This is a genomic window from Nocardioides potassii (genome assembly GCF_021648885.1).
GTDB lineage: Bacteria > Actinomycetota > Actinomycetes > Propionibacteriales > Nocardioidaceae > Nocardioides > Nocardioides potassii.
Window position 1 is genome coordinate 390,949 of the sequence record NZ_JAKJHZ010000005.1, and the last position, 55,751, is coordinate 446,699.

Consider the following 55,751-nt stretch of genomic DNA (forward strand, 5'->3'; position numbering starts at 1 on the left):
CTCGCCGGCGCACTGTGGCTCGTGCTGACGATCGTGCAGCAGAACACCCGCCGCAAGCACACCACCACGGCTACCACCACGGACGCCCAGGGCCGCCAGGCCACCACGCAGCGCACCGACGTCTCGGACCCGCCGCCCCCGCCCGCGGTCTGAGGCGCTCCTCGTCGCGCGGCGCGGATTGGGCCTTCCCTCCAGCGCCTCGATATGCTTCTGCGGTTGCCCAGGCGGGCGACACGCCGTGACAACGGCCGCGGATCCAGAGTGCCCCGGTGAACAGGCCCGGGCGCGCCGCGCAACGAGACAACCGAAGGAGCCTTCATGTCGATCGGAACCGACGCGGAGACCAAGAAGAAGATCATCGCCGAGTACGCCGTCGCCGAGGGCGACACCGGTTCGCCCGAGGTCCAGATCGCGCTGCTCAGCCACCGCATCTCGCACCTCACCGAGCACCTCAAGTCGCACAAGCACGACCACCACAGCCGTCGTGGTCTGCTGCTGCTCGTCGGCCAGCGCCGCCGGCTGCTCAACTACCTCCAGAAGACGGAGATCGAGCGCTACCGCTCCATCGTCGAGCGCCTCGGCCTCCGCCGCTGATCGCGAGGAGCGGTTCCCCGTGCCGGGGAGCCGCTCCTTCTCGCTTCACCGGCCCGCCGCGCTAGTGTCGGGCCGTCACAACTGAACAACCACCCAACAGGAGCGACCCGCACGTCCGGCTCGGTCCTCGGTAGTGGCCTTCAGATCAACGGATCTGCGGGCCTCGATCGAAGACCGGCCTCGCGGGGCTTCGAAGCCCCGCCCCGTCACGGGAGAGTGGGCGCCGCGGATCGCTCCGCGAAGAGAAAGCAGAGTCCTGCTTCCATGAGTGAACCCATCATCTCCGCTGTCGAGACCGTCCTCGACAACGGTTCGTTCGGCAAGCGCACGGTCAAGTTCGAGACCGGCCTGCTGGCCCGCCAGGCGGCCGGCGCCGTCACGGCGTACCTCGACGACGAGACCATGCTGCTCTCGGCGACGACCGCCTCCAAGCAGCCGAAGGACCACTTCGACTTCTTCCCGCTCACCATCGACGTCGAGGAGCGGATGTACGCCGTGGGCCAGATCCCCGGCTCGTTCTTCCGCTCCGAGGGCCGCCCGGGCGAGGACGCGATCCTCACCTGCCGCCTGATCGACCGCCCGCTGCGCCCGACCTTCAAGAAGGGCCTGCGCAACGAGGTCCAGGTCGTCATCACGGTCATGGCCCTCGACCCCAACATGCCCTACGACGTGCTGGCCATCAACGCCGCGTCGATGTCCACCCAGCTCTCCGGCCTGCCGTTCTCCGGCCCGGTCGGCGGCGTGCGCGTGGCCCTGATCGACGGCCAGTGGGTGGCCTTCCCGACCCACCAGCAGCTCGAGTCGGCCGTCTTCGACATGGTCGTCGCCGGCCGCGTCACCGAGACCGGCGACGTCGCGATCATGATGGTCGAGGCCGAGGCCACCGAGGAGACCATCGCGCTCGTCCAGGGCGGCGCCCAGGCGCCGACGGAGGAGGTCGTGGCCGGTGGCCTCGACGCCGCCAAGCCCTTCATCAAGCAGCTGTGCGAGGCCCAGTCGCAGCTCGCCGCCGAGGCCGCCAAGCCCGTCCAGGACTTCCCGGTCTTCCTCGACTACGAGGACGACGTCTACGCCGCCGTCGAGGAGGCCTCCAAGACCGACCTCGCCGCCGCGATGCAGATCGGCGACAAGCAGGAGCGCGAGGCCCGCACCGACGAGCTCAAGGGCGCCCTGCTCGACAAGATCGGCGGCCAGTTCGAGGGTCGCGAGAAGGAGATCGGCGCGGCGTTCCGCTCGGTCACCAAGGCTGTCGTCCGTGAGCGCGTCCTGCGCGACAAGATCCGCATCGACGGTCGCGGCCTGGCCGACATCCGTCCGCTGCACGCCGAGGTCGGCGTGATCCCGCGGGTCCACGGCTCGGCGCTGTTCGAGCGCGGCGAGACGCAGATCCTGGGCGTCACCACCCTCAACATGCTCAAGCTCGAGCAGCAGCTCGACACGCTGTCGCCGGAGAAGTTCCGCCGCTACATGCACAAGTACGTCTTCCCGCCGTTCTCCACCGGCGAGACCGGTCGCGTGGGCTCGCCCAAGCGCCGCGAGGTCGGCCACGGTGCGCTCGCGCGTCGTGCCCTCCTGCCCGTGCTGCCCTCGCGCGAGGAGTTCCCCTACGCGATCCGCCAGCTCTCCGAGGCCATGGGCTCCAACGGCTCGACCTCGATGGGCTCGGTCTGCGCCTCGACGCTGTCGCTCCTGCAGGCGGGTGTCCCGCTCAAGGCGGCCGTCGCCGGCATCGCGATGGGCCTCATCTCCGGCGAGATCGACGGCGAGACCCAGTACGTCGCGCTGACCGACATCCTCGGTGCCGAGGACGCCTTCGGCGACATGGACTTCAAGGTCGCCGGCACGCGTGAGTTCGTCACGGCCCTCCAGCTCGACACCAAGCTCGACGGCATCCCCGCCGAGGTCCTGGCTGCCGCGCTGACCCAGGCGCGCGACGCCCGCCTCGCGATCCTCGACGTGATGGCCGAGGCCATCGACGCGCCGGAGGAGATGTCGGTCCACGCGCCGCGCATCATCACCGTCCGCGTCCCGGTCGACAAGATCGGCGAGGTCATCGGCCCCAAGGGCAAGGTGATCAACCAGATCCAGGACGACACGGGCGCGACGCTGTCCATCGAGGACGACGGCACGGTCTACATCGGGGCGACCAACGGCGAGGCGGCCGAGGCCGCCAAGGCCGCGGTCAACGCGATCGCCAACCCGACGATGCCCGAGGTCGGCGAGCGCTACCTCGGCACCGTCGTGAAGACGACCAACTTCGGCGCCTTCGTCTCGCTGATGCCCGGCAAGGACGGCCTGCTGCACATCAGCAAGCTGCGCGCCCTCGCCGGCGGCAAGCGCGTCGAGGCCGTCGAGGACGTCCTCTCCGTGGGCCAGAAGGTCCAGGTCTCGATCGCCGAGATCGACGACCGCGGCAAGCTGTCGCTGGTCCCGGTCGTCGAGGACGAGGGTGCCGAGGCTCCGGCCGAGGACGCTCCCGAGGCCGTCGACGCCGAGTGAGGCTCCGGTGACCTGATCGTCCAGCTCCACCCACGACCGGCCGGCGGCCTCCGCCGGCCGGTCGTGGCGTTCCACCCCGTCGTACGACCCCCGCAGCACCCTGCAGCACTCGGAAGGACCCCCGTGCAGAAGAACGGCACCACCCGCACCCTCCACACCGTCAAGGACGCCGAGGGCGCGGTGACCTCGCGCGTACGTCGTACGGTCCTGCCCAGCGGCCTGCGGATCGTCACCGAGCAGATGGCCGGCACCCGCTCGGCGAGCATCGGGGTGTGGGTCAACGTCGGCTCGCGCGACGAGACCCCGGCCCTGCACGGCTGCTCGCACTTCCTCGAGCACCTGCTCTTCAAGGGCACGCCCGAGCGCACCGCCATGGAGATCTCGGTCGCGCTCGACGCGGTGGGCGGCGAGTTCAACGCCTTCACCACCAAGGAGTACACGGTCTTCCACGCCCGCGTCCTCGACGAGGACCTCGCGGTCGCCGTCGACGTGCTCGGCGACATGGTCACCGCCTCGACCATCACCGAGGCCGACGTCGAGGCGGAACGTGACGTGATCCTCGACGAGATCGCGATGCACGACGACGACCCCGACGACGTCGTGCACAACCTCTTCGCGCACCAGGCGTGGGGCGACACCCCGCTCGGTCGACCGATCGCCGGCACGGAGGCCTCGATCACGGCGATGACGCGAGGACAGATCCACCGCTTCTACCGGCGCCACTACACGCCCGGCAACATGGTCGTGTCCGTCGCCGGCAACGTCGACCACGCGAGCGTCGTACGACAGGTGAAGCAGGCGTTCGCCCGCCAGGGCTTCCTCGACGGCGAGTCCACCCCGACGGCGCCCGCGCAGGCGGAGAAGGCGCGCAAGGTCCACCCCGGACAGGCGCGCACGGTGCGTCCGCAGGAGCAGGTCAACCTGGTCCTCGGCGTGAAGGGACTCACCCGGACCGATCCTCGGCGCTACGCCCTCGGCGTGCTCAACACCGCGCTCGGTGGCGGCACGTCGTCACGGATGTTCCAGGAGGTGCGTGAGCTTCGAGGCCTGGCCTACTCCGTCTACTCCTTCGCAAGCCACCACGCCGACGCGGGCGTCGTGGGGGTCTCGGTCGGCTGCCTGCCCGGCAAGTACGACGCCGTGGTCGAGACCGTCCGCGCCGAGCTCGCCAAGGTCGCGGCCGACGGGCTCACCGAGGAGGAGGTCGAGCGTGGCAAGGGCCAGCTCAAGGGCGGCCTGCTCCTGGGCCTCGAGGACTCCGGCTCACGCATGTCGCGCCTCGGCAAGGCCGAGCTGGTCTACGACGAGCTGCTCACCATCGACGAGGTCGTGCGCCGCATCGAGGGCGTCACGCACGACGACGTGAAGACCCTCGCCCACGAGCTCTTCAGCCAGCCCGAGCTGCTCGCCGTCGTCGGCCCGGAGAAGAAGACGAAGAAGAAGAAGTAGCTCGCGCTGCTCCTCCACCATGGGATGTCGGCCCGTGGTCACTTCCCCATGTCACTTGACGCCGGGAAGTGTCCTCTCGTCGACATCCCATGGTGGATGGACACCGCGGGCGCTCAGCGCTTGGCGATGATCCCGATGACCGGGGGAGCCTTCTGCTCGACGACGCTGACGCGGAAACCGCCGCGGAGCAGGTTCTCCGAGGCCTTCTTCACGATGTTGGGCACCAGCTCGGGGCGGACGGCGTCGTAGAAGAGGTAGACCGCCCCACCGGGGACGACCCGCTCGTGGAGCAGCGCGATCTCGTCGTCGCAGGCGCGGACCCAGAACAGGTTCACGTTGAAGGCGAAGACCTTGTTGAGCCGCTTCACCGGGACCCGGAGGGTGGCGAGGTCGATCTGGCGTACGACGAGCCGGCCGGCGTCGACGTACTTCTGGTTGCGACGCTTGGTGCGGTCGACGCCCGACTCGGAGCGGTCGATCGCGAAGAGCTTGCCCGTCTCGAGGTGGCTGCATATGGCCTCGGCGCCGGCACCCGGGCCGCAGCCGATCTCGAGGACCTGGTCGGCGGGTTGCACGTCCATGAGGTCGACGGCCCACTTGATGCGCGGCGGGATGGTCGCGATTGGCATGACCTACAGCCTGCCAGACGCGTGTTCGCGCGTCAGCCACCGCCACCCGCCGGGCCACGTGCGCAGTAGGTTTGTCCCGTGAGCACCCCTGACCCCGAGAGCCCCAGGACCACCGCGGACAGCCCCATCCGGGTGGGCGTGCTGGGCGCGCGCGGCAAGGTCGGCGCGGAGGTCTGCCGGGCCGTCGAGGCGGCCCCGGACACCGAGCTGGTGGCGAGCATCGATGCCGGGGACGACGTCGAGGAGCTGGCCCGGTCGGGAGCCCAGGTCGTCGTCGACTTCACCCACCCCGACGTGGTGATGGACAACCTCCGCTTCTGCATCGAGCACGGCATCCACGCGGTCGTCGGCACGACCGGCTTCGACCAGGGCCGGCTCGACCAGCTCGAGGAGTGGCTCGCCGAGGCCCCCGGGGTCGGCGTGCTGATCGCCCCGAACTTCAGCATCGGCGCCATCTTGATGATGCGCTTCGCAGCGGAGGCTGCGCCCTTCTTCGAGTCGGTGGAGGTCGTCGAGCTCCACCACCCCGACAAGGCAGACGCTCCGTCCGGGACCGCTCGCCGCACCGCCGAGCTGATCGCCGCTGCGCGGCGCGAGGCGGGCAGCGCCCCGATGCCCGACGCCACCTCGACGGGTCTCGACGGCGCGCGCGGCGCCGACGTGGACGGCGTACGGGTCCACGGGCTGCGGGTCCGCGGCCTGGTCGCGCACCAGGAGGTCGTGCTCGGCATGCCGGGGGAGACGCTCACGATCCGGCACGACTCCCTGGACCGGGTGTCGTTCACGCCCGGAGTCATGCTCGCGGTACGCGAAATCTTTACTCGGGAGGGCCTCACGGTGGGCCTAGACTCCCTGCTCGACCTCGACTGACGCTCGGAGACATGACTCCGGCCGGGGAGCTTCGCTCGGGTGACCCCTTGCCGCGCGCCACTCGGGGGCGCGGCGGATCTCCTCGGAAGGCACCACTCCATGCGCAGAACAGCAGGACTCGCCGCTCTCGCCCTGGCCGCCACCGCGGCCGCACTGCCGCTGACCACGGTCACGAGCGCCCAGGGCGCGGCACCCGCCCCGTCCGATGCCAGGGGCGCAGCGCTCGCGGCGCTGCAGCGCCACCCCGGCGCCGCCCGGGCCGCCGAGGGCCAGGCCTTCGTCGCCGGCACCACGATCGTCGACCCCGACGGCAGCACCCATGTCCGGTTCGACCGCACGCTCGACGGCCTGCGCGTCGTCGGCGGCGACCTGGTCGTCCACCAGGACGCCTCCGGCGGGTGGGACGGCGTCAGCCAGACCCTCGGCGCGCCGCTCACGCTCGGCACGAACGCCCGGGTCGCCCGGACCGCCGCCCGTCGTACGGTGCTGGCGCGCAACGCCCGCACCGCCGCCGTCCGCGGTGACGACCGCGCCTCGCGTGGCGAGCTCGTCGTCGACGCCACGGGCGGCACGCCGCGCCTGGCGTGGGAGGTCGTCTCCGAGGGGACCCAGGCCGACGGCACCCCGTCGCGGCTGGCGACATACGTCGACGCCGGGACCGGCATGGTCATCCGCAGCGAGCAGCAGGTCGTCAACGTCGACGGCACCGGCAACACCCTCTACAGCGGCTCGGTGCCGCTGAGCGTGACCAAGTCCGGCACGACCTACCAGCTGCGCAACGACGGCATCCGTGGCAACACCTACACCGCCGACCTCGGCAACAAGCAGGGCGGCAAGGCGACGCTCATCACGAGCAGCACGCCGACGTTCGGCAACGGCCTCACCAGCGACCGCGCCACGGCCGGCGCGGACGCGCAGTACGGCTCCAACGAGACGTGGGACTACTACAAGACGACCTTCAACCGGGACGGCATCTTCGGCACCGGCGCGGGGTCCTACAACGTGGTCCACTACGGCCGCAACTACGTCAACGCCTTCTGGGACGGCACCAAGATGACCTACGGCGACGGTGACGGGGTCAACTACGGCCCGCTGGTGTCGCTCGACGTGGCGGGCCACGAGATGTCGCACGGGGTCACCGGGAACACGGCGAAGCTCACCTACTCCGGTGAGTCCGGCGGGCTCAACGAGGCCACCTCCGACATCTTCGGCACCATGGTCGAGTTCTACGCGGCCAACGCCAACGACCCGGGCGACTACCTGATCGGCGAGGAGTTCGACCTCAAGAAGCACCTCGGCTTCCGCCGGATGGACAACCCGGCCTCGGACGGCTCGTCGCTCAGCTGCTGGACCTCCGGCGCCGGCTCGGTCGACGTGCACTACTCCTCGGGCATCGGCAACCACTTCTTCTACCTGCTGGCCGAGGGCAGCGGCGCGAAGACGATCAACGGAGTCGCGCACAACAGCCCGACGTGCAACGGCTCGACCGTCATCGGCATCGGACGCACTGCTGCGGCGGCCATCTGGTACCGGGCGCTGACGGTCTACATGACCTCGAACACCAACTACGCCGGTGCTCGGGTCGCGACCCTCAAGGCTGCCACGGACCTCTACGGTGCCGGCAGCACGCAGTACGACACCGTCGCCGCCGCGTGGAGCGCGGTCTCGGTGAGCTGACGGGGCAAGGCCCCCAGGAGGGGCGTCGGACGTGGTGGGCGACCTGCCCCGCGACCGGCGCCCCCATCGCGCGTGCCTCGAGCGCCGGCAGCCGGGCGTAACCCGGGGCCGGACGGCGTCGTTGGGCCAGTGGTGTCGCGGTCCACTCGGGGACGCGGCTGACCTCTCGGAAGGCTCCACACATGCGCAGAACTGCAGGACTCGCCGCGTTCGCCGTCGCCGCCGTCACCGCGGCCGCGCTGCCGCTGACCACGGCCACGAGCGCCCAGGGCGCCCCCTCGGCGCGGCCCGACGCGATCGGCACGGCGCTCGCCGGGCTGACGGCCCACCCCGGCGCCGCCCGCGCGGCAGACGGTCAGGCCTTCGTCGCCCGCGAGACCATCACCGACGCCGACGGCAGCACGCACGTCCGCTTCGACCGCACCCTCGACGGGCTGCGCGTCGTGGGCGGCGACCTCGTCGTCCACCAGGGCCCTTCCGCGGCATGGTCCGGGGTCAGCCAGACCCTGGCGGCGCCCCTGACGCTCGGCACCGACGCGATCGTCGCCTCGAGCGCTGCGAAGCGCGCTGTCCTCGCGCGCAACGCCCGCAGCACGACCGTCCTCGGCGACGACGCTGCCGAGACCAGCGAGCTCGTCGTCGACGCCACGGGCGCGAAGCCCCGGCTGGCATGGCAGGTCGTGACCGGCGGCACCCAGGCCGACGGCACCCCCTCGCGGCTGGCGACGTACGTCGACGCGAGGACCGGAATGGTCATCCGGAGCGAGCAGCAGATCGTCAACGTCGACGGCCAGGGGCAGACGCTCTACAGCGGCACGGTGCCGCTGAGCGTGACGGGATCGGGGACGTCGTACCAGCTCAAGAACGCCGGCATCCGCGGCAACACCTACACCACGGACATGAAGAACGCCGAGGACTCGATCCTCTGCCAGGTCTTCGGCTCCGGCTGCTCCACGGGCACGCTGGTCACCTCGACGACGACGACCTTCGGCAACGGCCAGAGCAGCAACCGCGCCACGGCGGCCGCCGACGCGCAGTACGGCTCCAACGAGACGTGGGACTACTTCCAGACCACCCACGGCCGCAACGGCATCTTCGACAACGGCACGGGCTCCTACAACCGGGTCCACTACGGCCAGAACTACGTCAACGCGTTCTGGGACGGCTCGAAGATGACCTACGGCGACGGTGACGGGGTCAACTACGGCCCGCTGGTGTCGCTCGACGTGGCCGGCCACGAGATGTCGCACGGCGTCACGGAGAACTCGGCCAACCTGACCTACTCCGGTGAGTCCGGCGGGCTCAACGAGGCCACCTCCGACATCTTCGGCACCATGGTCGAGTTCTACGCGGCCAACCCCAACGACCCGGGCGACTACCTGATCGGCGAGGAGTTCGACCTCAAGAGCCACGTCGGCTTCCGCCGGATGGACAACCCGATCGCGGACGGCAGCTCGCCCAACTGCTACAGCAGCAACACGAAGAACCTCGACGTCCACTACTCCTCGGGCGTCGCCAACCACTTCTTCTACCTGCTGGCCGAGGGCAGCGGCACCAAGACCATCGGCGGCGTCGCCCACAGCTCGACCACCTGCAACGGCTCGACGATCACCGGCATCGGCCGGGACGCGGCGGCGAGGATCTGGTACCGCGCGCTGACCGTCTACATGACGTCCGGCACGAGCTACGCCGGCGCGCGCACGGCCACCCTCAACGCCGCGCGCGACCTCTACGGCGCCGGCTCGGTGCAGCAGAACGCGGTCGCCGCCGCGTGGAGCGCCGTCTCGGTCGGCTGACCCCGACAGCCGTACGACGGGGGAGCGGGGGCGTCAGGCGAGGCGAGCGAGAGCCGCCACGACCGACGCCCCCACGACCACCACCAGGAACGGCATCCGCAGCAGGAGCGCGACGACCGCGAACCCCAGCCCGAGCACCCGGGCGTCCAGGGTGAGCGACTGACCGTCGGAGAAGACCTGCACCGCCACCAGAGCGGCGAGCAGTGCGACCGGGATGAGGTCCGCGACGCGCTCGACCGTCGGGTGGTTCAGCACCCGCTCCGGGAGCGACAGCCCGGCCAGCTTGAGCGCATAGCAGCCGGCGCAGGCCAGCAGGATCGCGGCCCACATCAGGGCTCACCCCCGGCGTCCCGGGCGGACCGGCCGGGCCGCGCGGTCGGACCCGCGGGACCGCCGCGTCCGGACAGCACACCGACGAGGACCGCGACGCCGCCGGCGGCCAGCACCGGCACTCCGGCTGCGGTGATCGGCACCATCGTCAGCGCCACCGCTGCGCCCAGGACGGCGACGAGGATGTTGCGATCGTCCTTCAACCGCGGCCACAGGAGCGCGAGGAAGGCCGCCCCGACGGCGGCGTCGAGGCCGAACGTCCGGGGGTCGCCGACGGCCTCGCCCGCGAACGCCCCGACGGCGGTGGCGAGGTTCCACAGCACGAAGACGGCGAGGCCCGTGGTGGTGAACCCGAGCCGGGCGCCCTCGGTCGTGGGGCGGTTGACGGCCATCGCCGTGGACTCGTCGATGAGGATGTGCGCGGCGGCCGCCCGCCGCCAGCCGCGCCACCTCAGCAGTGGCGCCATCCGCAGGCCGTAGAGCGTGTTGCGGGTGCCCAGCAGCAGCGCGGTCGCGGCACCGGACAGCGGGGCGCCACCCGCGGCGATGACCCCGACCAGCGCGAACTGGCTGGCACCGGTGAACATCAGCAGCGACAGCACGCACGTCTGCGCGATGCCGAGGCCCGACGCCACGGACACCGCGCCGAAGCCGATGCCGTACGCCCCGGTGGCGATGCCGACGGCGACGCCGTCGCGGACGATCCCCGAACGCTCCGCGGCGTCCAGGGGTCGATCGGTCACGGGGCGAGGCTAGGCCACCGACCCGTGACGCTCGCTAGAGCGTCCGCTTGCGGGCTCGTGCGGGACGGGCCTGCCGCTCGCGGAAGTCGTGGACCAGCACGAACGCTGCGGCCACGCCCGCGGCGGTGCCGGCGAGCAGGCCGACGCGCACGTTGAGCGGGACCTGGGGCATGACGCCGAACCAGAAGCCGATGCCGACGCACACGACCAGGGCGGCGAGGACGAGCAGGAACCTGTGGAGAGCGGGAAGCGGACCTAGCATGTGGACCCCCGTGCTGGACCGGCGAAGTGGCCGATAGGTCCATGGTGACGCGCGTCACACGGAAATCAAGACACCCAAGGGTGAAGTTCGGGTGGTCCTTTCGGAGGAGCCCGCCGCTGTGCGACGGGCGCTACCCGATCGCAGTGTGGAGCCGGACCTGCTTCACGGTCGTGCTGCCCGTGCCGTCCAGGTCGAGCTCGCGGTGCGCCGTGTCGGGCGCCCAGCCCGCATCGGTGAGGAACCCGCGCAGCGCGTCGTCCTCGGCGTTGACCCACGTGACGGCCCGGGTGAACCGGTCGGCGGCGAGGGTGTCGACCGCGGCCTGGAGCAGCCGCGACCCATGGCCCTTGGCGCGCTCGCCCGGGTCCAGGGTGACCTCCGACAGCTCGCCGTCTGCGACGGGGTCGCAGTCGGGGTCGACGGCCGGGGACGTCAGGGCGAAGCCGACGACGCGGTTGCGCTCAAGGGCGACCAGCACGCGGTTGCGGGCGTCGGCAGGCCGGGCCAGCGCCTCGCGCCACTGGGCGGCCACGGCCTCGACGTCCGTCGGGAGCAGGTCGGCCGGCAGGAGGCCGGCGTAGAGGTCGGGCCAGGCGCGCACCTGGACACCGGCGATCGACTCGGCGTCGTCGGCCCAGGCGACGCGGACGGACACGTCGGCGGTCGGACCGCCGTGGCTGTGGCTCATCAGCGATAGGTCTCGGGCAGCTTCTGGCCGATCTTGACCTGCGGCTTGGGCAGCCGGAGGAACTTCATCTGCAGCGAACGGAGGGCGGCGTACATCGTCAGGCCCTTGGTCGGCTCGTCGGGGAACCGGCGGGCCATCTCGCGGCGGATCCGGAACCGGAGCATCACGATGTCGACGATGATGACCATGATCGTGGTGAAGAGGACGGTGTTGCCGAGCTGGATCATCGTGCGGTTGCCGGAGTAGCCGAGGATCATCGAGAGCACCAGCAGCGGGACCATCAGCTCGATGAAGGAGAACCGCGAGTCGACGTAGTCGCGGACGAAGCGGCGCACCGGGCCGCGGTCGCGGGCGGGGAGGTACTTGTCGTCGCCGGTCTTCATCGCCTCGCGCATCCGCTGCGAGGTCTCGCCACGCGCGCTGCGCTGCGCCGCCATCTGCTCACGCCGGGTCCGCGGCACCTTGGCCCGTGCGCGGGCGGCCGCCTCGGCCTCCTTGCGGGTCGGGGTGGGTCGACCCTTGCCGCCGACCTTCTCGGGGGCGGTCGGGACGGGCTCGGAGCTGGAACGACGGAACACGGGCTGCCTCTACGTAGAACGGGATGCTGCGCCCCAGCCTATCGTCGTCACCGCCGCGGCCCGCCGGGGCGGATGCCTACCTCCTGCTTGGCTTTGGTCCTAGGGTTGAGGCTGACGACCAGCCTTACCGAGAGAGGGTCCTCACCCCGATGAGTCTCATGAAGCGCATCAGCCTGATCTTCCGCTCCAAGGCCAACAAGGCCCTGGACAGGGCGGAGGACCCCCGCGAGACGCTGGACTACAGCTACCAGCGCCAGCTCGAGCTCCTCTCGAAGGTGCGCCGCGGCGTGGCGGACGTCGCCACCAGCCGCAAGCGCGTCGAGCTGCAGGTCAACCAGCTCGAGCAGCAGGCCGCCAAGCTCCAGGGCCAGGCGGAGAAGGCCATCGCTGCCGGCCGCGAGGACCTCGCCCGTGAGGCGCTGACGCGCAAGTCCGGGCTCGCGTCCCAGATCACCAGCCTCAAGGAGCAGCAGGCCACGCTCCAGGGCGAGGAGGAGAAGCTGGTCCTGGCCCAGCAGCGCCTCCAGGCCAAGGTCGAGGCCTTCCGCACGCGCAAGGAGACCATCAAGGCCACCTACACCGCCGCCGAGGCCCAGACGCGCATCGGCGAGGCCATGTCGGGCATCGGCGAGGAGATGGGCGACGTCGGCCTCGCGATCCAGCGCGCGGAGGACAAGACGGCGCAGATGCAGGCGCGCGGCCAGGCGATCGACGAGCTGATCGCGTCCGGCGCCCTCGACGACGCCTCCTCGCTCAACGCCGGCGACGACATCTCCCGCGAGCTGGACGCCCTCAGCTCCGGTTCCGACGTCGAGGCGGAGCTCGCCCGGCTCAAGGCCTCGGCCCAGCCGCAGGCGATCGAGGCCGGCGACGGCGACATCCTGGCCCAGCCCCAGGGCGAGTCCGTCCGCGTCGAGGGCGAGAGCTCCGAGGGCGGCCGGGCATGATCGTCCGCATCCTCGGCGAGGGGCAGTACGACCTCGACGACCACGCGCTCGACGCCCTCAACGGCCTCGACACCCAGATCGAGTCGGCGATCGAGGCGGGCGACGAGGAGATGTTCCGCACCGCCCTCCAGGGCCTGCTCGCCGCGGTGCGGGCCAGTGGGACGCACCACGACGTCGACTCCCTCGACGAGTCCGACCTCATCCTCCCTCCGCCGGACGTCACCATCGACGAGGTCCGCGACCTGCTCGGCGACGACGGCCTGATCCCGGGCTGAGGTCGCCCGGTTGCCGATGGCCACCTCCCGCTTCATCAAGGACCCCGGGCTCACCGCCCGGATGACCCTCACCATGTTCCTGCTCGGCGCGCTCTTCGTCGGTCTGGTCGTGGCCCTGATGTACGCCTTCCAGGGGTACTCCGTGCTCATCGCGGTCATCGCGATCGCGATGGCGTTCTGGCAGTGGTGGAGCTCCGACAAGGTCGCCATGCGGGCCATGCGCGCCCGCGAGGTCACCCCCCAGGAGGCTCCCGAGCTGCACGGCATGATCGACCGGCTGTGCGCGCTGGCAGACATGCCCAAGCCCCGGGTCGGGGTCTCCGACCTCCCGGTCCCCAACGCCTTCGCCACCGGCCGCTCGCCCGACCGCGCGGTCGTGTGCGTGACCACCGGGATCCTCCAGACGCTCGAGGCCGAGGAGCTGGAGGCGGTGCTGGCGCACGAGCTGAGCCACGTGGCCCACCGCGACGTGCTCGTGATGACGGTCGCCTCGTCGGCCGGCATCGCCGCCGGCCTGCTCCTGCGCTTCACCCAGTTCGGTGGGATGGGCCGCTCACGCAACAACAGCGGCCTGCCGGTGGTGCTCGTCGCGCTCCTCGGCAGCCTGGTGGTGTACGCCGTCAGCTTCCTGCTGCTGCGCCTGCTCTCGCGCTATCGCGAGCTCAGCGCCGACCGGGCCGGGGCCTACCTCACGCTCAAGCCGGCGGCCCTCGGCTCGGCGCTCCAGAAGATCAGCGGAGAGGTCGCCGCGATCCCGCAGCGCGACCTGCGGGCGGGCTCGGCCGCCAGCGCGCTGTGCATCGTGCCCGCCCTCCGCGGCGGCCTCAGCGGCCTGGTGGCCACCCACCCGCCCCTCCAGCAGCGGCTCGAGCAGCTCGCCCGCATCCAGGCCGAGCTCAGCCGGCCGACGGGCTGAGGGGCGGGGGATGGGGCTCTGGGAGGCGATGCGGGCACGCTCGGCGCCGCGCCGCAACCACCTCGATGCGCTGTTCCTCGTGCCGAGCGCAGCGATCACGCTGCAGACGGCCCTGGGCTTCGAGCCGACCGGGTCGGGCTCGGTCTGCTACAGGTCCGCGAGCGGTGCCGCGTTCGCGCAGACCCAGTCCGATGTCCTGGCGCTCATCCGTGACGACGCCGACGCGCCCGAGGTCACGGTCACCACCGACGACTTCGGCTTCACCTGGCTCGTCGTCGACGGCGACCCCACGGACCTGTCCGGGCTCTGCACGGACCTCCACGCGGTCAACACCACCCTCGAGCTCAACGGGTTCGAGGCGGGCCTGCTCTGCTCGATGGTCCCGTTCGCCAACGCCTCCGGGCAGCGGTTCGGGCTCACCTACCTCTACAAGCAGGGGACGTTCTACCCGTTCGCACCCGCGAACGACGGACAGGAGGGGCAGACCCGTGACAACCTGCTCGAGCTGTCCGTGCGCGACCTGCTCGCCGCGGAGCTGCCGATGGAGGACGACCTCCAGCGTTGGTTGGCGATCTGGAAGGCCCCGGGACTGTGACGGACCGCGACGCGGAAGGCATCGAGGACAGCGCGGACGCGCGACGGGGGGCCGAGCGCGAGGCGACGATCGAGGCGTACGACGTCCTGTGGCGCCCGCCCCGGAGGGAGCTGGTCGCGCTGGTCGACCTCGCCGCAAAGGTGGCAGGGGTGCCCTTCGCAGCCGTCAACCTCTTCACCAGCTCGATGCAGCACCACGCCGCGACCGTCGGCTTCGAGGCTGCGACCCTGCCGCTCGCCGATGTGCCGTGCAAGGTGGTGCTGGAGAGCGAGGAGCCCTTCCAGATCGACGACGCGCGGCGTGATCCCGTCCTCGCCGGCATCCCGTCCGTCGACGGACAGCTCGCCAACATCCGTTACTACGCGGCCCACCCGCTCCGAACCCCGAGCGGCGTCCTCATCGGGACCCTGTGCGTGTTCGACGAGGAGACGCACGAGACGAGCGACGAGGCGGCAACCGCGCTCGGCCAGCTCGCGGACCGCGTGGTGGACGTCCTGGAGCTCGAGCTCACCTCACGTCGACTGGCCCAGGCCAACGCCCGGCTCACCACGGCCAATGAACGGCTCGAGCAGTTCGCCGGCCAGATCAGCCACGACCTGAAGAACCCCCTGACGTCGGTGTCCCTGTCGCTCGAGTCGCTCGAGCTCGACCTGTCCGACCTCGAGGCGGCCGATCCCGAGGTGCTCGACACGCTGGCCCGTGCCCGCCGCGGGGTGGACCGGATGGACGAGATGATCAGCGAGCTGCTGTCGTTCGCGGCCGGGGGCGCTCCGCCGGGCACCGAGCTCGTCGACCTCGGCGCCGAGCTGCTGCTCGCCCTCGACGACCTCGAGGGGCGGCTGTCGAGGCGCGCCGTGGCCGTGGGTGCGCTGCCGGTCGTCCGTGGGGACGCGGCCCAGCTCAGGTCGGTGCTGATGAACCTCGTCGACAACGCCGTGAAGTTCACCGAGGACGGCGAACAGCCCGAGATCGAGGTCGACGCACGGACGGTCGACGGTCACCACCGGATCGAGGTGCGCGACCGTGGCCGCGGTGTGCCGCCGGACCGCAGCGAGCGGATCTTCGCGCCGCTGGCCCGCCTCGACAAGAGCGTGCCCGGCGTCGGCATCGGCCTGGCGACGTGTCGCCGGATCGTCGAGGCGCACGGCGGGACGATGGGCGTCGTCCCGCGTGCCGGTGGGGGATCGGTCTTCTGGTTCGACCTCCCGCTCGCCGACGCCTGAGCCGGGGGCACCTACGGCAACCTCGCCTGCTTCATCTGGCGCGAGGCGTAGACGTTGCCGATGACGGTGCCGTCGAGCCATGCCGTCAGCCGTGCCGCCTCGGCGTGGAGCGCGTCGTGACCGTCGGGGCCGGGGTCCTCGAGCAGCGAGAGTCGTACGACGCCCTCGTCGTCCTGCACCCAGCAGCCGACGATCCTCCCGTCCCACCACGCCGTCGTGCCCGCGTTGCCGTTGGTGTCGAAGAGGTAGGGCACGTGGGCGGGGTCGAGGTAGAACGCGCGCGACTTCCAGCCCATCACCGTCGGGTCGAGGGTCGGCAGCAGCGCCGCCCACGGCTCGACCGGGCCCACCTCGTCCGTGTCGTCGGGCAGCAGCCACCCGGTCGTGCCGTCGTCGAGCGCGACCTCCACGGCACCGAGGGCGGCCAGTGCCGAGGTCACCGCACCCTTGGTGGAGCCCAGCCACCACTGGATGTCGGCCGTCGTCCCCGGGCCGAACGTGCCCAGCCAGCGGCGGACGAGCTCGGCGTAGCCGGCCGCCTCGTCGAGTGGCTCGTCGAGGTCCCCGAGCCAGTCGTCCGCACGCGTCCACACCGGCTTGTTGAGGCGCCAGTGACCGCCGTTGCGACCGCGGACGATGGTGCCCTCGAGGCCGAGGTGGGTGAGCACCCAGGGCGCGACGGGGACGGGGCGGTCCCACGACTTGTCGGTGTCGCCACCGATCATTCCTGCGAGCTCGGGCACCTCCGCCCGCAGCTGCGTCGTGCTCGCGGGACCGGCCGCCAGGCGGGCCAGCGTCGCGTCGCGTGCCGCGTCGAGCCAGGCGTCGCCGTCCGCGGCGATGCCCGCCCCGGCGATGGCCTTGGCGACCCGCTTGCGCTCGGAGGTCGCCACCCGTGCCGAGGCGCTGCCCCACGCCGCGGGCAGCAGGTCGCGGGGGAAGACGAACAGCGTGCGCCGCATCGCGAGCTGCTTCACCACGCTGCGATCGTCGTACAGCGCCGCGTCGACGTCTGCCGGGGTGAGGCCCTCGGTGCGAGCCGCGACGGCGAGGTGCACGGTCGCGGCCTCGGTGGCGTGCAGCACGGTCATCGCCCGGGTGACGGCCTCGACGCTGTCGAGCCGGTGCGTCGGGGACAGCGCGTGCCGTACGGCGATCCGGCTGCGCCGCTCGGAGTCGCTGACGTGCCTCATGCTCAGTCGCGGTGGGACTTGCCGGGCAGGTCCAGCATCCGCTGCAGCGCGACGAGCGCGTCCGCCTCGGTCTCGGGGTCGACCGTGATCTGGTTGACCACCTGCCCTGCGGCGAGGTTCTCCAGGGCCCAGACGAGGTGGGGCAGGTCGATCCGGTTCATCGTCGAGCAGTAGCAGACGTTGCGGTCGAGGAAGACGATCGTCTTGTCGGGGTGGGCGTCGGCCAGGCGCTTGACGAGGTTGAGCTCGGTGCCGATCGCCCACACCGTGCCGGGCTCCGCGGCCTCGATGGTCTTGATGATGAACTCGGTCGAGCCGACCAGGTCGGCCTTCAGGACCACCTCGTGCTTGCACTCGGGGTGGACCAGGACGTTGATGCCGGGGTGCTTCGCGCGGAGCTCGTCGACCACGTGCTCGGAGAAGCGGCCGTGCACCGAGCAGTGGCCCTTCCACAGGATCATCCGGGCACCGGCCAGCTCCTCGGCGGTGAGCCCGCCGCCGGGCTGGCGGGGGTCCCAGACGACGCACTCCTCCAGCGCGATGCCCATCTGGAGCACGGCGGTGTTGCGTCCGAGGTGCTGGTCGGGGAGGAAGAGGACCTTCGCGTCAGGTTTCTGGGCGAAGGCCCAGTCGAGTGCGACCTCGGCGTTGGACGACGTGCAGACCACGCCGCCGTTGCGCCCGCAGAACGCCTTGATGTCGGCGCTGGAGTTCATGTAGGTCACCGGCACGACGCTGTCCTGGATGCCGGCGTCGGCCATCGCCTCCCAGGCGTCCTCGACCTGGCGCAGCCGCGCCATGTCGGCCATCGAGCAGCCGGCCGCCAGGTCGGGCAGCACCACCCGCTGGGTCGGTGAGGTGAGGATGTCGGCGGACTCGGCCATGAAGTGCACGCCGCAGAAGACGATGAACTCTGCGTCGGGCCGCGCGGCCGCGTCACGGGCCAGCTTGAAGGAGTCGCCCGTGACGTCGGCGAACTGGATGACCTCGTCACGCTGGTAGTGGTGGCCGAGGACGAACAGCCGGTCGCCCAGCGCGGCCTTGGCGGCGCGGGCCCGCTCGACCAGGTCGGGGTCGGACGCTGCCGGCAGGTCACCGGGGCACTCCACACCGCGCTCGGCGTCGAGGTCGCGGCCCTTGCCGAGCGGGAGGAGCGGCAGGTCGATGGTGCTCATGTCGCCAATCCTAGGGAGGGTCGCCGACACAGGGACGGGAGTGGGAGGGTTGCGGGCATGTCACGACGCGGTGAGGTGCTGGCACTGGTCCAGGCGGGCGGTCAGGGCTCGCGGATGGACGTCCTCACCCGCGAGCGCGCCAAGCCCGCGCTGCCGTACGGCGGCGTGCACCGGCTGATCGACTTCGCCCTGTCCGGGCTGGTCCACGCCGACCTCGCGGACGTGTGGGTCTCGCTGGAGTACCAGGTGACGTCCATCGACGACTACCTGTCGGGCGGGCGGCCGTGGAGCCTGGACCGCAACCGGGGTGGCTTCCGGCGCATCGTCCCGCAGACCGGCACGGGTCCTGCGACGGAGAGCGGCTTCGCGCACGGCAACGGCGACCTGCTGCTGCGGGTGGCGGCCGACATCGAGGCCTTCGGTGCGCGCACCCTCGTGGTCTGCAGCGCCGACCACGTCTTCAACATGGACCTCGCCCCGGTGATCGAGGAGCACGTCGCCGCCGGCCGCGCCGGGACCGTGCTCACGAGCGAGGTCAGCAAGAAGGACGCCTCGGACAACGTCGTCGTCCTCTCCGGCCGGGGTGGCCGGGTCACCGGGGTCGAGCACAAGCCGTCGCGGCCGTCCTCCGGCACGGTCGCCACGGAGATCTTCGTCTACGACACCGAGGCGCTCCTGACCGCGTTGCACGACCTGCGACGGGAGCTGGCCGGGGATGCGGAGGACGCGGACGAGGGGGACAGCGGGATCGGCGACTTCGGCGAGCACCTGCTGCCGCGCCTGGTCGAGACCGGCGAGGTCGCCGCGGTGCCGCTGACCGGCTACTGGCGTGACGTGGGCCAGCCCGGGCTCTACCTCCAGTCCCACCGCGACCTGCTGCGTGGCACGGTCGACGTCTTCGACCACCCCGGTCGTCCGGTCATCTCCCACTGGCCGGACCGGCCCGCGGCCCGGGTGCGCGCGTCGGGGGAGTGCCGCGACTCGATGTTGTCCCCGGGCGCGGACGTGTCCGGCCTCGTCGTCGGGAGCGTGCTGGGTCCGGGAGTCGTCGTCGAGAAGGGTGCCGAGGTCCACGACAGCGTCCTGATGGAGGACTGCGTCGTGCGTGCGGGTGCCGTCGTACGGACCAGCGTCCTCGACGACCGGTGCGAGGTCGCCGCGAGGTCGCGCGTGGGCGCCGAGCCGTCGCGACGGCTGGCGCACGACGACGACCTGGTGCTCGCCGGGCGCGACTCGACGATCGGCGGCGAGGTCGCGGCGGGTGCGCGCCTGGAGCCCGGCTCCGCTCTGTAGGTCCGCCTAGAGCAGCGAGCCGTGGTGGAGGTACGGCGCGGGCGGCTTCATCTGCCGCACGCAGAGGTAGCCGTTGGTGTAGATGGAGAGCCGCGCAGCGAGGCCGACGTCGAGCGCCCAGGCGTTGACCGGCGTGATGTGGTGAACCCCCACGTCCTGTCCGGGCGTCGACGACGCCAGGGCCTCCCACATCAGGCGGGACGCCGTACGACGGTTCGTGGCCGCGAGCAGCGCGGGTGACCCGTCGGTGTCGACGTAGGCGTAGCCGGACCCCGTCGTGTGGTCGGTGACGATCAGCCTGAGCTGGGCGAGGAGGAGCTCGTGGTCGCCGAGGTGCGCTGCGCCGCGCGTGCGACGGTCCACCGAGTCGAGCAGGTCGATGTCTGCGGCGGAGCCCTCCCGCACGCGGTCGACCACCGGGAGCGCGCTGCGGTCGACGACGCCCGCGACCGTCATCTGAGGGTGCAGGTCGAAGCCCGCCAGCCGGTAGCGGCGTACGGCGCCTGGGTCGGAGCTCGCGGCGAACATCCCGCGCAGGCAGCCGCGACCGTGGTGCATCGCTGCCGCGAGCAGCTCGGTGCCGATGCCGCGGCCCTGGAGGTCCGGGCGGACGGCGAAGGACGCGAGGATCCACATCAGCTCGCGCACGCGTGACACGGCGCCGCCGACCACCTCGCCGTCGACCTCGGCCACCCAGCACCCGCCGGGGTCCGTCCGGAGCGCGGCGCGCGCACGCTCGATCCACGTCCCGTTCCGGGCCGCGGGACGGCGTACGGGATCGGGCCAGGAGCGCTGCGCGGTCCGGGTCTCGACCTCGTAGTAGCTGGTGGCAGTGATGTCGGCGAACGCAGCGAGGTCGTCCTCGCGCATCGGCCGGACGAGCGCTCCGGTCACGACACGTGCGCGGCGAAGCGGCGGAGCAGGTCGTCCCAGTGGGTGTACTTCGCCCGGACCTCCTCGCTGCCGGGCATCCAGCCGCTGTGCACCAGCCGCACGAGGCTGCCGCCGCCCTCGGCCTCGGTGAACCGCACGTCGAGCACGGTCGCCTCGTCCTCGGGATGGCCCAGCCAGAACTCCTGCGTGTAGTGCCCGATCGGGTCCCAGTTCATCACCCGTCCCCAGACGTGCTCCTCGTCGCCGTGCACCATCGCCACGGGACCGTTGGGGTCGATCGAGATGTTGGTGAAGGTGGCCGCGTCGGGCGTCAGCATCGGGTCCCACCACTCGCCCATCTGGGCGGTGAAGCCGACGAAGGCCTCGGTGGGCGTGACCGGGACGACGATCTCGGCGACGATCGGCGCCGGGCCCGCGTCGGAGGTGGGGGCGGGAGGCATGGACCAAGCATGCCCGACCGCGCTGCGAGCCGGTGGTTGCTGGATCATGTCGCCATGCGCGTGCTGATCGCCCCGGACAAGTTCGCCGGCACCCTCACCGCGGTGCAGGCGGCGGAGGCCATCGCGGCGGGGTGGCGACGCCGGGCGCCGGACGACGAGCTCGACCTCGCGCCGATGGCAGACGGCGGCCCCGGCTTCGTCGACGTCCTCCACGCCGCCCTCGGCGGCACGCTGTCGGCGGTGACCGTCTCCGGGCCGCACGGAGCCCCGGTGCCCGCGGTCGTGCTGCGGGTCGGGGAGACGGCGTACGTCGAGAGCGCCCAGGCCGCGGGGCTGCACCTCCTCGACGGCGACCCCGAGACCGCGACGAGCCGCGGCGTCGGTGAGCTCCTGCTCGCGGCGGTCGAGGGTGGCGCGACGACGGTCGTCGTCGGTCTCGGCGGCACGGGGACGAACGACGGCGGCGCCGGGGTGCTCGCCGCGCTCGGCGCCACCTCCGACGGCGTCCTCGACGCCGGTCCGGCTGCCCTGGCCCCCGTGACTGCCGTCGACCTCGGCCCGGCCCGTGCGCGGCTGGCCGGCGTGACGCTCGTGGCCGCCAGCGACGTCGACAGCCCGCTGACCGGGCTCTTCGGCGCGACCAAGACCTTCGGGCCGCAGAAGGGGATCGGCGAGGACCGGATCGCGGAGGTCGACGGTTGGCTCGAGGGGCTCGCGGTCGCCACCGACCGTCGTACCTCCCTGGAGAAGGGCGCCGGCGCTGCCGGCGGCATCGGCTACGCGCTGCTCGTCCTCGGCGGCACCCGCGAGCCGGGCATCGACCTCGTCGCGTCGTCGGTCTCCCTCGCCTCCCGGGCACGGCAGGCGGACCTGGTGGTGACGGGGGAGGGCGCCTTCGACTTCTCCAGCCGGGCCGGCAAGGTGCCGTACGGCGTCGCCGCCGTCGCCTCCGACGCGCTCCGGCCGTGCATCGCGCTGGCCGGCCAGGTCCTCGTCGGGTCGCGCGAGATGCGTGCCCTCGGCATCGAGTCGGCGTACTCCCTCGTCGAGCTGGTGGGGGAGGAACGCGCCCTCGGCGCCCCCGCCGACGCCCTCGCCGACCTCGCCGACCGCGTGGCGCGGACGTGGTCGCGCTGATCGCGCGAACCCCGCGGTTGTTCCGGGCCGGGGTTCAGGCCGGCTCGCCCGGCTCCGCCGTGCTTCGCCGCTTCGCACCGCCGCGGAGTCCGCGACTGCGTCGCGTTCTCCCCGCGGCGCTCGGGAATAACCCCCGGTGTGCGACCATTGAGACCAGCAGGACCCCGAGACTTCTGGAGTGATGAGATGACCGAGCAGGTCGAGACCACCGAGCGCCGCACCGACCAGATCAACCTGTCCGCCGTGGCCGCCGGCAAGGTGAAGAGCCTTCTCGAGCAGGAGGGCCGCGACGACCTGGCCCTGCGCATCTCCGTGCAGCCGGGTGGCTGCTCGGGCCTGCGCTACCAGCTCTTCTTCGACGAGCGCACGCTCGACGGCGACGTGACGACCGACTTCGACGGCGTGACCGTCGTGGTCGACCGGATGAGCGTCCCCTACCTCAACGGTGCCGAGATCGACTTCGTCGACACCATCGAGAAGCAGGGCTTCACGATCGACAACCCCAACGCCACCGGCTCGTGCGCCTGCGGCGACAGCTTCCACTGAGCTGACTCCGGCCTGACACGGGCCTGATGACGAAGGGCCCCAGCCGATCGGCTGGGGCCCTTCGTCATGTCCGCACGCGTCCGGGGACGCGCGCACGTCAGTCCAGGTGCAGGTGGAGCGCGTTGGCGATCCGGGCGGCGGCGTCGGAGATCGGGATCTCCCGCTTGCCGACCTCGGCCGGGTAGTCCTCGAAGCGGAGGGAGGGGCGCCGACCCGCGACGGCGACCCGGGCAGCGCGCTCGAGCCGACGCTCGAGGGCACTCCCGAGGCCCAGGTTGCGGCCCACCTCGGTGCAGTCGGCCGCCATCTCGGCGGGCGTGCCGAGCTCGGCGTGGGCGAGGACGGGGCGGCGCGGACCGGGCGCGGAGGACGTCATGGCCTCGACGCTATTGGCTACCGAGGGGTATCCCGAGCCGTACCGGTAGGTAACTCCGTCCGCCGTCGTCGAAGCGGCCCGAGGGCGAGCGGCGGGTAGTGTTCCGCGTCGTGTCCATCCTCGTAGCCGGATCCATCGCGACCGACCACCTGATGTCCTTCCCCGGGAAGTTCGCCGACAGCCTGGTCGTCGACCAGCTCGACAAGCTGTCCGTGTCGTTCCTCGTCGAGGACCTGGAGGTACGCCGCGGGGGGTGCGCCGCGAACATCTGCTTCGGCCTCGGCAACCTCGGCCTGCGCCCGGTGCTCGTCGGCGCCGTCGGCGAGGACTTCGGCGAGTACCGGGCCTGGCTCGAGCGGCACAACGTGGACTGCGACTCCGTCCACGTCTCCGAGACCCGCCACACGGCGCGCTTCGTGTGCACCAACGACTCGGCGCACGCGCAGATCGCCAGCTTCTACGCCGGCGCGATGAGCGAGTCGCGCGAGATCGAGCTCAAGCCGATCGTCGACCGCGTCGGCGCACCCGACTACGTGATCATCGGCCCGGACGACCCGCAGGGCATGCTGCGCCACACCGAGGAGTGCCGCCAGCGCGGCTACCCCTTCCTCGCCGACCCGTCGCAGCAGCTCGCCTTCGGCGACGGCGACCTCATCCGCCCGCTGATCGACGGCGCCGAGATCCTCTTCTCCAACGAGTACGAGGCCAGCCTGATCACCCAGAAGACCGGCTGGTCGCGCGACGAGGTGCTCGAGCGCGTCGGCACGTGGGTCGTCACCCTCGGCCCCGACGGCGTCCGCATCGACCGTGCCGGCGAGGAGTCGGTCGTCGTCGCGGCCGTCCCGGAGATCGAGAAGGTCGAGCCCACCGGCGTGGGCGACGCGTTCCGGGCCGGTTTCCTCGCCGCGCTCAGCTGGGGCCTCGGCCACGAGCGGGCCGCGCAGCTCGGCTGCCTCCTCGCCGTGTACGTCGTCGAGCAGGTCGGCACGCAGGAGTACGAGATCTCCCGCGCGGACTTCCTCGCCCGCTGCGCCGCGACCTACGGCGACGAGGCCGTCGCCGACTTCGAGCCGCACCTGCGCACGATCCGCGCGTAGCCCCGCTGGTCGAGGAGGTCGCGCAGCGACCGTCTCGAGGCCCCGCTCAGCCGAGACGTCGTACGACGTAGCGGGGGCGGCCGTCCTCGGTGACGTCCGCGCCGACGTACTCCTGCCCCTTCATCCGGCACCACGCAGGTACGTCGACCGCCGCGGCGGCGTCCATCGCGACCACGGCGATCAGCTCGCCGGCCGCGACGTCACCCAGGTGGCGGGCCAGCTCGATGACGGGCATGGGGCAGGGCAGCGTCGTGCAGTCCAGCTCGAGGGCGACGGCGTGACCGTCGTGCGGGCTGCTCACAGCCCGACCCGCGACCGGATCTCGGCGACGACATCCGGCAGCACGTCGCAGAAGGCGTCGACGTCGGCGCGGGTCGCGTCGCGCTGCAGGGAGAGCCGGACGTTGCCGTGGGTCAGCACCCCCATCGCCTCCAGCACGTGGCTCGGGGTGAGGGTCGAGGCGGTGCAGGCCGAGCCGCTCGCGATGCCGAAGCCGCGGCGGTCGAGCTCGGTCACCAGCGCCTCCCCGTCGACGTAGAGGCACGAGAACGTCACCACGTGGGGGAGCCGGCGCACCGGGTCGCCCACGACCTCCACGTCGGGCACCTCCGCGGCCACCCGACGCCGTACGACGTCCACGAGGTCGTGGTGGCGCGCGTTGACCTCCTCGCGCTGGGCCACCACCGCCTGGAGCGCGGCGGCGGCGGCGAGCACCGCCGGGATGTTCTCGAAGCCGGTCGAGCGCTCGTCCACGCGGTCGTCGCCGGGGAAGGGGTTGCGCCACCGCGCCCGCGTCCGCACCAGCAGCACGCCCACCCCGGCCGGGCCGCCCCACTTGTGCGCCGAGCCCGCCGCGGCCGCCCACCCGGACGGCAGCGCGAGGCGGCCCATCGAGGCGCAGGCGTCGGTGAAGAGGGGGACGTCCGGCGGCAGGTCGAGGCGGCCTACCGGCTGGACCGTCCCGACCTCGTGGTTCGCGCTCTGGACGGCGACGACGGCGACCTCCGGTCGCACCGCGCGAGCACGCACCTCGGCCGGGTCGACGCGACCGTCCTTGTCGACGGGCACCTCCTCGCCCCGCCCGGACCACTCGACGGCGTGCCGGACGGCGGAGTGCTCGACGGCGGAGTGGACGACCAGGTCGCCGCGTCGGGCGCCTCGCACGAGCCCCAGCAGCCCGAGGTGTGTGGCGTGGGTGCCGCTGGGGGTGAAGGTCACCTCGTCGGCGCGGACCCCGAGCGCGCCGGCCGTCGCCTCGCGTGCGTTGTCCAGCAGCAGCCGGGCCTCGCGGCCGGCGCGGTGGAGCCTGCGGGGGTCGGCGTACCCCCGGTCGAGCGCCGCGAGCAGCACCTCGCGAGCGGCCGGGTGCAGTGGCGCCGCGGACGCGCTGTCGAGGTCGCCCTGCGCAGGCACGGACCCGGTCACAGCCCGAACTGTGCCACGTACGCGGTCGGGCGGGGCGTGTATCCCACGACACCCGACCCTGCCCCGCACGACGGGCGCGGTTGGGGATACTCTGTGCAGGTCTGAGAAGGACCGAGAGAGAGGCTCGTCAGTGGGTCTGCAAGTCCCCAAGATCGCGGGCGCGCCTGCACGGCGCGTCCTGAGGGTCGCGGTGCTCGGCGCGGCGATGCTCGTGCTCGCCGGCTGCTCCGAGGCCGACCAGCACCAGATCAAGAACCTCGCGATGCCCGACCGCATCACCGAGCAGGGTCCCTACACCTATGAGCTCTGGAAGTGGGCCTGGGTCGCCGCGATGATCACCGGCGTCATCGTCTGGGGCCTGATCTTCTACGCGGTGGTCAAGTTCCGCCGGCGCAGCGACGACGAGGTCCCGAGGCAGACGCGCTACAACCTGCCCCTCGAGGTCTTCTACACGATCGCCCCGGTCCTGATGTGCATCGTGTTCTTCTTCCACACCGTGCGCGTGCAGGACATCCAGACCGAGCTCAGCACGCCCGACGTCACCGTCGAGGTGACCGGTCAGCAGTGGTCGTGGACCTTCAACCACGGCGTCGGCGAGGAGAACCCAGACGCCACCGGTGAACCGGGCGACTACGCCTACGGCTCCTACGTCTACACCTCCGGTGACGGCAGCGAGATCCCGACGCTCGTGCTGCCCGTCGACCAGCGCATCCAGTTCAACCTGCGCTCGCCCGACGTGATCCACAACTTCGGCGTGCCGTCGTTCCTCACCCGCATGGACGTCATCCCCGGCCGCATCAACAAGCTGCAGGTGACGCCCACCGTCGAGGGCGACTACGTCGGCAAGTGCTACGAGCTCTGCGGTGTCTACCACTCGCGGATGCTCTTCAAGGTGAAGGTCGTCAGCCAGGAGGAGTACGAGCAGTACAAGTCCGACCTGGCCGACGCAGGCAACACGGCCGAGCAGCCCCTGATCGGTGGCGCCGACACGACCACGCAGGCCGGCCTCGCCGAGGACGACAACCAGGAAGGGAGCCAGGAGTGAGCGCCCCCACGATCAACCGGCCCGCCGCACACACGCCGGGCGGTGAGCCGCCGCGCAAGGCCCTGGGCCAGCAGGTCGTCCGCATCCTGACGACCACCGACCACAAGCTCATCGGCAAGCTCTACCTCGGCACGTCGTTCGCGTGGTTCCTCATCGCGGGCCTGATGGCCATGCTGATCCGCTCCGAGCTGGCCTACCCCGGTCAGCAGGTCGTGAGCGAGCAGCTCTACAACCAGCTCTTCACGATGCACGGCACGATCATGCTGCTGCTGTTCGCGACGCCGCTGTTCTTCGGCTTCGCCAACGTCATCATGCCGCTGCAGATCGGGGCGCCCGACGTGGCGTTCCCGCGCCTCAACATGTTCAGCTACTGGCTGTTCCTCTTCGGTGGCCTCATCGCCGCCTCGGGCTTCCTGACGCCCCAGGGCGCGGCCGACTTCGGGTGGTTCGCCTACACGCCGCTCTCCGACGCCGTACGCAGTCCGGGCGTCGGTGGCGACCTCTGGATCATGGGCCTCTGGATGGCCGGTCTCGGCTCGATCCTCGGTGGCGTCAACTTCATCACCACGATCATCTGCATGCGCGCGCCCGGCATGACGATGTTCCGGATGCCGATCTTCGTCTGGAACACGCTGATCACCAGCATGCTCGTGATCATGGTGTTCCCGATCCTCGCGGGCGCCCTGCTCTCGCTCGAGGCCGACCGCATCCTCGGCGCCCACGTCTTCGACCCGTCGCACGGCGGGCCGGTCCTGTGGCAGCACCTGTTCTGGTTCTTCGGGCACCCGGAGGTCTACATCATCGCGCTGCCGTTCTTCGGCATCATCTCCGAGATCCTGCCGGTCTTCAGCCGCAAGCCGATCTTCGGCTACGTCGGCCTGGTGGCCGCCACGCTCGGCATCGCGATGCTGTCGGTGGCCGTGTGGGCCCACCACATGTTCGTCACCGGCGCGGTCGACCTGCCGTTCTTCTCCGGCATGACGTTCCTCATCGCCGTACCCACCGGCGTGAAGTTCTTCAACTGGATCGGCACGATGTGGGGCGGGTCCCTGTCCTTCGACACCCCGATGCTGTGGTCGATCGGCTTCCTGACGACCTTCCTCTTCGGTGGTCTCACCGGCGTGATCCTGGCCAGCCCGCCGCTCGACTTCCACGTGTCCGACTCCTACTTCGTCGTCGCGCACTTCCACTACGTCGTCTTCGGCACCGTCGTGTTCGCGATGTTCGCCGGGTTCTACTTCTGGTGGCCCAAGATGACCGGCAAGATGCTCGACGAGCGTCTGGGCAAGCTGCACTTCTGGATCCTGTTCGTGGGCTTCCACACCACGTTCCTCGTGCAGCACTGGCTCGGTGTCGAGGGCATGCCCCGTCGCTACGCTGACTACCTGCCCGAGGACGGCTTCACCACGCTCAACCAGATCTCCACGGTCGGGGCGTTCCTGCTCGGTGCGTCGACGCTGCCGTTCCTCTACAACGTCTACGTGTCGGCCAAGGGCCCGAAGATCGAGGTCGACGACCCGTGGGGCTGGGGCCGTTCGCTCGAGTGGGCGACCAGCTGCCCGCCGCCGCGGCACAACTTCCACTCGCTCCCGCGCATCCGCTCGGAGTCGCCGGCCTTCGACCTGCACCACCCCGAGATCGCGCTCATGGAGCTCCACGAGCACGATGCCGAGCGCAACGGCAACGTCGCCGACGCACCCGAGGTGCACGGCCGCGAGGAGCTGCTGCAGGAGCGCATCGACAACGACGACACCCGTCACGAGGGAGACGACCGATGAAGGCAGAGGCCTGGGTCTTCGGCATCACCGCGCTGTTCGTCGCGGTCGTCGCGCCCGCCTACTGGTTCCTCACCGAGGACCCGACCGGCACGTCCGCGCTCGTCATGACCGCGCTGCTCTTCGGCATGGTCACCCTCTACCTCGGGTTCCACGCCTCGCGCATGGACCCGCGGCCGGAGGACCGCAAGGAGGGCGACATCGCCGACGGTGCCGGCGAGCTGGGCTTCTTCCCGCCCTACTCGTGGTGGCCGCTGTGGTGCGCCCTCGCCCTCGGCGTGGTCGTCTACGGCACCGCGCTCGCCGCCTGGTGGCTGGTCTTCATCGGCTTCGCCGTCGGAGCCATCGTGCTGTGCGGGTTCATCTTCGAGTACTACCGCGGTGAGCACGCTCACTGACCGCGCCTTTTAGAGAAGGGCCCGTCCGCGACGTACGCTGGACGGGTTCTTCTGATTTCGGGTCACCAACACTGGGGGTACGTCGCATGCGCACTCGTGCGTCCGCTCACCTGCGCCCCGCGGGACGTCGTACGACGCTCGCGGCCGCGCTGCTCGTCCTGGCCGGCGGGCTCGCGGCGTGCAGCTCGACGACCGACGGCGCTGCCGGTCCCGGTGGGTCGGGCGGGTCGGGCGCGACCTCGGGATCGGAGTCTCCCAAGCCCGAGCCCGTGCGGATCGCGACGAGCTTCACCGACGCCGCCGCCGTCCCGATCGACGGCCCGCTGACCGTCTCCGCCGAGGGCGGGACGCTCGACACGGTGCAGGTGACGTCGCCGGCCGGTGCCGTCGCCGGAGACGTCGCAGGCGACACGTGGACCGCCTCCGACCGCCTCGAGCCCGGCACCGACTACAGCATCACGGCGTCGACGACCCGCAGCGACGGACGCAAGGTCGAGCGCACGCGGAGCTTCCACACCGTCGACCTCTCCCTCGACCAGCAGACCTTCGCCTCGATCGCGCCGCTCGACGGCGAGACGGTGGGCGTCGGGATGCCGGTCATCGTCACCTTCGACGTCCCCGTGACCGACAAGGCGCTGTTCGAGAAGCACATGCACGTCACCAGCACCCCCGCCCAGAAGGGTTCCTGGTACTGGATGAGCGACACCGAGGCGCACTACCGCCCGGCGGCGTACTGGAAGGCCGGCACCGACGTGTCGGTCGACCTCGACCTCAACAGCCTGCCCGCCGGCAACGGCATCTACGGCCAGGAGTCGCGGAAGATCGACTTCACGATCGGCGACGCGCACGTCTACAAGGTCGACGCGCAGACCCACCAGATGCAGGTCTTCTCCAACGGCAAGCTCCTGCGGACGCTGCCGATCACCACCGGCAAGCCCGGCTTCGTCACCCGGTCCGGCACCAAGGTGATCATCGAGAAGTTCGACGAGAAGCGGATGAACTCCGAGACCGTCGGCATCAACCGCAACAGCCCCGACGCCTACGACATCGACGACGTCCAGTGGGCGATGCGGGTGACCTTCTCGGGCGAGTTCATCCACGCCGCACCGTGGTCGGTCGGCTCGCAGGGCTACGCCAACGTCTCCCACGGCTGCACGGGCATGTCGACCGCCGACGCGGGCTGGCTCTACGCCATGAGCCGTCGCGGTGACGTCGTCGAGTACACCGGCACCGACCGCCAGATGACTCTCCAGAACGGCTACGGCGACTGGAACCTCTCCTTCCGCGACTGGAGGTCCGGCTCCGCCCTCTCCTGATCCGAAGGCCCGTTCTCACCCGCCTGCACACCGAAAACCGGCGGTGCAACGGGTTTGCGGGTCCGTAGGGTCCCCGTCGGTCCGCACATCGCGGACGTCGGAGAGAAGGAAGGACGATGGAGAACCTGACCCCGACGCTCATCAGCTGGGCGTCGATCCTGGAGGACGGCACGCGTGCCCAGGCGGAGCAGACGGCACGCATGCCGTTCATCCACCCGCACGTGGCGCTGATGCCCGACGCGCACCTCGGACTGGGCGCCACGGTGGGATCCGTGATCCCGACCGTCGGTGCGATCATGCCGGCGGCCGTGGGCGTGGACATCGGCTGCGGCATGATCGCCGTGCGCACCCAGTACGCCACCGACGACCTGCCTGCCGACCGGGTGCCGGTCCGTCAGGCCATCGAGCGGGCGATCCCGCTCAACGCCGGTGCCGCGAACCGCACGATCAGCCGCGAGCACACCGAGCAGCGGCTCGAGCAGCTCCGCAGCCTCGCCGAGGACGCCGGGTTCGACCCCGCGTCCTACGCGCGGCGCTGGGACCTGCAGCTGGGCACCCTGGGGTCGGGCAACCACTTCATCGAGGTGACGGCGGACGAGTCCGGGGGAGTGTGGCTGTTCCTGCACTCCGGCTCGCGCGGGGTGGGCAACAAGATCGCCCAGAAGCACATCGCCGTAGCGCGCGAGCTGTGCGCGGGGGAGGACCTGCCCGACCGTGACCTGGCCTACCTGACCGAGGGCACGGCCGAGTTCGACGCCTACGTCCGCGAGGTGCGGTGGGCGCAGACCTACGCCCTCCTCAACCGCGAGGAGATGATGGACCGGGTCGTCCGGCAGTTCGGCGAGTGGGTCGGCGGCGAGGTGGAGCGGGTGGAGGAGATCAACTGCCACCACAACTACACCGAGCGCGAGCATCACTACGGTCGCGAGGTGTGGGCCTCCCGCAAGGGCGCCATCAATGCCGAGCAGGGCCGGCCCGGCCTGATCCCGGGTTCGATGGGCACGGCGTCGTACGTCGTGATCGGGAAGGGCGACGTCGCCTCCCTCAGCTCCGCGCCGCACGGAGCAGGGCGTCAGTACTCCCGGACGCGAGCACGGAAGACGTTCACGGCTGACGATCTCCGTGCCGCGATGGCGGGCATCGAGTACCGCGACACCGACGCGTTCATCGACGAGATCCCGGCGGCCTACAAGGACATCGACCAGGTCATGGCCGACGCCGCCGACCTCGTCGAGGTGCGGCACGTGCTCCGGCAGCTGGTGAACGTCAAGGGCGACTGACCAGGCCCGCGCAGGACGACGAAGGGCCCGCCGGATCCGGCGGGCCCTTCCTCGTGCGTGCTCGACTCAGTGGTCGCGGAGCGGGACCTCGTCGGTGTCCCGGAGGCGGTGGTCGTCGAACTGGTGACCATCGGCCGGGTGGTCGAGACCCGACTGGAGCTCCGCCTCGTGCTCGGCGTGGTGGTGGCCCTCCTCGAGCTCGGCGCGGGTGGGCTTCTGCACGTTGTGCTGGTACATCCAGGACGAGAGCCTGGCACGCACCTTCTCCGAGCGGGAGTTCGGTGCCGCCACGCCCGAGGCGTCCGTGTCACCCTCGACCGCGTAGATCTCGTCGCGGTCGCGCGCGGTGAGCGTGTAGGCGCTCGTCGGGTTGATCGGCAGGTGCCGCTCGGCGTACTGGCCCGAGGCCGAGCGGGTGATGATGCCCGTCTCGTAGCCGTGGAGCAGCTTCTCGTTGTCGCTGCGCTGCAGCGAGATGCACCAGCGTCGCGTGATCCAGAACGCCAGCAGCGGACCGAGGAAGATGGCGCCGCGCATGAAGTAGGTGATCTGGTTGATGCTCGCGTGCAGCTTGATCGCGATGATGTCGTTGCCGCCGGCTGCCCAGGCGAGGCCGTAGAACGTCATCAGGGCCACCATGACCGCGGTACGCGTCGGGGCGTTGCGCGGGCGCTGCAGGAGGTGGTGGTCGCGCTTGTCACCGGTGATCCAGCCCTCCACGAAGGGGAGCAGCATCAAGATGACGAGCATGAGCGGCGGGACCAGGAGGATCGGGATCAGGACGTTCCACGAGATCGTGTAGCCGAAGATCACCGTCTCCATGTGGCTGGGCATGATGCGCAGCAGGCCGTCGGGCCAGCCCATGTACCAGTCGGGCTGCGAACCGGCCGTCACCTTGGTGGGGTCGTAGGGCCCGAACTTCCACACCGGGTTGATCGACATCAGGCCGCCCATCAGGGCGATGACGCCGAAGACCATGAAGAAGAAGCCACCGGCCTTGGCGGCGTAGACGGGCAGCATCGGGTAGCCGACGACGTTCTGCTCGGTGCGGCCGGGGCCGGGCCACTGCGTGTGCTTGTGGTAGACGAGCAGCAGCATGTGGGCCGCGATCAGCGCGAGCAGGATGCCCGGGATCAGCAGCACGTGGACGATGTAGAGGCGCGGGATGATCGACTCACCGGGGAACTCGCCGCCGAAGAGCAGGAACGACATGTAGGTCCCGGCGACGGGCGTGGCCTTCAGGAAGCCGTCCGCGGCCCGGATGCCGGTGCCGGAGAGCAGGTCGTCGGGCAGCGAGTAGCCGGTGAAGCCCTCGAGGGTGCCCAGCAGCAGCAGGATGCAGCCGATGACCCAGTTGAGCTCGCGCGGCTTGCGGTAGGCGCCGGTGAAGGCGACTCGGAGCAGGTGCACCATCATCGAGGCGATGAAGATCATGGCCGCCCAGTGGTGCATCTGCCGCATGAGCAGGCCGCCGCGCACGTCGAAGGAGATGTGCAGGGCCGAGGCCATCGCCGAGGACATGTCGATGCCCCGGAGCTGGTCGTAGGAACCCTCGTAGGTCACCTCGCCCATCGACGGGTCGAACCACAGGGTGAGGAACACGCCGGTCAGGAGCAGCACGACGAAGCTCCACAGCGCGATCTCGCCGAGCATGAACGACCAGTGGTCGGGGAAGACCTTGCGCAGGTTCTTCTTCATCGCCGTGGCCAGGCCGAGGCGGTCGTCGGCCCACGAGGCCAGCGAGCCGGCCGGGCTCGGCTTCGATGCGGTCGCGGCGTCCGTGCGGTTGCTCGTCGCGACCTTGCTGGTGTCGACGCTCACTGCTTCTCACGCTCCCAGTAGCTAGCCCCGATGGGCTCGGTGAAGTCGCTCTGCGCGACCAGGTAGCCCTCTCCGTCCACCTCGATGGGCAGCTGGGGGAGGGGGCGGGCAGCCGGACCGAAGACGACCTTGGCGGAGTCCGCGAGGTCGAAGGTCGACTGGTGGCACGGGCACAGCACGTGGTGCGTGGTGCGCTCGTAGAGGGAGATCGGGCACCCGACGTGGGTGCAGATCTTGGAGTAGCAGATGATCCCGTCGGCGGTCCACTTCTCCCGGCCCTTGCCGGCGGTGATGTCGTCGGGGTCCATCCGCACGATGATGATCGCGCCCTTGGCCTTCTGGACCTGCTTCTCGGCGCCGTGGAGCTCGGGGTAGCCGTTCTCCTCGGTCGGGAAGAGCGCCTCGGGGGCGGCGTTGATCAGGTCACCGACCTCGATCTCGCTGGCGAGGATCGGCGTGCCGACCACGTCGCGCACGAGCCGCATGCCCGGCTCCCAGATCGTGTGGGCGAGCTTGCCGATGTCGAGCTTGTCGCCCGGCGCGAGGTCGCGCAGCAGCACCACGGCCGGGAGGCCCAGGATGCCGACCGCGCCGATCATGGTGTTGCGCACGAGCGGGCGGCGGCCGATGCCCGCCTCGTCGAGGCCGTCGTTGAGCGCCTGGATCGTGGCGTCGCGGTCCTCCTGCGGGGAGGCGGCCGGGTGGCGCATCTCGATGATCTCGTGGTCGGCCATCAGCTTGCGGGCCAGGTGGATGATCCCGATGCCGATGAACAGCAGCGACAGGCCGAGGGTCACGCCGAGCGCGACCGTCGAGGCCCCCATGCCGGCGAACGTGTCCCAGCTGTCGCCGACCGAGAGCGAGAAGTAGGCGACCACGAAGAGGACCGCGCTGATCATCGCCGCGACGAAGAGGCCGGCGATCTGGCGCTCGGCGCGCTTCTCGGCCTTCGGGTCGACGTCCGTCGGGCGCCACGTGTGCGGCGGCAGGCCCGGGTCGGCGATCGGCTCGGACTCGCGGTGCGACGGGACATGCGAGTCGTACGTCGCCGGCGTGGTGGAGCTCGAGCCTGCGGTCGCGCCGCTGCCCGCCGCCGGAGTGCCGTCGGGCGCGTTGACGGGGTGCTCGTGGCTGTCGTTGCTCACGCGTTCACCTTGTCCTTCTTGCTGCGGGTGGTGTGCGAGGCGATCCAGACGGCTGCGCCGACCAGGCCGCCGATGCCGAGGATCCAGGCGAACAGGCCCTCGGAGACGGGGCCGAGGCCGCCGAGCGTGAAGCCGGCGTACTCCGGGGTGTCCTGGATGCTGCCGAGGTAGGCGATGACGTCGCGCTTCTCCTCGGGGGAGAGGTTGCCGTTGCTGAAGTTGGGCATGTTCTGCGGCCCGGTCAGCAGTGCCTCGTAGATGTACTTGCCCTGGACGCCGTGGAGGTTGGGGGCGTAGCCGCCGCGCGGCATCGCGCCGCCGGCGCCGTTGAAGTTGTGGCACGCGGTGCAGTTGGTCAGGAAGATCTGGCCGCCGCGGGTGATCGCCTCCTCGCGCTCCTCCTCCGACATGCCCTCGATCGAGTAGTCCGACTCGTCGGGGATCGCGGGGCCGGGGCCGAGCGAGGCGACGTAGGCCGCCAGCGCGGCGACCTCGTCGTCGTCGAAGGCGACCTTCTTGCGGGGCGCCTGCGCACCCGGCTGCGCCATCGGCATGCGGCCCGTGCCGACCTGGAAGTCGACTGCCGCGGCACCGACGCCGACGAGCGAGGGGCCGATCTGATAGCCGTCGCGAACCGTCGGGACACCCTCACCGTTCTTGCCGTGGCAGAACGCGCAGCTGGTGAGGAAGAGCTCCTTGCCCTGGGCGATCTGGTCCGTCTCGCTCGCCTGGCTCTGCGCCTGGGCGGGGGCGAAGGCGGTGTAGAGGGAGCCGCTGATCAGCAGTCCGAGCAGCAGCACCGCGAGACCGGCAAGCGGTCCCCGGCGGTGCCGGGAGAGGCGGCCAGCGGTTCGGTTGAGCACGCGCACGTTGAGGTCCTTGCCGGTGAGACGGTGGAGGCTGTTACTGGATGACGTAGATCGTGAAGAAGAGCCCGATCCAGACCACGTCGACGAAGTGCCAGTAGTAGGACACGACGATCGCGGTCACGGCCTGCTCGTGGGTGAAGCGTCGGGCGAGGTAGGTCCGGCCCAGCACGAAGAGGAAGGCGATCAGACCGCCCGTCACGTGCAGGCCGTGGAACCCGGTGGTCAGGTAGAACATCGAGCCGTAGGCCGAGCTCGGGATGGTGACGCCCTCGTGGATCAGCTCGGCGTACTCGAGCGCCTGTCCGCCGATGAAGATGGCACCCATGACGTAGGTGAGGATGAACCACTCACGCAGGCCCCACTTGGTGAAGTCGAACAGCTTGCCCGAGCGCCCGACCTGGCCGCGCTCGGCGGCGAACACGCCCCACTGGCACGCGAAAGACGAGGCGACGAGGATCGCGGTGTTGGCCGTGGAGAAGGGGACGTTGAGCTTCTCCGTCTCCTGCGCCCAGAGGTCCGGGCTGACCGCGCGGATGGTGAAGTAGGCCGCGAACAGAGCAGCGAAGAACATCAGCTCGCTGGAGAGCCAGATGATCGTGCCCACGCTGACCATGCTCGGCCGGTCGTGGTGCCCGTGCAGCCGGGATGCCGGAATCGTCGCTGTTGCTGTCGCCACTCGATCATTATGGCTGGTGGATCCGAAGGAGGGCACCCCGACCCCCTGTGCAATCGGGTCATAAAGTTCACAGTGTGGTGCCCGCCCTGCTGACCCCCCTCTCGGCCGACCTCGAGGTCCTCCCGAGATTCACCGTCGGACGGGTCTTCACGGACTGGGGGATCGACCCGATCCCGTTCGTGGTGACCGTCTGGGCGGTGGGTCTCTACGCCCTCGGGGTGGTCGTGCTGCACCGCCGGGGCGACCGCTGGCCGGTCGGCCGGACGCTCGCCTTCGTGGGGCTCGGGATGGGCTCGTTCTTCTTCGCGACGTCGTCCGGGCTCGGGCGCTACGACACCACGCTCCTGAGCGTGCACATGGTCCAGCACATGCTCTTGTCGATGGTCGTCCCGCTCGCGCTCGCGCTGGGTGCGCCGGTCACGCTCGCACTGCGGACGTTGCCCGCCGCCCCGCGGCGCTGGCTGCTCGCCGTGCTGCACTCACGGGTGGCGAAGGTGCTGGCGTTCCCACCCCTGGCGTTCGTCCTCTACGTCGCCTCGCCGTGGGCGCTCTACTTCTCGTCCTGGTACGACGCGAGCCTGGCGTCGGCGTTCGTCCACCAGATGATGCACGTCCACCTGGTGCTGGTCGGGACGCTGTTCTTCTGGCCGCTCATGGGCATCGACCCCGTCCCGGGCCGCGTCGGCCACACCTTCCGCGTGCTGCTGACCATCATGACGCTGCCCTTCCACGCCTTTCTCGGCGTCACGATCATGGGGCAGTCGACCCTCATCGGTGGCGAGCACTACCTCGCGCTGCGCGAGGGGCCGATGGGCGCCTGGCTCCCGCCCGCCCTCGAGGACCAGCACCTGGCCGGCGGCATCCTCTGGGCCACCGGCGACCTCATCGGCGTCCTCTTCTTCGGCGTCCTGTTCACCCAGTGGGTGCGCTCGTCGATGAAGGAGGCCGCCCGCGAGGACCGGCGCCTCGACCTCGCCGAGCGCCGCTCGTCCTCCTCGCAGCCCTCGTCGCTGGTCGAGTAGCCCCCGCCCCGCTCGGTGGTTGAGGTGCGAGCGCAGCGAGCCTCGAAACCTCCGGTCGTCGCCGAGCGTTACCATCCTCTCCGTGACTGAAGCCTCCGCCTCCCGCCCGGTCAAGGTCCTCGTCTACAGCGACGACGTGAACACGCGCCAGCAGGTCATCCTCGCCCTCGGCCGCCGTCCCCACCCGGACCTGCCCGAGCTCGAGTACGTCGAGGTCGCCACCGAGCCCGTCGTCCTCCAGAACATGGACTCCGGCACCATCTCCCTCGCGATCCTCGACGGCGAGGCCGTCCCCGCCGGCGGGATGGGCATCGCCAAGCAGCTCAAGGACGAGATCTACGAGTGCCCGCCCGTCATCGTGCTCACCGGTCGGCCCCAGGACGCGTGGTTGGCCACGTGGTCGCGCGCCGAGGCCGCGGTGCCGCACCCGATCGACCCGATCCAGCTGGCCGAGGCCGTCATCGGCCTCCTCCGCCCGTCGGTGCCCGCCACCTCCTGACCCGCCCCACGCTGGTGCCGCTGGCCGAGCAGCCCGCGGGGAACGAGCGGGCGTATCGAGACCCGGGCCACGCCCGGCCGCCGTCCATCGGGTCTGGAACACTCGGCCTCATGTCCCACACCTGGCCCGACGTCCTCTCCACGCTGGTCGCTGGTCGCGACCTGACGACGGAGCAGGCGCGATGGGCCATGGACGAGGTCTTCGCCGGAGCGGCGACACCGGTCCAGATCGCAGCCCTCGTCGTCGCCCTGCGCGCCAAGGGTGAGACGGTCGAGGAGGTCGCGGGCATCGCCGACGCGATGCTCGCCGCCGCCAACCCGATCTCCGTCCCCGGCCGGCTGCTCGACGTCGTCGGCACCGGTGGCGACCGGTCCATGTCGGTGAACATCTCGACGATGTCGGCCATCGTCGCTGCCGGGGCAGGCGCCAAGGTCGTCAAGCACGGCAACCGGTCCGCGTCGTCGCAGTCGGGTTCGGCCGACGTCCTCGAGGCGCTCGGCGTCCGGCTCGACCTGGCTCCGGACCGCGTCGCCGAGGTCGCCGAGGAGGCGGGCATCACCTTCTGCTTCTCCGCGGCCTTCCACCCCGCGATGCGTCACGCTGCCGTCCCTCGGCGCGAGCTCGGCATCGCGACGACGTTCAACATCCTCGGCCCGCTGACCAACCCGGCCCGCCCCCAGGCACAGGCGATCGGCTGTGCCGATGCGCGGATGGCGCCGGTCATGGCCGGAGTCCTCGCAGGCCGCGGCGTCGACGCGTGGGTGTTCCGCGGCGACGACGGGCTCGACGAGCTGACCACCACCACGACGTCGACCGTGTGGCGCGTGCACGGGGGAGAGGTCACCGAGCTCACGCTCGACCCCGCATCCGTCGGCATCGCCCGCGCGACGACCGAGGACCTCCGCGGCGGCGACGCGGCCCACAACGCGGACGTCGTACGACGCCTCCTCGCCGGCGAGCGCGGACCGGTCCGCGACGCGGTGGTGCTCAACGCGGGTGCGGCGCTCGCCGTCCACGACTCACCCGAGGACGACGTGCCGTCCGCCCTTGCCGCGGGCGTGGCGAGGGCGGGGGAGGCCATCGACTCCGGCGCCGCCCGGGCGACCCTCGACCGGTGGGTGGCGGCGACGTCCGCCTGACTGGCTCGAGGTTCTGCCACACTGCCGCCATGGCGTACGGCGGACAACCCACCTCCGTGCTGTCGGTCGTCGCCCTCGTCTGCGCGGCTGCGGTGTTCCTGGGCTACGGGCCGGTGCTCGCCATCATCGGCATGCTGTGCGCGGCCATGGGGATGGCGCGCGGTGAGGGCCTCGCCGGCCCGGCGGTGACGGTGGCGCTGGTGGTGCTCGTGCTGGCGTTCGTGATGCCGACCAGCATCGCCCTCAACCGGCTGTGACGCGTCAGGCGGGAGCCTGGCCCTTCGGGAGATCGAGGATCTCCTTCTTCGACGGGGTCTCGACCACGACCTTCGTGCCGAACTCCTCGAAGTACAGCGCGTCCGGCAGTCCCGCGTCCTGGGCAGGCGCCATCTTCAGCACGTGGTGGGGAGCGTCCAGGGACACCCAGATCGTGGTGCGCTTCCTGCCCCGGCCGCCCGTGATCGGGATCGCCTCCGCGTCGCCGACCTCGACGACGTCGTCGCTGCTCACGGACTCACCCGTGTCCTCGGGCTCGAGCTCGAAGTCGGCGAGGACGTCGTCGAGGGAGCACAGGTCGGCGAAGTCCTCGTTCTCGCCGTCGGCGACGAACCACTTGCCGCGGAACATCCTCCACGCCTGATCGCCCTGCTGGCCGTCGACATGGGCCCTCACGAACTTCTCGTCGGCGCGGAGCCAGGTCCCGTCCGCGTTCTGGCGAAGCTCGAAGCCGCCACCGCTCCCCGCGTCGAAGCTTCCGCGGCAGCCGCTCCTCCCCACGCTGATGTCGACCCGCATCCGACCGAACCTCTTCGTGTCGATGTCGCCCAGGATCCGCATCGACGACACGTCCTGCATGTCGTCGAACGACGACCGCGCGATGCTGCGCGGGCTCTGGTCGAGGAAGGGATCCCGGCCTGGCAGCAAGTCGCCGACGGCCCCGCACGCGGAGAGCGTGGCGAGCGCGAGCGTCGAGGCGCCGGCCGCGGCGGCGCGTCGGGTCGAGGTGGGGTACATGGTGCTCCTGAGGTCCGTGTCGACCCCATTCGACCAGTCGGAGGCACCGAGCGTGGGTGGAACGGCGGATCTACAGGTGCAGCACCCAGGCCGCGCCGTCACGCGTGAAGCCGAGCCGGTCGTAGTAGGCGCCGACCATCCCGGGCGGCGTGACGACGTGGCGGATCCCGCGCTCGGCGAGGAGACCGCTGCTGCGCCACACGAACTCGCCGGGGGAGAAGTCGCGGTAGCGCGGCGTGACGTAGTCGAGGAGGACGTGCGCGGTGTCGCCGTCCTCCCGCAGCAGCACGACGCCGACGGTCTCGTCGCCCTTCTGCACCAGGAACGCGTCCTGGGTCGAGGACGGGTCGTGGACGAAGCCCGGGTTGAACTTGAGGATGTCCGCGCCGTGCACCCGCAGCACGTGCCGGAGGTACTCGTCGCTGGGCGACACCTCCAACACCTCGTAGGCGGTGTCGTCGTGCCGTTGGCGCAGCAGCTGCGCGATGAAACACGCGTTGATGAGGACGAGGACGGTGTTCATGCCCACCATCGGCCACACCTCGAGCATCGCGTTGAACACGATGAGGATCACGCACGCGATGGCGTTCAACACACGCAGCCGCAGCACGCTCGCCTGCAGCAGGGAGTAGACGAGCAGGGCGCTCCCGCCCCACCCCAGGACGTCCAGCCAGTGGTCGGCGAGCCAGTTCACGAACCCGGACCCTACTGCCGGCGACTCCCGCGCCGGGAAACGGCGGAAGCCCGTGGAGGGTGCGGTCGAGGGGCACCCTCCACGGGTTCCGTCACTCAGGCGGTGGTCACTTCCTGACGGTGATCTTGATGGCCTTGCTCTTCGACGGGTTGGTGGCAGCACTGCCCTTGTAGAACACGGTGATCTTGTGCTTGCCGGCCTTGAAGCCCTTGAGCTTGATCGTCAGCTTGCCCAGCTTGGAAGCCGCCAGGGACTTCGTCACCAAGGTCTTCCTGCCGTCCTTGACGACCACGCTGCCGGTCGGACCCGTGAGCCCCGTCGCCATCACGGTGACCATCAGCTTGGACTTCATCCCCGGCTTGAGCACGGTCGGCAGCAGGATCGCGGACGTCGTCGAGTCCAGCTTTGCGATCGTCACCGGCGCGGTGGTCGCGGCTCCGTCGGTCCAGCCCGCCTTCGTCACCGACACGGTGACGGTCAGCGCCTGCGACGCATCGGCCTCGGTCGCCCGGTAGATCGACGTCGTCGCACCCGTGATCGGCGCACCCGCGCGGAACCACTGGTACTTGAAGCCGGTGGGCGCGCTGTTCCAGGTGCCGGCGGTGGCGGTCAGGTACCCGCCGACCTTGGCGGTGCCGTTGATCACCGGGGCTGCGGTGGCGGTCAGCGTTCCGGCCGTACCTCCCGGGCCGCCCGGAGGCGTCCCCGGGATCGCGACGGGCGGCGAGACGGCGACACCGTTGGTGTAGCCGGACCGGACAGCCGTCACCTCGACCGTGAGCTGGGCGCCGGCGTCGGCAGCCGTCACCAGGTAGGTGCCGAAGAACGCGTTGGTGATCGGCGAGCCGTTGCGCAGCCACTTGTACGAGTACGAGGTCGCCGTGGGGGCCCAGGTGCCGGGGACGGCCGTGAGGTTGCTGCCCACTGCCGGGTTCCCCGAGATCGACGGGGCGGAGGTCGCGAGCAGGGCGTCGCCCGCGGTGGCCATCACGCCGTCGCTCGTGCTGGAGCCCGAGGCGTAGTTCGGCTTGGAGCCCGTCGCCTTGACGGTGAGCGTCCGGCCGATGTCGACGGCCTGGATGACGTACGTCGAGCCGGTGCCGCTGCTGGGGGCGGTCCCGAAGATCGGCTGTCCGTCCCGCAGCCACTGGTAGGTCACGGTGACGTCGGTGAAGGCGCCCTGCCAGGTCGGAGCGGTTGCGAACAGTGTCTTGCCCACACCGGTGCCCTCCGGCGACTGGATGGTCGGCCTGAGGTCGGCGACGAGAGCGGCGTCCACCGAGAACGTCGAGCTGCTCGACCCCAAGGTGTTGCCGCTGGCGTCCTTGGCCGCGAGGGTCCACGTGTACGACCCGGTGGCGAGCTTGGACGTCACGGCCCAGGCCGTCGACACCGTGTTCGCGATGACGGCGGACCCACCACCGCTCGGCGTGATGGTGACGGTGTAGCGCGATGCACCCGGCAGCGGCTCCCACTCGAGCACGGGACCGTTCGGCGACTGCACCGCCCCGGTTCCGGGCGCGACGATGTTGGGCGTCCCGGCCGTGACGAAGAAGCGGCCACCCGTCGACCAGTCACCGGGGTTGCCGGAGGAGTCGATGCGACGGACCCGCCACCGGTAGGCGCTGGCCGACGGCGCCAGGGCCTTGTTCCACGTGTAGGCAGTCGTGAGCAGGTTGGTGGCGTTGGCGACCCTGTTCGCCACCGAGTACGTGGGGTCGTCGTTCTTGTAGACCTCGACGTCGTAGCCCTTGGCGTAGGCCTGCGCCTGCCAGCGGAAGGCGGTCGTTCCCGGTGCGTTGACGTCGTTGATCGGCGAGATCAGGTTCAGCGTGGGGGTCTCGCGCTGGAACGTCGCCTCCTGCGTCGACCAGGTGAGGCCGTTCCCGTCGGAGTCGATGGCCTGCACGCGCCACCAGTACTTGCGGTTCGCGTAGATCTTCGACGGGCTCGTGTACGTCGTCTGGTCCACGTCGGCGGTGTCGATGACAGCTGACGGGGAGAACGTCGAGTCCGTGGCGATCTCCACGCGGTACTTCATCGCCGACTGCGGGAGCGGCTCGCCCGTCTGGCCCCACTTGTCAGCGGGGTCGGACGAGGCAGGGTCGTGCCAGTAGTTGTCCCACGACATCGACACCTCGGTCTTGTCGGTGAGGGTGCTCTGCAGCCCCGTGACCGGTGGCGACTTCTTGAAGAACGAGTGCTGCGCGGATCCCGCGACGCCGACCGGGCCCGGACCGCACTGGCCGACGGCCCGACAGGGTCGGACGAACCAGAAGTACGGCCGCTCGGTCTGGTTGTCCGCGTAGGTCCAGTCACGGTTGTCCAGGGCCGGCGTGTAGATCGTGTTCGTGGTGGCAGGAAGTGCGGTGGTGGGCTCCAGCAGGTTCGAGAAGCTGGGGTCCTCGCTGACGTAGACCATGTAGAAGGCCGTGCCCGGCTCGCGTGTCCACCTCAGGACCGGCGTCGCCGGCACGGTGCAGACGCCCGTCAGCGGCGTGCAGGCGCCCGAGCCGGAGTCGAGGGCGGCCTTGCCGCCCAGGGCGACCCGGTGCCCGGTCGCAGCGGTGAAGGGCTTGATGGTGAAGGTGCTGGTCGGCCCGGCGGACCCGATCTGCGCCCCGTTCTGGGCGTGCGCCGTGACCCACCACGTGTAGGTGCCGGGGCGCTTGAGCTCGCTGGAGGTGTCGGTGAACGAGGACCACGGCATCGCGGTGGTCTCGAAGATCCCCTTCGTGACGAGGACGTTGCCGCCCGGGTAGGTGGCGTGCACCCGGTAGGTGGCAGCGGCCGGGTCGGGCTCCCACGTCAGCGCGGGCGGACCGTCGAACTGCGCGCTCGGGGACGGCGTCAGCGGTGTCAGGACCGGGACCCCCGACGGTGCGGGCTGGTTGCCGGTGAGGATGAAGGTCCGCTGGGGAGCCAGGGAGGTCGTGCCCTCGGCGGTCTCGGCGTACACCGACCAGGTGTAGGGGTTGTTGGCGGTCGGGAATCGCTGGAACCCCTTCGGGGTGTAGGACGTGGCATACGTGGTGGCCGAGTCGACCAGGTTGCCGAGGCCGTTCGTGACGCGCACGGTGTAGGTGAGCGCACCCGGTGCAGGGTCCCAGCTGAGGGCAGGGACGTCGACGGTCGCACCGTTGGCGGGCGACAGGTTGTTCATCGACAGGCCGGTGTAGTCGAAGCTGTAGGTGGGGGACCAGAGGCCCTGGACGCCCGGGAGGTCGCCGCCGCCCGGCTTCTCGTAGGGCCGGTCCAGCGGCCGGACGCGCCAGTAGTTGGTCACGCCGGGCTTGGGGTCGCAGTCCTCGTTGATCCGGTTGGGCAGGACGTTGACCAGGTCGGTGTCGTTGATGGCGAACAGTCCCGGCGTGTAGGTCGTCTGGGCCACGCGGCACGAGTTGTAGGTCTTGGGGGAGAAGTTCTCGTCCGTGCCCACCCAGATCTCGTACTCGGACGCGTTGGTGACCGGCTTCCAGTCGAAGTAGAGCGGGTCCGGCACATCGGGGGCGCCGTTCGCGGGGTAGATCAGCTCGGGCGACTTCTCGTACTGGCGGTTGAAGTCCACCTGCGAGCGCGCCCATCCCGAGGAGTTCCCCGCGGTGTCGACCGCGCGCACCCGCCAGTAGTAGCCGTTGTTGTCGTAGGTGATGGGCGGCGAGAACCGGGTGCCCAGGACACGCTTCTGCGCTCCGGTCCGGTCCTCCACGATCGATCCCGCCGTGAAGTCGATGTTCGTGGCGACCTGCAGCTCGTAGCCGACCGCACCGGGGACCTTGTCCCAGTCGAGGACGACGTCGATCACGTCAGCCGAGATGTTGGGCTGGGGACCCAGCGGGCCGGTGATCGTGGGCGTCTCCAGCGGGTCGATCCAGAAGCTCGAGCTGTTGCTGGGCTGGGACACGACGCCGGGGCCCTTGGTCGCGATGACGCGCCAGAACCAGTCACCCAGCGACAGGGGCTGGCTCACGACCAGCGAGGTCGTCTCCGTGGTGAACGGTGCGAGCCGGTTGACGAAGTCGGGGTCGCTCGCGACCTCGACGGTGTACGACGTCGCTCCCGGCGACGGCGTCCACGACAGCAGCGGAGGGTCGTTCGGCTGCTGGAGGTGTGCTCCGTCGACCGGGCTCGACGGGATCGGCACCGTGACCTGCGGCGGGTCGAACGGCAGGCCGGTGACCCAGTCAGACTTCTCGGCGCCGGTCGCGGCGCGCACGCGCCAGTAGTTCGTGGTCGTCTGCAGCGCGACCTCCGGGACGTACACGGAGTTCACGGTGGTGACGTTCACCTCGGGCGAGCTGAAGTCGAGGTTGTTGTCGACCTGGACGTCGTAGCGGTCTGCCCCGGCCGACTGGTTCCAGTTGAACTTCGTCGTCAGCGACGACGGCTGGGCGACGTTGAGGCCCGTGGGTCCCGCCGGCGGGACTGCGGAGGCCGGGGACACGGGACCCAGGGTGGCGACGGCGACGCCGATGGCCAGCGCCGCGGTGGCGCGGGCACCGGCCCTCGGCAGACCTGCTTGGTTCAACATCCCGAAAACTCCCCGTCGTTGGGCGACTCAGACCGCTCCACGCTAGGTCTCGGCGTAGCGCGCCGCTGGAGAATGACCCGGGGTAGTCACAAGTGACTAGGAGGGTCCGTCCGATCGGTCAGCGGACACCGGGAGCCGACCGTGGCGCTACCGTGACCCCATGATCACCGCCATCGTCTTCGTGAAGGCCGACGTCGCGAGCATCCCGGAGGTCGCCGAGGCCATCGCCTCCCTCGACGGGGTGAGCGAGGTCTACTCGGTGACCGGCCAGATCGACCTGATCGCACTCGTGCGAGTCCGCCAGCACGAGGACGTCGCCACGGTCGTGGCCGACCGGCTCAACAAGGTCCCCGGGGTCACCGAGACCGAGACCCACATCGCCTTCCGGACCTACTCGCAGCACGACCTGGAGTCCGCGTTCAGCATCGGGCTCGACTGACTGTTCAGCGCGCCGGCCGGTGCACCGGTGAGGGCAGGCGCTTCTCGTCGAACGGGACCAGCGAGAGCCGTGACTGGTGGGCCGCGTCGTAGACCGCGAGATGGCGTGCCGCGCCACCCAGCGGACAGGTCCACTCTCCCTCGACGTCGACCAGCCGCACCCCGGGTGACTCGAGCCACCGGAGGATCTTCTCCGACTCCTCGGCAGTCGCCGCCGGCACGGGGCCGGGCGCGCCTCCGACGGTCTCCGCGCTGGCTCGGAGCTCGCGGACGTACTGGTGGGCGTCGCTGCCCGGCGGGATCACCCCGGCCGCAGCGAGCCGGCCGTGTCGTACGACGTGCACCGCCCACCGGCCGTCGTCCTCCCGACGCGCGGCGATGATCTCGCCGCAGCGGGCAAGTGCCGACAACCGCTGGGTGCGTGCCGCGGCCCGGACGAACGTGGCCAGCCGGTCGCGATGGACGCCGGCCTCCTCGAACCGCTCGCGATCGGCGAGGGTGGTCATCCGCTGGTTGATCGCCTCGACGACCTCGTGCGGGCTGCGGATCAGCGTGTCCCGCAGTTGGCGCACCACGGCGCCGTAGGTCGCGGCGTCGACCGAGCCGTCGCACGGGGACAGGCAACGACCCATCTCCGCCAGGACGCAGGACGACCCCGACGGGACCACCGGGAGCCGCCCGCTGCACTGGCGGACGGGGAACGTCTCGTGGAGCGCGGCCAGGCACTTCTCGGCCGCCTTGCGCGAGGAGAAGGGGCCCAGGTAGTCGGCGTCGTCGTCGAGCACCGTGCGGACGAGGGAGAGGCGCGGCCAGGCCTCGCGGGTGAGCTTGAGGAAGTGGACCTTCTCGGGGAACCGGGACCGACGGTTGTAGCGCGGCTTGTGCTCGGCGATCAGGCGCAGCTCGCGCACCTCCGCCTCGAGCGGGGTGGCGCACTCGATGCCCGTGACCGACGATGCGACGCCGACCATCTCGCCCATCCGGCTGCGGGTCTCGGACGCGGTGAAGTAGGTGCGCACGCGGGTGCGGAGGTCGCGCGACGTGCCGACGTAGAGCACCCGGGAGCGGTCGTCCCGGAAGAGGTACACGCCCGGGGCGTGGGGGAGACCCTCGGCGAGGTGGCGCTTGCGCCGCTGCGCGGTGCTCACCCGTGAGGAGAAGGTCTGGAGCTCCTCGAGCGTGTGCACGCCGAGGCCGCCGAGCCGTTCCATGAGGCCGTGGAGGACGTCGACGGTCGCCTGCGCGTCGGCGAGCGCCCGGTGGTTGGGGGTGGTCGAGGCGTTGAACACCTTGGCGAGCGACGACAGCTTGCAGTTGGGGGCGTCGTCGCGGGTGATCACCCGGCGTGCCAGCTTGGCGGTGTCGAGGACCTCGAACCTCGGCCACGGCCGTCCCTGCTCACGGGCGAAGTGCTGGAGGAAGCCGACGTCGAACGGAGCGTTGTGGGCCACGAGGACGCAGCCCGCGGCGAACTCCAGGAAGGCCGGCAGCGCCGACTCGATCGGTGGGGCGTCGTGGACCATCGAGTTGGTGATGCCCGTCAGGACGGCGATGAAGGCGGGAATCTCGGTGTGCGGGTTGACCAGGGTCTGGAACTCGCCGAGCACCTCGCCGCCGCGGACCTTCACCGCACCGATCTCGGTGATCATCGACCCGCCCTGGGCCGAGCCGCCCGTGGTCTCGAGGTCGACCACGCAGAAGGTGAGGTCGCGCAAGGGGCGTCCGAGCTCGTCGAAGCTCCGCTGCGCCTCCCAGCGCGAGGTCTCCCGCGCCGGTCGGTGGGCAGTCGTGCTCATGTCGGACGACGCTAGACGTGGGATCCGACAATGGGCCGCAGGGCGCGCGCACTACGCTGGCCCGCGCCCGACAGTCACGCACGACCCGATCACCAGGAGCCCTCCGTGACAGACCCGACCTCCGACCTGCGCGTCCCCGGTGAGGGCGAGCGGTGGCGCTGCGCCGGCTGCGGCAACCTGACGCGCTTCGACGTCACCCGCACCCGGCGTACGACGGACTACTGGCACGTGGACCTGGCGGGCGAGCCGCGGGTCGAGGAGCAGACCGTCCTCGCCGAGTCGCTGGAGTCCGTGTCCTGCCGGTGGTGCGGACGTTCCGACGCGATCGAGGTCGTCGACCGCGCGGACGCCGACGCGGGTTCCGATCCAGCGGCCGACCAGGCCACCGGGTGACGAGAGGCACGTGAGCGACCCGTCCGCCCCTCCCGAGCGCATCCGCCTGCGGGTGGTCGCGCTCGTGTCGGCGGTGCTGCCCTCGGTCGTGCCGGTCCCGCCACCGCTGCGCAAGGTGGCGGGGTTCGCGCCGGCCCGCCGCGCTCGGCTCGGCGGCAGCCTGATCTGGGACGCGCTCGCCGACGACGAGTTCCGGCGCCACGCCGGCGTCCAGGTCGCGGCGATCCCCGGAACGGACGACCCGCTCGAGGAGGCGGCTCGCGCGTGGCTGTCACGCGACGACGGCTGGCAGGCGCGCGTCGACGCGGTCGCCGCGACGCTGACGACCGACGACACGCGTGAGGAGGAAGGGCGCGCCGAGCTCGGCCGCCTCTCGGCGCAGGTGGCCGCCCTGCAGGCGGAGCTGGCGAGGGTCCGGTCGGACCATCGTCGCGAGCTCGACGGCGTGGCTGCCGACCACAAGGTGCTGCGTCAGCGGCTCGGCGAGGCGCGCAGCGCACTGCGTACCGCCGAAACGGAACGCGACGCAGCGCTCGCTGCCCGTGACGAAGCGCTCGCAGCGGCGGAGTCGGCCACGCGGACGGCCGAGGCGGACGTGCGCCGTCTGCGCGTGCAGCTCGACGAGGCCGAGTCCGCGCTGGCCGCCCAGCGGCGCGACGCCCGGTCCGACCGCGACGCGGCCACGGTCCGGGCACGGCTCCTGCTCGACGCCGTCGTCGATGCGGCCACGGGCCTGCGTCGCGAGCTCGGACTGCCGGCGGTGGAGGGCGTCCCCGGCGACTCGGTCGAGGCAGGCCTGGCCGGTGCGGCTCCGCCGTCCACGAGCGCACCCGCCACGCCGGCAGTGCTCGACCAGCTGCTCGCCCTCCCGCGCGCCCGTCTGATCGTCGACGGCTACAACGTCACGAAGGCCACCTGGCCGACGGCCAGCCTCGAGGCGCAGCGCAGCCGGCTCGTCGCCGCGCTCGGACCCCTCGTTGCCAGGTCCGGCGCCGAGACCACCGTGGTGTTCGACGCTGCCGAGTCGACCGCCCGTACCGTGATGCCCGCACCGCGCGGTGTGCGGGTCGTCTTCAGCCCCGCCGGGGTGATCGCGGACGACGTGATCCGCCAGCTCGTCGCCGCCGAGCCACGCGGCCGTGTCGTCGTCGTGGTGAGCGGCGACCAGGCCGTGGCGCGCGACGTGGTCCGAGCCGGTGCGCGGGCCGTGCCGGCGGCTGCACTCGTCGGGCTCGTCACGGGCTGACCCGCGCCGCCCGACACGCCGGTCGGGGGACGCTGTCGGTGGGCCCTGTCACCGTCAGGGCATGACGACACGGATCGACTGCGACACCTGCGTGGTGCGCGGGCTGCACTGCCACGACTGCGTGGTGACGGTGCTGCTCGGCCCGCCTCCCGAGCTCACCATCGACGACGACGAGATGGTCGCCCTCGACGTGCTGGCGAGCGGTGGACTGGTCCCACCCCTGCGGCTCGTGGAGCCGATCCCGGGACCGGTCATCGAGTCCGCGTGAGACACGCCCCGAGAAGTTCGCCCGAAGATTGGCGGGGCTTCCGGATGCGGTCTACTCTGTGGGCTGGCTTCCGTGGAAGTGGGTCACCCGGCCCGCGCGGAGGTCGCGCCGAGTCGTCGTCCGCACCCCCGCACCACCGTGGGCGACGAGCCGGGGAACCAACCTTCCCCCTGGGGTGAATCCCCTGTGAGACGTACCGCGCGAGCGGTGCGAGGAGCAGGGGTAGGCAACGTCGTGCCGAACCCGTCAGCTCACCTGGTAGGCGTACGACACCCCGAGGAGTTCCCCCGCTCGTGGCTCACCCCCGCAAGCGTGTCGGCGCGACCGCTCTTGGTCTTGCAGCAATCGCCGCCATCGCATTCGTGCCTGCTACCCCCGCCCAGGCCGACCCCTCCATCAAGGACGTCAAGGCTCGCGTCGACCGGCTCTACCACGAGGCCGAGGCCGCCCAGGAGCGTCTCCACGACGCCCAGATCGACCTCGCCGACCTCCGCCGCGATCTCGCCGGCCTGAAGGCCGACCAGGCCCGTCAGGACGAGCGCCTCGACGAGGTCCGCGACCAGGTGTCGGACGCCGTCGTGCGCCAGCTCGAGGGTGAGGGCATCTCCACCGTCGGCCAGGTCGTCGTGTCCGACGACCCCGGCGCCTTCCTCGACACGCTCTCGACGATGTCGTCGTTCAACGACCTGCAGGCGTCCCTGCTCTCCGACTATGACACGCAGCTCCAGGCGCTCGAGATCCGGCGCGAGGCGACCGACTCCCGCACCAAGGAGATCGCCGAGCTCACCGAGCAGCTCAGCACCGAGAAGGAGACGGTCGACGACAAGCTGGCCGAGGCCAAGAGCCTGCTCTCCGACCTCGAGGCCGAGGAGCGCGAGCGCCTGCTCGCCTCGCGCAGCGGCGTCACGCGCATGCCGTCCTCCGTCCCCGCGTCCGGCCGCGCGGCGGCCGCCGTCGCCTATGCGATGGCCCAGGTCGGTGACGCCTACGTCTACGGCGCCATGGGCGAGAACGCGTTCGACTGCAGCGGCCTCACGATGCGCGCGTGGGCCCAGGCCGGCGTATCCCTGCCGCACTCCTCGAGCGCCCAGTACGGGTCCGGCCCGCACGTCGCCGCGAGCGACCTGCAGCCCGGCGACCTGGTGTTCTACTACAGCCCGATCAGCCACGTCGGCATGTACATCGGCAACGGCATGATCGTCCACGCCGCCAATCCCGGCACGGGCGTGACGGTCTCGGGCCTCTACTCGATGCCCTACGTCGGCGCGGTCCGCCCTGGCTGACCAGCAGGTCGCGAAGGCCGGTCGTCCACGTCTGTGGGCGGCCGGCCTTTGTCTGTTCGTGGCGGTCGTCGTGGCAGCGGTGCTGGTCGTCCAGCGCGGGGACCGCCACGACGTCGACCCACGCCCCGTCGACGTCCCCAGGGCCAGTCCTGCCGACGCGGCATCCACGTTGGACGCGTTGGTGGCCGGGATCGACGCCCGGGACGCCACTGCGCTGGCGGACCTGGCCACACCGGGGGATGCCGCTGCCGCGGACGTGCTGAGGGGCATCGCGGCCACGGCTGGATCCGTCCAGCTGGAGGACGTGTCGGTCCGGTACGTCGACCAGGCGGGTGCGGTCGCCGAGGACGGGACGTGGTCGGCGGTCGCCGAGGTCGCGTGGAGCGTGGCCGGCGACGCGGTGCCCTCGCGGGCCGACGTGGTGGTCCGGTTCGCGCCCCGGGGCGACGGCCGCCTTGCCATCGCCGGCTTCGGCGGGGGCGACACCGCGCGGCTGCCCCTCTGGCTGCGGGGCGAGCTCTCCGTCGCTCGCGCCCCCGGGGTGCTGGTCATGGCGGACGGACCCCAAGCCGAGGCCGACGCCGTCGCGGTCCGCGTGACACGGGGGAGGAGCGTCGTGAGGCAGGTCCTGCCGGGCTGGCGGTCGCCGGTCGTCGTCGAGGTGCCCGCGAGTGCGGCTGACCTCGACGAGACACTCGGGGCGACGCCGGGCACCTATGCAGGGATCGCGGCCGTCACGGCCACGGCGGGCACGTCGGACACCGTCGACGCGCCGGTGCACGTCTTCGTGAACCCGCAGGTCAGCGGCGGGCTGCGTCCCGCCGGCGCCCAGGTGGTGATGAGCCACGAGCTGGTGCACGTGGCGACCGATGCCGTCCACCGGCCGGTCGAGCCGTGGCTCTCGGAGGGGTTCGCGGACTACGTCGCGCTCCGGGACACGCGGCTGCCGGACCGCACGACGTCGGGGCGGGCGATCGCGGCTGTCCGTGCCGCCGGCCTGCCACAGGAGCTGCCCGGCGCGGCGGACTTCGACACGCGTGCCCAGCAGCTCCAGGCGCGGTACGAGGAAGCGTGGCTGGCCTGCCGGGTGATAGCCGAGCGGGTGGGGGAGCAAGGACTGCTGTCGGTGTACGACGATGCGCGCTCGGGGCGCCCGCTGGATGAGGCGCTGGCCCAAGCGGGTCTCTCGCAGCAGGACCTGGTGCGGTTGTGGCGCGCGCGGCTCCAGCGGCTGGCGCGATGAGCGGCGACGTGAGGCCCTCGGGAGATGACTGAAGGCGACCGGTCCCGGTCGCCTTCAGTCATCTCGGGTGGTGCGGTGTGCCGGTCGACGGACCCCACGTCGCCGACCGGCCCTGCTCGCCCCTGCGGTCCGGGACGGGGCGTCCGTCGCGACGGACGGGGCAGGGCCGACGTTCGACGGGCTCGGTGTCAGAGGGCGCCGGTGATGGTCGTGAAGAGACCGTTGAGGCCCGTGCCGAGGGCGGTGACGGTGCCGATGATCGCGACGGCGATGAGTGCGACCATCAGGCCGTACTCGACAGCGGTGGCGCCCCGCTCCTCGTCGCGGCCGATGAGCATGAGGGTGATGAACTTGTCGAGCATGGTTCTCTCCTTGTCTGGACGGATGTTGCGTGTGCGAGCCGTCTCGGTCGGCTCGACGTCGTGGGTGGTGGTGCGGGCCTACAGGTTGGGCGGGATGCTGGCGAAGAGCCCGTTGACACCGATGCCGAACACGGTGACCCCTGCGATGATCGCCACGGCGATGCCCGCCACCATGAGGCCGTACTCAACGGACGTGGCGCCGCGCTCGTCGCGCAGACGGCGCAGCAGGTGCCTCACGTGTCGCATGGGAGCTCCTCTTGTGGTGCTGGTGGGAGAAAGGGAAGGGGCCGGCGTCGAGAGCTGCCTCTCGAGGCGCCGGCCCCTGGTGAAGTCCCTGGATCAGAGCGAGCCGGTGATGGTCGTGAAGAGACCGTTGAGGCCCGTGCCGAGCGCGGTGACGGTGCCGATGATGGCGACGGCGATGAGTGCGACCATCAGGCCGTACTCGACAGCGGTGGCGCCCTGCTCCTCGTCGCGGCCGATCAGCATGAGGGTGATGAACTTCTCGAGCATGGTGTTTCCCCTTTGGAATGTGGTTGATGAGTCTCGCTTCCGAGCCCACGAGGACCCGTCGAGGAGAACTCTGCCAAGATCAGGAGGTCGTCGAATCGGGTGATCGGCCCCGGATCGATAGTCCCTTGTGACTATCTCTTTCCCACCCGCGCGGGGCTCGCTCGCGCCGCTCGGCCCATGCGCGCGGCACCGCGAGGACGACCCGGGTACGCCCATGCCCAGCCGGGTCGGTCGGCCCGGCTGGGCATCGGGAGCGTCCGGCGTGGGCCGGGGTGGTCGATGGGTCAGAAGCGCTGGGGTGCGGCGTGGTCGAGCATGCCCAGGCGCATCGCGGTCACGAGTGCCTGGGCGCGGTTCGCGGCCCCGAGCTTCTGGTAGATGTGGGTGATGTGGGTCTTGGCGGTCGACTCGCTCATGTAGAGCGACGACGCGATCTCGCCGGTGCCCAGACCGTCCGCGAGCAGGGTGAGCACCTCAGCCTCACGGCCGGAGAGCTTGGGGGGAGCCGGAGACGTCGCGCGCCGCATCACCGCCTGGCTGAGACCGGCGCACAGGAAGGTCCGAGGTGCCACGGCCGCGTGCTTGGCCGCGCTGACGACCTCCGAGGCACGCGTGTCCTTGCCGACGAACGCCGAGGCGCCCGCCTCCATCGCGGCGAAGATGTGGTCGTCCCCGGCATGCATGGTCAGCACCACGACGCCGGTGCTGTCGTCGGTGGCCCGGATGGCACGCACGACGTCGAGGCCGTGTCCGTCGGGCAGCTGGAGATCGGTGACGACGACGTCGGGCTGCAGGGTCTCCCACGCGGCGACGCCCTCCGCGAGGGTGCCGGCCTGACCGACCACGGTCATCTCGTCGTCTCGCTCGAAGGCACGGGCGAGCCCCTGCCGGATGAGCTCGTGGTCGTCAACCAGTAGCACGGTGGTGCCCATGGGCAGTCTCTCCTTCGTGGGGTGCGGTCACGGGTGACCGCAGGCTGACGACGGTTCCGCCGTCGGGTCGGGTGGTGATGTCGAGGTCGGCGCCGACGGTCCTGGCTCGCTCGCGCATGGTCTGGAGCCCCCAGTGGTGCTCGCGGGGCTCGGCGTTGCCGATCCCGTCGTCGCTGACCTCCAGGCTGAGCCGTGCGCCGTCGGAGTCGAGCACCACCCACATGTTGGTGGCCCTCGAGTGCTTGCGGACGTTGCCGATGGCTTCCTGGGCGACGCGGAGCACCTCGGTGGCCGTACGTGAGGGGAGCGGTGGCCCGGACTCCGCCAGGGAGAGGTGCACCCGCAGCCCGGTCGCATGGCCCACCTCGCGTGCGTAGTCGGCCAGCGAGCTCGACAGGCGCCCGTCCGAGACCTCGTGGCGCAGGTCGAAGATCGAGAATCGGATCTCGGACACGAGCCGGGTGATCTCCGCCCGGAGCGCCGACGCCAGCTCGCGGGTCTGCTGCTGGTCGCTGATCGACTCGATCTCGTCGACGATGTAGCCGAGACCGACGATCTCCTGGGCCACACCGTCGTGCATCTCCCGGGCGATGCGGTTGCGCTCCTCGGAGGTGGCGAGCGAGCGCACTTCGTCGAACAGGACCGCGGTGTCGAGTCGTACGGCGAACTCGTCGGCGACGTGCTGCGCTCGTTCGTCGAGCTCCGGGGTCCATCGTGGGACCCCGACGACGACGCAGTAGCCGAGGACCTGCTGCACCCCGCGCAGCGGTACGACGGCGGCACCGGGTGTGCGCTCGGGATCGGGGAGCTCGATCTCCTGGCGCATCCGGTCGACGTCGTCGCCGCCGTTGAGCGGGCGCAGGGTGTGGTCGGGCTCGACGACGAAGATGGTCGACCGAGCGCCGCCGGTGGCGGCACGCATCGCGGCGTCGAGCTCCATCGCGAGCGAGGCGCTGTTGAGACCGAGGCTGCCCGAGCTGGCCAGGTGGTGGATGCGCGCCATGAGGTGGTGGGCAGCGGCGTACGGCGCCTGCCGCGCGGCCAGGTCACGGGTCGAGCGTGACTGCCAGCCGGCGAGCAGCCCGACCCCGAGCCCGATCACCAGCCAGGGCAGGGCGCCCCCCAGCTGGACGAGGGCGTCGTCCTGCGGACTGGCCGCGACGGCCGCCGTCAGTCCGGAGACGAGCGTGACGTTGAGAGCCGTCACGAGGCCGTGGCGCACGCCGGCAGCGATCGGCGCGACCGCGAGGTAGGCGCCCAGCTCAGGGGTGGTGCTGGTGGAGATGAGCAACATGGTGACGGCAACTGCCTCGCCGACCGCGTGCCAGTGCGTCGGCCGGTTGCGCGTCATCCACTCGAACAGCGAGCTGACCGCGGCGACGAGGCAGAGGACGACCAGCATGGGTGCCGACGTCACGAGGTCACCCCGGCTGAGGACGGTGCCGGTGGCGAGCGCGAGCGCGAACACCCGTACGGCGGTCGTCGTCCGCCACGACTGGAGCGCCGGACGTGAGACGCCGGCGTCCTGGGTGGAGGGCGGTGTCATGGGGTCATCACATGTTGGCGAAGGTGTCCGCGATCTGGATGCCGGCGGGGCCCAGGATCACGATGAACAGGCACGGGAGGATGAAGAGCACGAGGGGGATCATCATCCGGATCGGCACCTGCTGCGCCTTCTCCTCCGCGCGCTGGCGTCGCTTCGTGCGCATCTCCTTGGACTGGATGCGCAGCACGCGCGCGATGGGGATGCCGAGGCTGTCGGCCTGGACCATCGCGAGGCAGAAGGACTTGAGGTCCGCGAGCGACGTGCGCTCCGCCATGGCTCGCATCGCCTCGGTGCGACCGCGACCGAGCTGCATCTCCTGGAGGAGTCGGGCGAACTCCTGGTTGAGCGGCCCGTCGCCGTTCTTCGCCACCCGGCTGACCGCAGCGTCGAAGCCCAGCCCGGCCTCGACCGAGATCGTGAGGAGGTCCATGGCGTCGGGCAGTGCGTTGCGCATCAGCAGCTCGCGCTTCTGGCCGGCGTTGTAGAGCAGGATGTTGGGCAGGACGTAGCCGAACAGGCCCGCCGCGACGGTCGCGAGCACCAGCTTGTAGAGCGGCCAGTGCTGCCCGAGGAGGTAGAGGAAGCCCAGGACGGTGAAGATGCCGCCGCCGAGGACCTTGAGGCCCAGGATGCGGTTGACGTCCCACGCGGGCGGGTTGCCTGCGATGTTGAGGCGGTACTGGATCTTGCGCGCCGTGTCGGCTCGCACGAGCTTGCGACCCAGGCCCACCATGCGCTCGCCGAGTGGCGCGATGACGCGCTCGGCGAAGGGTCGCTCGACCTCCTGCTTGAGCACGCTCGGCGCGGAGTCGAGCGCCTGGATCGCCGCGACGGAGCGGGCGACGCCACGTCGCTCGGAC

The 55,751-nt window shown here is 71.0% G+C and carries 58 protein-coding genes and 1 riboswitch (2 of these 59 only partly in view); of the genes, 31 read left to right on the plus strand and 27 right to left on the minus strand.

What is annotated here, in order from left to right; genetic code table 11:
• From L2K70_RS06345 to L2K70_RS06360, 4 genes are all read left to right on the plus strand, one after another.
• Positions 1–153: the 3' portion of a DUF6458 family protein gene (locus L2K70_RS06345; RefSeq protein WP_236400480.1), read on the plus strand. It extends 114 nt beyond the left edge of the window; 153 of the gene's 267 nt are visible here — the last part of the coding sequence; its start codon lies beyond the left edge, outside the window; the stop codon is at positions 151–153.
• Between the two features lie 165 nt (positions 154–318).
• Positions 319–594 (plus strand): 30S ribosomal protein S15, encoded by a 276-nt coding sequence (rpsO, locus tag L2K70_RS06350; RefSeq protein WP_201935159.1) that lies wholly within the window; start codon positions 319–321, stop codon positions 592–594.
• A gap of 264 nt (positions 595–858) precedes the next feature.
• Entirely contained in the window at positions 859–3,093 is a 2,235-nt protein-coding gene (locus L2K70_RS06355; RefSeq protein ID WP_236400482.1) for a polyribonucleotide nucleotidyltransferase, read from the plus strand.
• A 123-nt stretch (positions 3,094–3,216) separates the two neighbouring features.
• Positions 3,217–4,542 (plus strand): M16 family metallopeptidase, encoded by a 1,326-nt coding sequence (locus tag L2K70_RS06360; protein ID WP_236400484.1) that lies wholly within the window; start codon positions 3,217–3,219, stop codon positions 4,540–4,542.
• Positions 4,543–4,655: 113 nt separating this feature from the next.
• On the opposite strand, the gene L2K70_RS06365 is transcribed toward L2K70_RS06360, so the two are convergent.
• On the minus strand, positions 4,656–5,171 hold the full coding sequence (locus L2K70_RS06365; protein WP_236400486.1) for a class I SAM-dependent methyltransferase: 516 nt from the start codon (positions 5,169–5,171) through the stop codon (positions 4,656–4,658).
• Positions 5,172–5,297: 126 nt separating this feature from the next.
• On the opposite strand from L2K70_RS06365, the gene dapB reads away from it, so the two are divergent.
• From dapB to L2K70_RS06380, 3 genes are all read left to right on the plus strand, one after another.
• Complete coding sequence (gene dapB, locus L2K70_RS06370) at positions 5,298–6,041, plus strand: 4-hydroxy-tetrahydrodipicolinate reductase (protein ID WP_236401542.1); 744 nt, start codon at positions 5,298–5,300, stop codon at positions 6,039–6,041.
• A gap of 99 nt (positions 6,042–6,140) precedes the next feature.
• Positions 6,141–7,718: a M4 family metallopeptidase gene (locus L2K70_RS06375; RefSeq protein WP_236400488.1), complete on the plus strand. Its 1,578-nt coding sequence runs from the start codon at positions 6,141–6,143 to the stop codon at positions 7,716–7,718.
• A 182-nt stretch (positions 7,719–7,900) separates the two neighbouring features.
• Positions 7,901–9,514: a M4 family metallopeptidase gene (locus tag L2K70_RS06380; RefSeq protein WP_236400490.1), complete on the plus strand. Its 1,614-nt coding sequence runs from the start codon at positions 7,901–7,903 to the stop codon at positions 9,512–9,514.
• Between the two features lie 33 nt (positions 9,515–9,547).
• Here L2K70_RS06380 and L2K70_RS06385 read toward each other — a convergent pair whose 3' ends face one another.
• The 5 genes from L2K70_RS06385 to L2K70_RS06405 form a co-directional block, all read right to left on the minus strand.
• Positions 9,548–9,844 carry an AzlD domain-containing protein gene (locus tag L2K70_RS06385; protein WP_236400493.1) on the minus strand — a complete coding sequence of 99 codons (297 nt, stop codon included), beginning with the start codon at positions 9,842–9,844 and terminating at the stop codon, positions 9,548–9,550.
• On the minus strand, positions 9,844–10,587 hold the full coding sequence (locus L2K70_RS06390) for an AzlC family ABC transporter permease (protein WP_236400495.1): 744 nt from the start codon (positions 10,585–10,587) through the stop codon (positions 9,844–9,846). The genes L2K70_RS06385 and L2K70_RS06390 overlap by 1 nt, the downstream gene beginning before the upstream one ends.
• A 34-nt stretch (positions 10,588–10,621) precedes the next feature.
• Positions 10,622–10,849, minus strand: a complete 228-nt coding sequence (locus L2K70_RS06395) for a hypothetical protein (RefSeq protein WP_236400497.1) — start codon at positions 10,847–10,849, stop codon at positions 10,622–10,624.
• 130 nt (positions 10,850–10,979) lie between these two features.
• Positions 10,980–11,537, minus strand: a complete 558-nt coding sequence (locus tag L2K70_RS06400) for a GNAT family N-acetyltransferase (protein ID WP_236400499.1) — start codon at positions 11,535–11,537, stop codon at positions 10,980–10,982.
• On the minus strand, positions 11,537–12,115 hold the full coding sequence (locus L2K70_RS06405) for a DUF3043 domain-containing protein (RefSeq protein ID WP_236400501.1): 579 nt from the start codon (positions 12,113–12,115) through the stop codon (positions 11,537–11,539). The genes L2K70_RS06400 and L2K70_RS06405 overlap by 1 nt, the downstream gene beginning before the upstream one ends.
• Positions 12,116–12,264: 149 nt before the next feature.
• Between L2K70_RS06405 and L2K70_RS06410 the strand changes: the two genes are divergently transcribed.
• The 5 genes from L2K70_RS06410 to L2K70_RS06430 are packed head-to-tail and all read left to right on the plus strand — an operon-like array spanning position 12,265 to position 16,071.
• Complete coding sequence (locus L2K70_RS06410; protein WP_236400502.1) at positions 12,265–13,062, plus strand: PspA/IM30 family protein; 798 nt, start codon at positions 12,265–12,267, stop codon at positions 13,060–13,062.
• Positions 13,059–13,337 (plus strand): PspA-associated protein PspAA, encoded by a 279-nt coding sequence (pspAA, locus tag L2K70_RS06415; RefSeq protein WP_236400504.1) that lies wholly within the window; start codon positions 13,059–13,061, stop codon positions 13,335–13,337. The genes L2K70_RS06410 and pspAA overlap by 4 nt, the downstream gene beginning before the upstream one ends.
• 16 nt (positions 13,338–13,353) lie before the next feature.
• Positions 13,354–14,253, plus strand: a complete 900-nt coding sequence (htpX, locus tag L2K70_RS06420) for a zinc metalloprotease HtpX (protein WP_236400506.1) — start codon at positions 13,354–13,356, stop codon at positions 14,251–14,253.
• A 10-nt stretch (positions 14,254–14,263) separates the two neighbouring features.
• Positions 14,264–14,848, plus strand: a complete 585-nt coding sequence (gene pspAB / locus L2K70_RS06425; protein ID WP_236400507.1) for a PspA-associated protein PspAB — start codon at positions 14,264–14,266, stop codon at positions 14,846–14,848.
• On the plus strand, positions 14,845–16,071 hold the full coding sequence (locus tag L2K70_RS06430) for a sensor histidine kinase (RefSeq protein ID WP_236400509.1): 1,227 nt from the start codon (positions 14,845–14,847) through the stop codon (positions 16,069–16,071). The genes pspAB and L2K70_RS06430 overlap by 4 nt, the downstream gene beginning before the upstream one ends.
• An 11-nt stretch (positions 16,072–16,082) precedes the next feature.
• Here the strand turns inward: L2K70_RS06430 and L2K70_RS06435 are convergent, their stop codons facing one another.
• Both L2K70_RS06435 and nadA read right to left on the minus strand, forming a co-directional pair.
• Positions 16,083–17,264 carry a winged helix DNA-binding domain-containing protein gene (locus tag L2K70_RS06435; RefSeq protein WP_236400512.1) on the minus strand — a complete coding sequence of 394 codons (1,182 nt, stop codon included), beginning with the start codon at positions 17,262–17,264 and terminating at the stop codon, positions 16,083–16,085.
• A gap of 2 nt (positions 17,265–17,266) precedes the next feature.
• Positions 17,267–18,439 (minus strand): quinolinate synthase NadA, encoded by a 1,173-nt coding sequence (nadA, locus tag L2K70_RS06440; protein ID WP_236400514.1) that lies wholly within the window; start codon positions 18,437–18,439, stop codon positions 17,267–17,269.
• Between the two features lie 57 nt (positions 18,440–18,496).
• On the opposite strand from nadA, the gene L2K70_RS06445 reads away from it, so the two are divergent.
• Positions 18,497–19,732, plus strand: a complete 1,236-nt coding sequence (locus L2K70_RS06445) for a glucose-1-phosphate adenylyltransferase family protein (RefSeq protein ID WP_236400516.1) — start codon at positions 18,497–18,499, stop codon at positions 19,730–19,732.
• Positions 19,733–19,738: 6 nt separating this feature from the next.
• On the opposite strand, the gene L2K70_RS06450 is transcribed toward L2K70_RS06445, so the two are convergent.
• Both L2K70_RS06450 and L2K70_RS06455 read right to left on the minus strand, forming a co-directional pair.
• On the minus strand, positions 19,739–20,626 hold the full coding sequence (locus L2K70_RS06450; protein ID WP_236400518.1) for a GNAT family N-acetyltransferase: 888 nt from the start codon (positions 20,624–20,626) through the stop codon (positions 19,739–19,741).
• Positions 20,623–21,066, minus strand: coding sequence for an SRPBCC family protein (locus L2K70_RS06455; RefSeq protein ID WP_236400520.1), 444 nt, complete (start codon positions 21,064–21,066; stop codon positions 20,623–20,625). The genes L2K70_RS06450 and L2K70_RS06455 overlap by 4 nt, the downstream gene beginning before the upstream one ends.
• A 54-nt stretch (positions 21,067–21,120) precedes the next feature.
• Between L2K70_RS06455 and L2K70_RS06460 the strand changes: the two genes are divergently transcribed.
• On the plus strand, positions 21,121–22,203 hold the full coding sequence (locus tag L2K70_RS06460; protein ID WP_236400521.1) for a glycerate kinase family protein: 1,083 nt from the start codon (positions 21,121–21,123) through the stop codon (positions 22,201–22,203).
• A 186-nt stretch (positions 22,204–22,389) separates the two neighbouring features.
• On the plus strand, positions 22,390–22,749 hold the full coding sequence (gene erpA, locus L2K70_RS06465) for an iron-sulfur cluster insertion protein ErpA (protein ID WP_090971856.1): 360 nt from the start codon (positions 22,390–22,392) through the stop codon (positions 22,747–22,749).
• Positions 22,750–22,846: 97 nt separating this feature from the next.
• Here erpA and L2K70_RS06470 read toward each other — a convergent pair whose 3' ends face one another.
• Positions 22,847–23,125 carry a hypothetical protein gene (locus tag L2K70_RS06470; RefSeq protein ID WP_236400523.1) on the minus strand — a complete coding sequence of 93 codons (279 nt, stop codon included), beginning with the start codon at positions 23,123–23,125 and terminating at the stop codon, positions 22,847–22,849.
• Between the two features lie 110 nt (positions 23,126–23,235).
• On the opposite strand from L2K70_RS06470, the gene L2K70_RS06475 reads away from it, so the two are divergent.
• Entirely contained in the window at positions 23,236–24,222 is a 987-nt protein-coding gene (locus L2K70_RS06475; RefSeq protein ID WP_236400525.1) for a carbohydrate kinase family protein, read from the plus strand.
• Between the two features lie 46 nt (positions 24,223–24,268).
• Here the strand turns inward: L2K70_RS06475 and L2K70_RS06480 are convergent, their stop codons facing one another.
• Positions 24,269–24,523, minus strand: coding sequence for a sulfurtransferase TusA family protein (locus tag L2K70_RS06480; protein WP_236400527.1), 255 nt, complete (start codon positions 24,521–24,523; stop codon positions 24,269–24,271).
• Positions 24,520–25,647: a cysteine desulfurase family protein gene (locus L2K70_RS06485; RefSeq protein ID WP_236400529.1), complete on the minus strand. Its 1,128-nt coding sequence runs from the start codon at positions 25,645–25,647 to the stop codon at positions 24,520–24,522. The genes L2K70_RS06480 and L2K70_RS06485 overlap by 4 nt, the downstream gene beginning before the upstream one ends.
• A 130-nt stretch (positions 25,648–25,777) precedes the next feature.
• Here L2K70_RS06485 and ctaC point away from each other — a divergent pair, with 130 nt between their 5' ends.
• The 5 genes from ctaC (at position 25,778) to L2K70_RS06510 (ending at position 31,461) form a co-directional block, all read left to right on the plus strand.
• Positions 25,778–26,692, plus strand: a complete 915-nt coding sequence (gene ctaC, locus L2K70_RS06490) for an aa3-type cytochrome oxidase subunit II (protein ID WP_236400532.1) — start codon at positions 25,778–25,780, stop codon at positions 26,690–26,692.
• Positions 26,689–28,470, plus strand: a complete 1,782-nt coding sequence (gene ctaD / locus L2K70_RS06495; RefSeq protein WP_372477473.1) for an aa3-type cytochrome oxidase subunit I — start codon at positions 26,689–26,691, stop codon at positions 28,468–28,470. Before ctaC ends, ctaD begins: the two co-directional genes overlap by 4 nt.
• Positions 28,467–28,865, plus strand: coding sequence for a cytochrome c oxidase subunit 4 (locus L2K70_RS06500; protein WP_236400534.1), 399 nt, complete (start codon positions 28,467–28,469; stop codon positions 28,863–28,865). The genes ctaD and L2K70_RS06500 overlap by 4 nt, the downstream gene beginning before the upstream one ends.
• Before the next feature lie 86 nt (positions 28,866–28,951).
• On the plus strand, positions 28,952–30,181 hold the full coding sequence (locus tag L2K70_RS06505) for a L,D-transpeptidase (protein WP_236400536.1): 1,230 nt from the start codon (positions 28,952–28,954) through the stop codon (positions 30,179–30,181).
• Between the two features lie 116 nt (positions 30,182–30,297).
• Positions 30,298–31,461: an RtcB family protein gene (locus L2K70_RS06510; RefSeq protein WP_236400538.1), complete on the plus strand. Its 1,164-nt coding sequence runs from the start codon at positions 30,298–30,300 to the stop codon at positions 31,459–31,461.
• A 66-nt stretch (positions 31,462–31,527) separates the two neighbouring features.
• Here L2K70_RS06510 and qcrB read toward each other — a convergent pair whose 3' ends face one another.
• From qcrB to ctaE, 4 genes are all read right to left on the minus strand, one after another.
• A complete protein-coding gene (qcrB, locus tag L2K70_RS06515; RefSeq protein WP_236400540.1) occupies positions 31,528–33,282 on the minus strand; it encodes a cytochrome bc1 complex cytochrome b subunit in 1,755 nt (584 codons plus the stop codon).
• Positions 33,279–34,286, minus strand: a complete 1,008-nt coding sequence (qcrA, locus tag L2K70_RS06520; RefSeq protein ID WP_236401544.1) for a cytochrome bc1 complex Rieske iron-sulfur subunit — start codon at positions 34,284–34,286, stop codon at positions 33,279–33,281. Before qcrA ends, qcrB begins: the two co-directional genes overlap by 4 nt.
• A gap of 137 nt (positions 34,287–34,423) precedes the next feature.
• The gene (gene qcrC, locus L2K70_RS06525) at positions 34,424–35,296 is read right to left on the minus strand and encodes a cytochrome bc1 complex diheme cytochrome c subunit (RefSeq protein ID WP_236400542.1); all 873 of its coding nucleotides are present in this window, start codon (positions 35,294–35,296) and stop codon (positions 34,424–34,426) included.
• 34 nt (positions 35,297–35,330) lie between these two features.
• Positions 35,331–36,008, minus strand: coding sequence for an aa3-type cytochrome oxidase subunit III (gene ctaE / locus L2K70_RS06530; RefSeq protein WP_443689251.1), 678 nt, complete (start codon positions 36,006–36,008; stop codon positions 35,331–35,333).
• A 38-nt stretch (positions 36,009–36,046) separates the two neighbouring features.
• Here ctaE and L2K70_RS06535 point away from each other — a divergent pair, with 38 nt between their 5' ends.
• The 4 genes from L2K70_RS06535 to L2K70_RS06550 all read left to right on the plus strand — a co-directional run bounded on the left by L2K70_RS06535 (position 36,047) and on the right by L2K70_RS06550 (position 38,889).
• Entirely contained in the window at positions 36,047–36,994 is a 948-nt protein-coding gene (locus L2K70_RS06535; RefSeq protein ID WP_236400547.1) for a cytochrome c oxidase assembly protein, read from the plus strand.
• 82 nt (positions 36,995–37,076) lie between these two features.
• Positions 37,077–37,493, plus strand: a complete 417-nt coding sequence (locus L2K70_RS06540) for an Rv3143 family two-component system response regulator (RefSeq protein WP_236400549.1) — start codon at positions 37,077–37,079, stop codon at positions 37,491–37,493.
• A gap of 110 nt (positions 37,494–37,603) precedes the next feature.
• Positions 37,604–38,632 carry an anthranilate phosphoribosyltransferase gene (trpD, locus tag L2K70_RS06545; protein ID WP_236400551.1) on the plus strand — a complete coding sequence of 343 codons (1,029 nt, stop codon included), beginning with the start codon at positions 37,604–37,606 and terminating at the stop codon, positions 38,630–38,632.
• Positions 38,633–38,661: 29 nt separating this feature from the next.
• Positions 38,662–38,889 (plus strand): hypothetical protein, encoded by a 228-nt coding sequence (locus L2K70_RS06550; protein WP_236400553.1) that lies wholly within the window; start codon positions 38,662–38,664, stop codon positions 38,887–38,889.
• 4 nt (positions 38,890–38,893) lie between these two features.
• Here the strand turns inward: L2K70_RS06550 and L2K70_RS06555 are convergent, their stop codons facing one another.
• The 3 genes from L2K70_RS06555 to L2K70_RS06565 form a co-directional block, all read right to left on the minus strand.
• Positions 38,894–39,646, minus strand: coding sequence for a hypothetical protein (locus tag L2K70_RS06555; RefSeq protein ID WP_236400555.1), 753 nt, complete (start codon positions 39,644–39,646; stop codon positions 38,894–38,896).
• A gap of 70 nt (positions 39,647–39,716) precedes the next feature.
• On the minus strand, positions 39,717–40,340 hold the full coding sequence (locus L2K70_RS06560; protein WP_236400557.1) for a GNAT family N-acetyltransferase: 624 nt from the start codon (positions 40,338–40,340) through the stop codon (positions 39,717–39,719).
• A 106-nt stretch (positions 40,341–40,446) separates the two neighbouring features.
• On the minus strand, positions 40,447–44,871 hold the full coding sequence (locus tag L2K70_RS06565) for an Ig-like domain repeat protein (protein WP_236400559.1): 4,425 nt from the start codon (positions 44,869–44,871) through the stop codon (positions 40,447–40,449).
• Between the two features lie 160 nt (positions 44,872–45,031).
• On the opposite strand from L2K70_RS06565, the gene L2K70_RS06570 reads away from it, so the two are divergent.
• Positions 45,032–45,310, plus strand: a complete 279-nt coding sequence (locus L2K70_RS06570) for an Lrp/AsnC family transcriptional regulator (RefSeq protein ID WP_236400560.1) — start codon at positions 45,032–45,034, stop codon at positions 45,308–45,310.
• Between the two features lie 4 nt (positions 45,311–45,314).
• Here L2K70_RS06570 and L2K70_RS06575 read toward each other — a convergent pair whose 3' ends face one another.
• A complete protein-coding gene (locus tag L2K70_RS06575; RefSeq protein ID WP_236400562.1) occupies positions 45,315–47,105 on the minus strand; it encodes a DEDD exonuclease domain-containing protein in 1,791 nt (596 codons plus the stop codon).
• 105 nt (positions 47,106–47,210) lie between these two features.
• Here L2K70_RS06575 and L2K70_RS06580 point away from each other — a divergent pair, with 105 nt between their 5' ends.
• The 5 genes from L2K70_RS06580 to L2K70_RS06600 all read left to right on the plus strand — a co-directional run bounded on the left by L2K70_RS06580 (position 47,211) and on the right by L2K70_RS06600 (position 51,538).
• The gene (locus L2K70_RS06580) at positions 47,211–47,498 is read left to right on the plus strand and encodes a hypothetical protein (protein WP_236400564.1); all 288 of its coding nucleotides are present in this window, start codon (positions 47,211–47,213) and stop codon (positions 47,496–47,498) included.
• Positions 47,499–47,508: 10 nt separating this feature from the next.
• Positions 47,509–48,744 (plus strand): NYN domain-containing protein, encoded by a 1,236-nt coding sequence (locus L2K70_RS21580; RefSeq protein WP_236400565.1) that lies wholly within the window; start codon positions 47,509–47,511, stop codon positions 48,742–48,744.
• A gap of 61 nt (positions 48,745–48,805) precedes the next feature.
• Positions 48,806–49,012 (plus strand): hypothetical protein, encoded by a 207-nt coding sequence (locus L2K70_RS06590; protein ID WP_236400567.1) that lies wholly within the window; start codon positions 48,806–48,808, stop codon positions 49,010–49,012.
• Between the two features lie 106 nt (positions 49,013–49,118).
• Positions 49,119–49,279: riboswitch (cyclic di-AMP (ydaO/yuaA leader) on the plus strand.
• Between the two features lie 95 nt (positions 49,280–49,374).
• On the plus strand, positions 49,375–50,295 hold the full coding sequence (locus L2K70_RS21585) for a C40 family peptidase (protein ID WP_236400569.1): 921 nt from the start codon (positions 49,375–49,377) through the stop codon (positions 50,293–50,295).
• A 58-nt stretch (positions 50,296–50,353) separates the two neighbouring features.
• The gene (locus L2K70_RS06600) at positions 50,354–51,538 is read left to right on the plus strand and encodes a hypothetical protein (protein WP_236400571.1); all 1,185 of its coding nucleotides are present in this window, start codon (positions 50,354–50,356) and stop codon (positions 51,536–51,538) included.
• A 188-nt stretch (positions 51,539–51,726) separates the two neighbouring features.
• Here L2K70_RS06600 and L2K70_RS06605 read toward each other — a convergent pair whose 3' ends face one another.
• From L2K70_RS06605 to L2K70_RS06630, 6 genes are all read right to left on the minus strand, one after another.
• Positions 51,727–51,900 (minus strand): Flp family type IVb pilin, encoded by a 174-nt coding sequence (locus tag L2K70_RS06605; RefSeq protein WP_236400574.1) that lies wholly within the window; start codon positions 51,898–51,900, stop codon positions 51,727–51,729.
• A 78-nt stretch (positions 51,901–51,978) separates the two neighbouring features.
• Complete coding sequence (locus L2K70_RS06610) at positions 51,979–52,146, minus strand: Flp family type IVb pilin (protein ID WP_236400575.1); 168 nt, start codon at positions 52,144–52,146, stop codon at positions 51,979–51,981.
• Positions 52,147–52,239: 93 nt separating this feature from the next.
• Positions 52,240–52,413 (minus strand): Flp family type IVb pilin, encoded by a 174-nt coding sequence (locus L2K70_RS06615; protein ID WP_236400577.1) that lies wholly within the window; start codon positions 52,411–52,413, stop codon positions 52,240–52,242.
• A gap of 284 nt (positions 52,414–52,697) precedes the next feature.
• The gene (locus tag L2K70_RS06620) at positions 52,698–53,345 is read right to left on the minus strand and encodes a response regulator transcription factor (RefSeq protein WP_236400579.1); all 648 of its coding nucleotides are present in this window, start codon (positions 53,343–53,345) and stop codon (positions 52,698–52,700) included.
• On the minus strand, positions 53,320–54,891 hold the full coding sequence (locus L2K70_RS06625) for a sensor histidine kinase (protein ID WP_236400581.1): 1,572 nt from the start codon (positions 54,889–54,891) through the stop codon (positions 53,320–53,322). Before L2K70_RS06625 ends, L2K70_RS06620 begins: the two co-directional genes overlap by 26 nt.
• A 7-nt stretch (positions 54,892–54,898) precedes the next feature.
• Positions 54,899–55,751, minus strand: partial view of a type II secretion system F family protein gene (locus L2K70_RS06630; protein ID WP_236400583.1) — the 3' portion only. It continues 83 nt past the right edge of the window; 853 of the gene's 936 nt are visible here — the last part of the coding sequence; its start codon lies off the right edge, out of view; its stop codon occupies positions 54,899–54,901.

Bases quoted from the DNA above. Each gene is read 5' to 3' on its own strand.
- rpsO (WP_201935159.1), top strand. From the start codon at position 319: ATGTCGATCGGAACCGACGCGGAGACCAAGAAGAAGATCATCGCCGAG.
- L2K70_RS06355 (WP_236400482.1), top strand. From the start codon at position 859: ATGAGTGAACCCATCATCTCCGCTGTCGAGACCGTCCTCGACAACGGT.
- L2K70_RS06365 (WP_236400486.1), bottom strand. From the start codon at position 5,171: ATGCCAATCGCGACCATCCCGCCGCGCATCAAGTGGGCCGTCGACCTC.
- L2K70_RS06375 (WP_236400488.1), top strand. From the start codon at position 6,141: ATGCGCAGAACAGCAGGACTCGCCGCTCTCGCCCTGGCCGCCACCGCG.
- L2K70_RS06380 (WP_236400490.1), top strand. From the start codon at position 7,901: ATGCGCAGAACTGCAGGACTCGCCGCGTTCGCCGTCGCCGCCGTCACC.
- L2K70_RS06385 (WP_236400493.1), bottom strand. From the start codon at position 9,844: ATGTGGGCCGCGATCCTGCTGGCCTGCGCCGGCTGCTATGCGCTCAAG.
- L2K70_RS06395 (WP_236400497.1), bottom strand. From the start codon at position 10,849: ATGCTAGGTCCGCTTCCCGCTCTCCACAGGTTCCTGCTCGTCCTCGCC.
- L2K70_RS06400 (WP_236400499.1), bottom strand. From the start codon at position 11,537: ATGAGCCACAGCCACGGCGGTCCGACCGCCGACGTGTCCGTCCGCGTC.
- L2K70_RS06410 (WP_236400502.1), top strand. From the start codon at position 12,265: ATGAGTCTCATGAAGCGCATCAGCCTGATCTTCCGCTCCAAGGCCAAC.
- pspAA (WP_236400504.1), top strand. From the start codon at position 13,059: ATGATCGTCCGCATCCTCGGCGAGGGGCAGTACGACCTCGACGACCAC.
- htpX (WP_236400506.1), top strand. From the start codon at position 13,354: ATGGCCACCTCCCGCTTCATCAAGGACCCCGGGCTCACCGCCCGGATG.
- pspAB (WP_236400507.1), top strand. From the start codon at position 14,264: ATGGGGCTCTGGGAGGCGATGCGGGCACGCTCGGCGCCGCGCCGCAAC.
- L2K70_RS06435 (WP_236400512.1), bottom strand. From the start codon at position 17,264: ATGAGGCACGTCAGCGACTCCGAGCGGCGCAGCCGGATCGCCGTACGG.
- nadA (WP_236400514.1), bottom strand. From the start codon at position 18,439: ATGAGCACCATCGACCTGCCGCTCCTCCCGCTCGGCAAGGGCCGCGAC.
- L2K70_RS06445 (WP_236400516.1), top strand. From the start codon at position 18,497: ATGTCACGACGCGGTGAGGTGCTGGCACTGGTCCAGGCGGGCGGTCAG.
- L2K70_RS06455 (WP_236400520.1), bottom strand. From the start codon at position 21,066: ATGCCTCCCGCCCCCACCTCCGACGCGGGCCCGGCGCCGATCGTCGCC.
- L2K70_RS06460 (WP_236400521.1), top strand. From the start codon at position 21,121: ATGCGCGTGCTGATCGCCCCGGACAAGTTCGCCGGCACCCTCACCGCG.
- erpA (WP_090971856.1), top strand. From the start codon at position 22,390: ATGACCGAGCAGGTCGAGACCACCGAGCGCCGCACCGACCAGATCAAC.
- L2K70_RS06470 (WP_236400523.1), bottom strand. From the start codon at position 23,125: ATGACGTCCTCCGCGCCCGGTCCGCGCCGCCCCGTCCTCGCCCACGCC.
- L2K70_RS06500 (WP_236400534.1), top strand. From the start codon at position 28,467: ATGAAGGCAGAGGCCTGGGTCTTCGGCATCACCGCGCTGTTCGTCGCG.
- L2K70_RS06505 (WP_236400536.1), top strand. From the start codon at position 28,952: ATGCGCACTCGTGCGTCCGCTCACCTGCGCCCCGCGGGACGTCGTACG.
- L2K70_RS06510 (WP_236400538.1), top strand. From the start codon at position 30,298: ATGGAGAACCTGACCCCGACGCTCATCAGCTGGGCGTCGATCCTGGAG.
- trpD (WP_236400551.1), top strand. From the start codon at position 37,604: ATGTCCCACACCTGGCCCGACGTCCTCTCCACGCTGGTCGCTGGTCGC.
- L2K70_RS06550 (WP_236400553.1), top strand. From the start codon at position 38,662: ATGGCGTACGGCGGACAACCCACCTCCGTGCTGTCGGTCGTCGCCCTC.
- L2K70_RS06555 (WP_236400555.1), bottom strand. From the start codon at position 39,646: ATGTACCCCACCTCGACCCGACGCGCCGCCGCGGCCGGCGCCTCGACG.
- L2K70_RS06565 (WP_236400559.1), bottom strand. From the start codon at position 44,871: ATGTTGAACCAAGCAGGTCTGCCGAGGGCCGGTGCCCGCGCCACCGCG.
- L2K70_RS06570 (WP_236400560.1), top strand. From the start codon at position 45,032: ATGATCACCGCCATCGTCTTCGTGAAGGCCGACGTCGCGAGCATCCCG.
- L2K70_RS06575 (WP_236400562.1), bottom strand. From the start codon at position 47,105: ATGAGCACGACTGCCCACCGACCGGCGCGGGAGACCTCGCGCTGGGAG.
- L2K70_RS06590 (WP_236400567.1), top strand. From the start codon at position 48,806: ATGACGACACGGATCGACTGCGACACCTGCGTGGTGCGCGGGCTGCAC.
- L2K70_RS06605 (WP_236400574.1), bottom strand. From the start codon at position 51,900: ATGCTCGACAAGTTCATCACCCTCATGCTCATCGGCCGCGACGAGGAG.
- L2K70_RS06610 (WP_236400575.1), bottom strand. From the start codon at position 52,146: ATGCGACACGTGAGGCACCTGCTGCGCCGTCTGCGCGACGAGCGCGGC.
- L2K70_RS06615 (WP_236400577.1), bottom strand. From the start codon at position 52,413: ATGCTCGAGAAGTTCATCACCCTCATGCTGATCGGCCGCGACGAGGAG.
- L2K70_RS06620 (WP_236400579.1), bottom strand. From the start codon at position 53,345: ATGGGCACCACCGTGCTACTGGTTGACGACCACGAGCTCATCCGGCAG.
- L2K70_RS06625 (WP_236400581.1), bottom strand. From the start codon at position 54,891: ATGACACCGCCCTCCACCCAGGACGCCGGCGTCTCACGTCCGGCGCTC.